The sequence below is a fragment of the Burkholderia sp. MSMB1498 genome, from assembly GCF_001526245.1.
In the GTDB taxonomy this organism is placed as follows: Bacteria; Pseudomonadota; Gammaproteobacteria; order Burkholderiales; family Burkholderiaceae; genus Burkholderia; species Burkholderia savannae.
On sequence record NZ_LOYJ01000070.1, the window covers coordinates 1 to 56,046 of the forward strand.

Consider the following 56,046-nt stretch of genomic DNA (forward strand, 5'->3'; position numbering starts at 1 on the left):
GCGGTCGGTGTTCGGCGGTCGGCGGTCGGCGGTCGGCGGTCGGCGGTCGGCGGTCGGCGGTCGAGCATGGTCGGTGTACCGTTCGTCGAATTCCAGCGCCGACGCCGGCGCTACTCGCCGACGGGGCGGCTCATGAACACGCGCTGCGATTCGTCGAGCCCGTGCGCGACGTGCGCCGCGCGTATCGCCGCCAGCACGGGATCGAGCATGTCGTCGTCGAGATCGACGAAGCCGAGGCGGCGGTAATACGGCGCGTTCCACGGCACGTGCCGGAACGTCGACAGCACGATCTGCCGCACGCCCGCGCCGGGCGCGCGCGCCGCGACGGCCTCGATCAGCGCGGAGCCGATTCGCCGCCCCGCATGCTCGGGCGCAACGTCCAGTTCCTCGAGATAGAGACGCGACGCGTCGAGCATTCTGTACATCGCAAAGCCGACGATGCGTCCGCAGGCGTCATCGACGGCGACGAGCGCGCGATCGCCGTCGATCCGCGCGCGCAGATCGGCCAGGTCGGTCGGCGGGCTTGACGCGATGTGCGGCATGCCGACATCGCCGAAACGGCGCGCGGCGGCGGCTTCGATGTCGGCCATCAGCGGCGCTTCATCGATGCGCGCGGCACGGATGCGGATCGGGGTTCGTTGCGCGGTGGAGTCGGATTCGGTCACAGTCGAATGGCCAATCGGTCGGTTGGATGCGAGTCGCCGCCACTATAATGAATTCTTCGCGTCGTTTGCCATCGTGCATCGCACCGGGAGATTCGACATGCCGCTTTCCAGCCTGGCCGTCTTCGCCGCCGCACTCCTGATCGCCGCCGGCTCGCCGGGCCCGAGCATCGCCGCATTGGTCGCCCGCGTACTGACGAACGGCATGCGTGATGTCCTGCCGTTTCTCGCGGCGATGTGGCTTGGCGAAGTGATCTGGCTCACGTGCGCGGTCGCGGGGCTCGCCGTGGTCGCGCGCACGTTCGCGGTCGGCTTTCTCGTGCTGAAGTTCGTCGGCATCGCCTACCTGCTGTTTCTCGCGTGGAAGATGTGGTTCGCGCCCTCCGACGTACAATCCGGCACGCTTCCGAGCGGACAATCGCCGTTGCGCATGTTCCTGGCCGGTCTCGCGGTTACGCTAGGGAACCCGAAAATCATGATCTTCTACGTCGCATTACTGCCGACGATGGTCGATCTGTCGCACGTCGGCGCCGTCGCATGGTTCGAGTTGACGCTGACGCTGCTGGTCGTATTGATCGCGATCGACTGCACATGGGCGTTGCTCGCCGCGCGCGCCCGAGCGCTGCTGACGAGCCGTCGCGCAGTGAAGGCCGCCAATCGAGCGAGCGCGGCCGCGATGGCGGGCGCCGCCGCCGCGATCGCGACGCGCTAGCCGCGCGGCAAAACGATGCGCCTGTGCGCCATTTCGCGCAGGCAGCGCCGCCAGACCGCGCGCCGCGCGTCAGCAACGCTTGGAGAAATGCACGAGGTGTCCGCCTTTGAACGCCTCTTCGCGATCGATCCCACAACCTGGCCGACCGCACATCTCGACATTCCGGACAAACAACGTATTCGTGTAGCGGCGGATCTCCACGCGGCCGCGCGACGCCGCCCCCCCCGTTGCGCGAAGTCCGGCAATCGGCGAGCGAGGCCCCACCCTTGATACGCCGGCAGAACCGCGACGTTCTCGATCGCCACGTGATCGTCGTTGAGCACCAGTTCGATCAGCGCGACCGGAATTTCGCCGGCCTCCATCAAATGGACGAGAGGATTCGCCACCGCCTCGGCGTGATCCGCCGTCATCCGCTTAGGCTCACGGCCGACGAGCGGCACCCGTTTCGCATGCGCCGCTCGCGTCAACGCGCGAATCGCGGACACGTCCCGAGGGGCCGCCCGCCTCGGCGCGGAAATCGCTGCGTTCATTGCAGCCTCTGCCGAAAACACGCAATCGCTCAATCGCGCGTTGCGACAACGTGGCGAGCACAGCCGCATTCGCTCCTTCCCGCGCGGTTCGCGCAGAAATGAAGCGCCTCCTCGGCGCTCGCGCGCACGTTCCCGCATTCGCCGTGCGTCAGAAATCCACCTTCACCCCCGCCATCACCGCGAGTTGTCGATTCGAGTTGCTGTTCGCGAGCACGGGAATCTGCGCGTAATTCGCGGGGGCGCCGTTCGCGTCGCTGCCGAGCCCGCGCCCCGATGCGATCTGGCCGATCGCGACCGCGTAGAGCACAGTCCGTTTCGACAAGCTGTAGTTCGCGCCGACATTCAGTTGATGAAAGCGCGTCGTCCCGCGCGGGTCGGCCTTCGCATTGTTGAAAATGTACGCGACGCCGCCGCGCAGCATCGGCGTGAACGCATACGCCGCGTTCAGCTCGGCGATGTCGAACGCGATCGACGCGCGCGACGGATGCGCGGCAGCCGCAAAATACGCGCTATCGCCCAAACGAGTATGCGTGTACGTGAGCGCGATGGTCGCTTCGCCGAACGCGATCGATCCGCCGACGCCGAACGCCAGCATCGACACCGCATCCTGAAGCAAGCAGTACATCGCGCCCGCGTTGCCGCACGCGAAATCGCCGATGTATCCGCTCGCGCCGCCGAGCGCCGCGTCGAGCGGCTGCCGCAAGTTCAAATAGCCGATGCCGAACGATACCGGCGCGCGGTTGTATGCGGCCGCGACCGCATAGCCGCGATGCGCCGAAAAATCCCCCGCCCGGCCGCCGAAGCTGAACGTGCCGCCGAACGTCAGTCCGTGAAAATCGGCGCTCGTGAACTTGATCGCGTTGTTGAAGTTGAACGCCGCGTTCAGATTGTCGACGTCGCCGAGATGCGAGCCGTACGGGGTCGCCCAGTTGTTGCTCGAAACATATGCGCCGAGCGTATCGGTGTACGAATCGTATTGGCGTCCGACGCCGAGCGTGCCGTACGCGTCGTGACGCAGGCCGACCCACGCCTGGCGGCTGAACGCCGCGCCGCCCTGCAATGCCTGGCCGTTCGCCGACAGGAACTGCTGCTCGAGCGCGAACACGGCCTTCAAGCCGCCGCCGAGCGCCTCCGCGCCTTGCAAACCCCATCGCGACGGCACCAGGTTTCCGCCGCCCATTTGCCATGCGTGGCCGCCGCTCACGCCGCCGTCCGCGTGCGTGACCTGCTGATTGGTCGAATAGATGACGCCGGTGTCCACCGTGCCGTACAGCGTGACGCTGCTTTGCGCGCAAGCGGGCGCGACGGCTGCGCCGGCGACGCCGGCCGCGATCCAGGCTTTGATCCGCATGTCCCCCACTCCCGTCGTTGATTTGGATTGCCAATCGACTGATCGACGCGGCTCGATCGGCGGCGGTGGTGGAACTCTATCCAGCGAAAATTTTGGCCCTGTATCCCAAATCGGCAAATGCGTCGCCGCGATGACGGGCGAGGTCGGGATTGCGAACGGACAGACGTGCGCACGGGCGCTTCGCGCACGCGGCGGACGCGGCGCGCACGCAACGCGCCATGCCGACGACGTTCAGGACGAGCGCCGCGTCTGCGACGGCAGCTCGCCGAACAGGCCGCGATACTCGCGTGCGAAATAGCCGAGATGCGTGAAGCCCCAACGCGCGGCGGCCTCGCCGACGCATAGCGCATCGGCGGACGTCGTGCGCAGCAGGCGGCGCACCGCGTTCAGGCGGATCGTTCGCAAGTAGGTGACGGGCGTCACGTCGGCGACGCGCTGGAAGCTCGTCTGCAGCGTGCGCCGGCTGCAGCGCAGCGCGCGGCACAGCTCGAGCACCGTCACGGGCTCTTCGGGCCGCGCCCCCAGATAACGCTCGCAGCGCCGGACGATGTCGCTGTACGTCGCATGCGTGATGTCTCGCCGCTCTTCGCCCACCGCGCTCGCGAGCGCATCGAGGAACACGCCGAGCATCGCATCGCGAAACATCTTGCGCGTCGCGTCGTATTCGAGCCACGCCGGGTTGCGCTGCGCCTCGTCGATGTACGTCGACAGGCGCGCGCCGAGCGCCGCGCCCCGCTCGTCCGCGAGCCGGATCACGTGTCGCGGCGCGCGGCTGTCGCGCGTTCCGAATTCTGCCTCGCACAGCTCGTCGATCATGTCCGGTGCGGCGCTGATGCCGACGAGCCGCATCCCCTCCGGCGTGTAGAACTCGAAATCCTCGCTGGGGCGCAGCGCGAGAAGCGCGTAGCCGTCGACGTGCTGCCGCTGGAACGTCCCCGACAGCGGCGCGAGCACGGGCACCGCGAGCGACATGCGCCCCTCCGGCGACATGCCCGTCTGCGCGACGCGGCGGTTCGTCGTTTCGCGGAAGAAATGGAAATCGTCGTACAAAACCTGCGTGACCGTGCCCTTGAAACGGCCGGGCGTCATCTGCCGGTAGACCTGACGCCAGCCGGCGATGGCGAGCCCGTGGTCGTGGACGTCTTCGAGCGAACGCGACTGGAACAACATCGATGCCTCCAGAGAATTCCGATGCGACGTGACGGCGGCGGCGACAGCCACCCGCGCGGCGGTGCGCACGCGCTCGGCCGACCGCCCGTCGTCAATCGCCCGACGCACGCGCAAGCGCGGCTTCGAAACCGGCGAACGCCGCACGCAGCGCTTCGCACTGCGTATCGGCGAGACGCACGTAGCGCCGGAACGACGGCATCCTGCCGACCACTTCGCTGCCGCCGAACGGCACGATGCTCAACACCCAGCGCGGGCCGCGCGCGGCGATTTCACAGTATGTCAGATCGAGCGCCGCGAGCGGCACGCCGAGCGCGGGCGTGGCGAGCAGCGTCGCGACATGCGCGGCGAATTGCGCGTCGGCGTCGCGCGCGATCGCTGCCTCGACCGGCCCGCGGCGCAGCCAGCCGCGCGCGGCGATCGACGCCGATCCGTTCGCCACGGGGCCGGCGAGCGTCCGCTCCAACCGCACGCTGACCGTATGCAGCAGAAATTGCCGGTCGACGCGCTCGGCCGCGTGCAGTTCGATGCCGTCGCCGAGCAAGATCCGCGCGGCGGCGGGCTCACCGTCGACGGCGAGCATTGCGCGCAGATCCGCGGCGACGCGCGCGAGCGTCGCGCCGCACCGATAACCGGGCACGGGCGCCGGCGCGAACCAGCGCCGCCACCCGGCCGCGGATGCGGCGCGGCCGGCCGCCGTCGCGCGCCCGCTCATCGCACGTGCTCGTTGTGCAGCACTTCCTCGACGGGCACCGGCCTGAACGGATGCTTGCGCTGCACGACGACCGTCCAGAACAGCGCATAGAGCGCGGTGCATCCGAGCATCGTGCCGAACGGCACGTAGACGTCGCGGCTGTTCATCCCCGGCGGCGCGATGTACCAGATCGCGAGCACGATGCCGACGCTCGACACGATCTGCGGCAGCGGAAACCACGGCGACCGGTACGGCCGCGGCAGGTCCGGGCGGCGAATTCGCAGCATCACGACCGACAGCGTGACGAGCAGGTACGCGGTGCCCCACGCGCAGGTCGCGGCGAGCACGAGGTGCATGATGCTGTCGAGGTCGCCGTGGATGATCCACGCGTGCGCGATCGGCACGACGGCCGCCGCGACGATGCCGACGACGGGCGTTCTGAAGCGCGGATGCAGGTAGGCGAAGCATTTCGGCAGCGCGCCGTCGACGGCCATTCCGTACAGGATGCGCGGCAGCCCGGCCATCAGCGTGTTGATCGTGGCCGCGCCCGCGAACAGGAACGCGACGCCGAACCACACGCGCCCGAACGGGCCGAGCACCTGCAACGCGAATGCGGGAATCGCGCCCGGCGTGTCGAGCAGATGCGTGAGGCCGTCGGCCGTCACCGCGACGTTCGGCACCTGGCGCTTGATCGCCGCGCCGTAGAGAAACATGCAGACCGCGACGCCCGCGAGCCCGAGCGCCATCGCGCGCGGAATCGTCTTGCCGGGCGTCTTCATTTCCGGCGCGAGCGGCGTGACGAACTCGCAGCCGACGAACATGAACATCGCCATCCCGACGAGCGACAGCACGGCCGGCACCGACGCGCCGATTTCCGAGCGCCCGAACCAGCCGTCGAGCTGCACGGCGGGCGCCGCCGCGAGCCCGAGCACGCCGAAGATCATCAGCGACAGCCACATGCCGATCGTCAGCACGACCTCGAGCTTGCTGAACACCTTGATGCCGATGATGTTCGTGACCGCGAACGTCGCGACGAGGCCGACGCCGACGAGCCACGCGCTGTTGTGCCGCTCGAACGCGGCGTTCAGCGATTCGAAGTTGACGAGCGCCATGATGCCGCTCAGGATCGTCTCGGCCGTGCCCGCGAACACGTGGACGAGAAAGTACGCGGAAATCGTGCCCGTGATCGCCCAGAAACGGCCGAGCCCGCACGACAGGTAATCGTAGACGGAGCCGGCCGTCGGCAACATCGCGGCCGCCTCGGAGAACGTCGTCGCCTGCGCCTGCATCATCACGAACGCGATGATCATCGCGACCGCGAACGCCCAGCCGCCCATCCCGAAGCCGGACGTCGCGGTCAGGATCACCGGGCTCGCCATGATGAGGCCGACGGCGCTCGCGAGCGCCGTCGGAAAACCCACCGCGCCCGCCGCCAGCGCGGGCCGGCCGCTCGCGCCGCCCGCCGCCGATCCCGCCCCCGCATTCGAATAGTCTGACAAATCCGACATCCTCGTCTCCTTTGCGATGCGTCAATGTCGAGAAAATACGGAGGCCAAAATTCCTGCATGTAGCGCAAATTGGCAAAACGGCCGGGGCTGCGCGCACGCCGCCCCGGCCGTCGGCCATCCGTCGCCTGCGATCGTCGCGATCAGCCGCCCGCGAACGGCGTCGCCTCGAAGCCGGCCTCGAGGCCCGCGACGATCCGCTCGATCTGCTCGCGCTCGATCACGAGCGGCGGCGACAGGATGATCTTCGTGCCGACCGGCCGCACGAGCACGCCGTGCTCGCGCGCGACCTCGGCAACCGCGTTCGCGTAGCCGGACATCGGATCGATCGGCGTGCGCGTCGCCTTGTCGGCGACGAGATCGAGCGCGACCATCAGCCCCTTGCCGCGCACTTCGCCGACCGAACCGAAGCGCTCGACGAACGGCTGCAGCGATTCGAGCAGGTGCGCGCCCTGCTTCGCCGCGTTCGCGGGCAGATCCTCGCGCAGCACGATGTCGAGGCTCGCGAGCGCCGCCGCGCACGCGACCGGATGCCCCGAGTACGTGTAGCCGTGCATGATCGCGCCGCTGAAATCCGCGTTCGACGCGAACGCCTCCTCGATCCGCGCGTTCACCGCGGTCGCGCCGAGCGGCACGTAGCCGGACGAGATGCCTTTCGCGAGACACATGATGTCGGGCTTCACGCCCCAGCCGCGGCTGCCGAACAGGCTGCCGCTGCGCCCGAAGCCCGTCACGACTTCGTCGGCGATCAGAAGCACGCCGTAGCGATCGCAGACTTCACGCACGAGCGGCCAGTAGTTCGCGGGCGGCACGATCACGCCGCCCGCGCCCTGGATCGGCTCGGCGATGAACGCGGCGACGGTGTCCGGACTCTGGAACAGGATCTCGCGCTCGAGCAGCTCCGCGCAGATGCGGCCGAGTTCTTCGGGGTCCTGCGTGAACGGATTGCGGTAGATCCAAGGCGTCTCGACGTGAAAGCAGCCGGGCAGGTTCGGCTCGTAGTTGCGCCGGAACACCGTGTTGCCGTTCACCGACGCGCTGCCGAAATGCGTGCCGTGGTAGCCCTGCTTCAGCGAGATGAACTTCGTGCGATCCGCTTGCCCGCGCACTTTCCAGTACTGGCGCGCGATCTTGAGCGCCGTCTCGACCGAATCCGAGCCTCCCGAGCTGTACAGCACGCGGCGCATCCCTTCGGGCTCCATCATGTCGATCAGCCGCTTCGACAGCTCCTCGGCGCGCGGATGCGTGATGCCGTCGAACAGCTGGAAGTATTCGAGCTCGTCGAGCTGGCGCACGATCGCCTGCTTGACCTCGGCGCGGTTATGGCCGACGTTGACGTTCCATAGGCCCGCGACGCCGTCGACGAGCTGATGCCCGCGCTCGTCGTACACATAGCAGCCCTCGCCGCGCACGATGCGGATCGGCTCGCGGCGCTTCATGTCGTTCGGGTGCAGCATCGGGTGCCAGAAACGGGAATCGTTGTAGCTCATTGCATTGCTCCGGGGAAGAATCGAGCCGCCCGCGCGTTCAGTGCGCGATGCAGACGGATTTGGTTTCGGTGAAGCCTTCGATCGCATGATGGCCGAACTCTCGGCCGATGCCCGACTGCTTGTAGCCGCCGAACGGCATCGACGGATCGAGCGGGATGTGGCAATTGACCCAGACCGTGCCCGCCTCGATCCGCGGCACGAGATCCATCACCGCCTTCAGGTCGTTGCTCCAGAGGCTCGCGGCGAGCCCGTACGGCGACGCGTTCGCGAGCCGCACCGCGTCGGCCGGATCGTCGAACGGCAGCACGACGACGACCGGGCCGAACACTTCGTCGCGCACGATCGCGCTGTCGTGCGCCGCGTCGGCGATCACGGCCGGGCGCACGAAGTAGCCGGGCAGATCGTCGGCGGGCGAGCCGCCCGCGAGGAACGTGAGGCCGTCGCGGCGCGCCGCCTCGATGTGCCCGACGACCTTGTCGCGATGGTGCGCGGACACGAGCGGGTTGATCTGCGCGGCGGGATCGAGGCCCGGACCGAGCCGCATCGACGCCGCAATGCCGGCGAGCCCGTCCGCGAGCCGGCGAAACTTGCTGCGGTGCACGTAGATGCGCGACGCGGCCGCGCACACCTGCCCCTGGTTGAAGAACGCGCCGGCCGCCACGCCGCCGAGCGCTTGCTCGACGTCGACGTCCTCGAGCATCACGATCGGATTCTTGCCGCCCAGCTCGAGCGAGAAGCGCGTCATGTTCTGCACGGCGGCCGCGCCGACGAGCTTGCCCGTCGCGGTCGAGCCGGTGAACGAGATCTTGCGGATCGACGGATGGCTCGCGAGCGCGGCGCCGCATTCGCGCCCGCCCGTCACCACGTTGAACACGCCCGCCGGCACGCCCGCTTCGAGCGCGAGCTCGGCAAGCCTCAGCGCCGTGAGCGGAGTCTCGGGCGATGGCTTCAGGACGACCGTGCAGCCTGCCGCAAGCGCCGGCACGAGCTTCCAGACGGCGATCATCAGCGGGAAATTCCACGGCACGATCGCGGCGACGACGCCAACCGGCTCCTTGCGCGTGTACGCGGTGTAGCGCGCGCCGGGCGGGAACGGGATCGATACGTCGAGCGTCTCGCCGGTGATCTTCGTCGCCCAGCCGGCCATGTAGCGAACGTACTCGATCGTCGCGCCAACCTCGACGCCGCGCGATACCAGAATCGACTTGCCCTGGTTCAGCGTTTCGAGCTGCGCGAGTTCCTCGGCATGCGCGTCGAGCACGTCGGCGAGCTTCAGCAGGATGCGCTCGCGATCGGCGGGCCGCAGCCCGCTCCACGCGCGCGCGTCGAATGCGCGCTTCGCGCTCGCGACGGCGGCGTCGACATCGTGCGCGTCGGCGTCCGGCACGCGCGAAAGACGCTCGCCCGTCGCCGGGTCGAACACGTCGAGCCGGCGCGGCGAATGCGCGGCACGCATCGCGCCGTCGACGAAGATCCCGAATTCGCGCTCGGTGAACGCGCGCACCGCATCGGTCACGGTGACGATGTCCGTCTTTGTCATAAGCGTCTCGCAATGGTGGTTTGACCGTTCGACGCCCGCGCGAAAAGACGGCCGCGCGGGCGATTGCGCACCACTGTAGCGACCGCGTTTCGCGGCGGGTTAGCGCAAATTGGCAGGTTGGCGGGGGACGGCGCGACGCCGGGGAGGAGGCTGTGTTTGGGCTTTGGGCTTTGGACGCTCGGCTCAGGTCTTTACTCATCCAACCTTTGCCGTTTCGGCTTTCGGCTTTCGGCTTTCGACTTTCGACTTTCGACTTTCGACAGTCGGCAGTCGGCAGTCGGCAGTCGGCAGTCGGCAGTCGGCCGGGAATTCAAGACACGTCGCTTCCGCGAATCAAGCGGCCACGCTCCGCATTCTTCGCCTCGACCGCCTTCGCGGCCACGCGAACAGCGCCGCGCGGCGGCCGCATCTTCCGCCTCCGCGCCACCCGAGCGCCAGTCAAAGGAACAGTGCGCCGACGAGCTCGGTCCGGTTCGATACGCCAAGCTTGCGAAACATCCGCAGCAAGTGCGTCTTGACGGTCGGCTGGCCGAGCGATAGGTCGCGCGCGATCTGCTTGTTCGAGCGCCCGTCACGCACGAGGCGTGCGATCTGCTCCTCGCGATGCGTGAGCCGCGCGTCGCATGCGATCCGCCGAATCCCGCGCACCGCACGCAACGGCGGCAGCAGCGCCACCTCGATGACCGGCTGGATCACGCGCAGCGCCGCAATCTCGGCTGCCGAATAGCGACCGCCCCCCTCCAGACGCAGCAGCGAGAACGCGGCAATCACCGCGCCGCCGTCGCGCAGCAGCACCTCGACGACGTCGGCGACGCCGTGCCGCCGCAGGAAGCCCGTCCAGTAAGACGACGCGTCGCGCCGTTCGTCCGGCAACTGCGACGCGAGCGTGACCACCGCGCCCGGCTGCGCCGCGCAACGCGACGGATGCAGCGGATCGAGCGGCCGGTAGCGGCTCACGTATGCGCGGTGCATCCCGGCCGTCATCCCGAACAACTCGAAATCGACGGGCTCGCCGCTCGCGTCGATCCGGTAGAACACCGTCGCCGTCGGCCGCGCGAGCGCCTGTAGCGAAGCCACGCAGGTTCGCAACGCATGCGCGTACGACGCGCAGTGCACGTCGGCATCGGGTTCGGCTGGGTCGTGCGTCACTGGGTCGTGCGTCATGGCGGCGGGCATCTCGATCGCGAGCGGGCGACTCCGGCAGCATGGGCGCGCCGCCGTCGCAACGGTGAGCACGGATCGGCAAATCGTACGGGCGTCAAGTCAGCCGAGCGACAAATATCGCGCCGCGCGTGCGATCCCTACACTCGTTCTGCAGTCACGGCCATCGATCACCGATTCGAGGAGGACCGAGCATGAAAACCGCTTCACCGCGCGCCGTCGTCGAGACCGGCGCCGAAACCTGCATCGACGCCGCTTGCGCCGCACGTTTCGCGACTCAGGGCGGCCGAGTCGCGCGAATCGGCCGTCCGCAGGTGCCGCCCGGCTCGCACGCCGTGCAAACCGCCGCGGACACGAGCCGGCGCTCGCGCGCGAGACATCCCGGCGACTTCCGACACCAGGCCGCTCGCCGACGCTGCCCGCTCGTCGCGCCGGCGCACGCCGGCGCTCGTCCCCCGCCGTGCCATTCGACGCTATGCGAGCGTCGCGCCGGTCTCCGGCAGCGTCGCGCCGCCGTCGACGACGATCGTCTGTCCGGTGATGTAGCCGGCCGCGTCCGACGCGAGGAACAGCATCGCGGCCGCAATGTCCTCCGGCTCGCCAAGACGGCCGAGCGGCACGCCGCGCGCGATCCGCTCGCTGTGCGCCGCATCGCCGAGATTGCCGGCGGCCGGCGTGCGGATCATGCCCGGCTCGACGCCGTTGACGGTCACGTTCCGGCTCGCGAGCTCGAGCGCCGCCGCGCGGATGAAGCCGTTCACGCCGGCCTTCGACGACGCGTAATGCGCGAGCCCCGGATATGCGACGCGCGGGCCCGTCACCGACGACGTCGCGAGCATGCGCCCCCGCCCGACGCGCTCGAAGGCAGGCAGCGCCGCCTGCGCGAGCCAGAACAGAGCGGACAGATTGACGGCGAGCGTGCGCTCGAGCACGTCGTGTGAGATCGCGTCGAACGGCGTCAGCGGAAAATACGCGGCGTTGTGCACGACGACGTCGAGCCGCCCGCTGTCCGCCTCGACCTGCGCGACGAGCGCGAACAGCTCGTCGCGCCGCGCGGCGTCGACACGGTACGCGCGCACCGCCTGCTCGCCCCGAGCCGCGCGGCCGTCCTCGCGCCCGCGCGCGGCGAGCCGCGCGGCAAGCGCGGCAGCCGCGTCGTGCTGCAAATCGGCGATCGCGACGGTCGCGCCGGCGGCGGCGAACGCTTCGGCGATCGCCGCGCCGATTCCCTGCGCGCCGCCCGTCACGAGTACGGTGCGGCCGCCGAAATCGGCAACGAGCCGTCCGCGCGGAAGCGTCGCGTGCTTCGAGTCGGCGCCGTTCATCGCGCGAGCGGGTGCCCGGTTTCGTTCAGCACCTGTGCGCGAGCGCCGATCGGGAAATTCGACAGTGCGCCGAAGTCGCCCTCGCGGTAGCCGAAGATCTTGCCGTCCGTCTTGCACCGGTCCAGATCGATCAGCACGACGCCGAGCGTCGGCACGATCTTCTCGCGCCAGACGAACAGGTACAGCGCGTCGGCGAGCTTGAAGTAATGGCAGCGGTCGACGTCCGCGAGCCCGCGCTCGACGCCTTCCAGGCAATGCCACGCGTAGAAGTCGTCGTTCAGGTAGATGTGCTCGTAGCACTCCGTCGGGCTGTAACGGTACATCGTCCGCTTGCCGATCAGTTCGCGCGTCGGCGCGTGCAGCGGGCCGGGCGCCGCGGCACCCACGATCGCGCCGTGGCGGAACGCCGCCTCGACGCCCGTCAGCGGCAGCCCGCGCGCGACACGCGAGAATGCATCGATGCGCACGTCGCCCTCGGTCGGCAGCACGCCTTCGACCGACGTCCAGACGGCCCGCGGCAAATCGAGCACGATGCTGACCGACGTCGCGCGGCGGGTCGGGTCGACATAGTCGACGAAGTAGATGCCGTCGCGCAGCTGCGTCGCGCGGTACGCGGCCTCGCCGCCTGCCCCGGCGGCATCGCTTGCGTCGCGTGCCGCCCGCTGCTCGCGCCAGTGCAGCGTCGATCGGTCGGCGAACGTGTATTCGCGCGTCGCGCCGTCCGTCGCCGTGAGCGTGAGCGTGCGCCCCGCGAGATCGTCGACGGGTTCGAGTATGTGGCTGTCGGGCGCGAAGCCTTCGGCCAGCGCGCCGACTTGAATGAAGACCGGATCTGCTCCCATGCTTTCCTCCGATTGAGCGACGCGCCGGCGGGCGCGATCGCGAAACAGGAGGCTATGGTGCCCGCGCGCCTGACGGCGCGGTATCGACCGAATGGCTGAACGGCGGCAGCGGCGGCGGTTGCCAAGCGGATGCGTTTCGCAAGCGCGCCGCACGCACGACGCGATCCAACCATGCGGCAAACGGCAATCGACGCCCGTTCCACGACGTCGCGCAGCATCGACAGCCCCGGCGCCGTCGGAACGGCGCCGGCAGGCTCACGCACAGCGGGCCGCCCGCCTCCCGACGGCGATGCGCGCGCGCTGATTCGCGTTTCAGCGCCGCGCCCGCACGCATTCTCCCTCGGGCCGTCGCAACCGCGCGTCACGATCCGACCCGGCGCGCTCCGCCGCGCCGACGGGATCGCCCGCTTACGGCGCGCTCGCGTCGTCGAGCCGCTTGACGTCGTCCGCGTCGAGCCGCAGCCGGATCGCCGCGCCGAGCGCACCCAATTGCTCGACCGACGTCGCGCTCGCGATCGGCGCGGTGACGCTCGGCCGCGCGATCTGCCACGCGAGCGCAACTGACGTCGGCGTCGAGTCGTGCTTCGCCGCGACCTCATCGAGCGCCTCGAGAATCCGCAAGCCGCGCGGGTTCAGGTATTGCTCGACGCGCCCGCCGCGCGCGCTTTTCTTCAGGTCCGCCTCGGTGCGGTACTTGCCCGACAGGAAGCCGCTCGCGAGCGCGTAGTAAGTGACGACGCCGAGCTTCAGCTCGGTCGCGACCGGTTCGAGATCGCGCTCGTATTCTGCGCGGTCGTACAGGTTGTATTCGGGCTGGATCACCTGATACGCGGGCAGGCCGGCGCGGCGGCTCAACTCGGCCGCCTCGCGCAGCCGCGCGCCGCTGTAGTTCGACGCGCCGATGATCCGCACCTTGCCCTGCTCGATCAGCGTCTGGTATGCGCCGAGCGTTTCTTCGAGCGGCGCGGTGTCGGCAAGATCGCGGTGCGAGAAATAGAGATCGATGTAGTCGGTTTGCAAGCGCCGCAGCGAATCGTCGGCGGCCTTCAGGATGTTCTCGCGCGACAGGCCCGCCCGCGCTTCGAGCAACCCGACCTTCGTCGCGATGACGACCTGGTCGCGCTTGCCCGAGCGCTTGAGCCACTTGCCGATGATCGTCTCCGATTCGCCGCCTCGGTTGCCGGGCGCCCAGGCCGAGTAGACGTCGGCCGTGTCGATGAAGTTGATGCCGGCGTCGGCGAGCGCGTCGAGCAGCGAGAACGACGTGTTCTCGTCGGCGGTCCAGCCGAACACGTTGCCGCCGAACACGAGCGGCGAAACTTGAATCGTCGAGGTGCCGAGTGAGCGTAGTGCCATGTTTTCTCTCCATTCGATGATGAGCGTCCGGCCGGCATGCACGGTGCGGTGCGACGGGCCTGGATTCGACGGTCGATGCTAACGTGCGGCCGGCGCGGTTCAAACCGATTAAACCTGATTTCCAAAGACCGTGCGCAGACAAGGGATTGGCGACATGCGCAGCAGCCCGCCGCAATCGCGGTCCGGCACACATCGCTTGCCGATGAGCGCCGTGCGCGGCGGAAAGCGCCGCGCCCAGCCGACGAAGGCCGGCCGCTGCGATCGGCCGCCCCAACCGGCTTCGCCGGCCCGCGGCGGAACCGGCATAAAGCGCTCGAATAAAGCGCTCGACGAGCGCATCGATCGTCACGCGCACCTTCTGCGCAAGCGCGCGCGAATGCGGCCACAGCACGTTGATCGCCATGTCGTCGACCGCGCGGCCGGTCAGCACGGTCTCGAGCCGGCCTGCGCGCAGTTCGCCGGCCGTGAGCCATGTCGACACCGTGCGCACCGTGCGAGCGGCGGAACGTCCCGCCCGCCGCCCGCCGCTGGCGTTACGCGTCCTGCAACACGCGCTCGACCGCCGCGACCGCCGCGTGCGCGCCGCCGTACAGGCTCGCGCCGTGCAGCACGTAGCCGCGCTCGCCGACCGTCAGCAGCAGTTGCGGCACGCCCGACGCGCCGAGCTGCCGCATCGTCCGCTGCGTGTCGGCGATGCGCTCGGCCGTCGAGCCCGCAAGCGCCGCGTCGCTGTCGATGCGGCGTGCGAGCGCGTCGGCGTCGACCGTCGCGCCCGCCTTCGCCGCGACGTCCGCCGCGACGCGCGCCAGTACGTCCGCACGCGCGGTATCGAGGCCGTCGACGTAACGCGCGAGCTGAATCGCCTCGAGAAGCGGCCGCTCGAGCCGCGCGTCGACGCCGCGCAGCGCGGTCAGCGCGCGGTTCGCCGGCCCCGAATCGAAGCGCACGCCGCCGCGCAGCAGCACCTGCTCGCGATACGCGTGCGTGAAACGCTGCCCCGTCATCTGCTCGATGCGCTGATCGTTACGCCACGCGTACTCGCCCCATTCGGGCGTCAGATCGCGCGCGCCCTCGTCGGCGAAGAGCCCCGACGGCATCAGCTCGAGCACGCCCGGATAGGCGTCGTCGAGCCCGGCGAGCGCCGGCGCGCTCGCATAGCACCAGCCGCAGAGCGGATCGAAAAAATATTGGAGTCGGAAGCTGTTCATCGTGTGCAAACTCGTTCGTGAAGAAAGTGGAGCGAGTCTATTCGATATCCGATCGATCAAATACAATGCAGCAATCGACAATTTGTTGCATCAATTGAGCGAATATGGATCGAATCACCGCGATGCGAGTGTTCGTCGAGACGGCCGAGCGCGGCAGCGTGTCGGCGGCCGCGCAGCATCTGGACATGTCGCGCGCGATGGCGTCGCGCTACGTCGCGTTCATGGAGCAATGGACGGGCGCGCGCCTGCTGCACCGGACCACCCGCCGCCTGACGCTCACGGCGGCCGGCGCGCAGATGCTGCCGCTCTGCCGCGACATGCTCGGACTCGCCGATCACGTCGCGACGGTCGTCGCCGAGCCCGGCGACGCGCCGCGCGGCGCATTGCGGATCACCGCGAGCGCGATCTTCGCGCAGACGCACGTGACCGACGCCGTCCTCGACTATCTGGCCCGCTACCCGGCCGTATCGGTCGATCTGCTCGTCACGGACCGCACCGCCGATCTCGTCGACGAACGCATCGATCTCGCTATCCGCATCACGAACGAAGTCGATCCGAACTTGATCGCTCGCCGGCTCGGCACGTGCCGCTCGGCGCTGTGCGCGTCGCCCGGCTATCTGGCCGCGCACGGCGCGCCGAAGCGGCCGCACGACCTCGCGCGGCACAACTGCCTCACGTATGCGTATTTCGGGCAGAGCCTGTGGCACCTGGCGCGCGACGGCGAAGCCGCGACCGTGCCGGTGCAAGGCAATCTGAGCGCGAACGACGCGCTCGTGCTGCTGCGCGCGGCGATCGCGGGCGGCGGCATCGCGCTGCTGCCGACGTTCGCGGCGGCGGAGCCGATCCGCGCGGGCGCGCTCGCGCGCGTGTTGCCCGACTACGCGGCGCCCGATCTCGGCATTTACGCGGTCTATGCGTCGCGCAAGCAGATGCCGCTCGCGATGCGCACGATGATCGACTTTCTCGCCGAGCGATTCGGCGACACGCCCGCCTGGGACGCGTAGGCGCGCCGAGCCGCGTTCGGCGACGAAACAAAGAACCCAGCGTGATTGGAATTGCAGCGCACGCAAGCGCCCGGACGGACGCCAAGTATGCGAACCGGGGCAAAGCGAACCGGGGTAAAGCGGGACGAATCGGGGCAAAGCGGGGGCAAACTGAACCGAACCGTAGCAAAGCCAAGCGAGACGGCGGCGAAACAACAGCTCGACGACAGCTCGACGACAGCGAAGCGGCAACGAATCGGCGGCGAATCGGCGGCGAATCGCCAAGAATAACGGCGACGGCACGCGCATTGCCGCCGCGCGCGCCGTCGCCGTCGCCGTCGTGAGAAGCGGGAGGCGCGTCCGCCCGCGCGGGCCGCCGCGGGCGGCGGATGCGCCGCGCCCCCGTTCGCGTTATTTGTTGTTCGCGAGCGCGCCCGAGCTGTTTGCGCCGCCGAACAACTGCGTCAGATAGTTGTTGTTCTGCTGCATCCGCGCCATCAGCGCGTCGAGCGCGGTGAACTGCGCCTTGAACTGCGCTGTGAGCTGCGCGGAAAAGGTCTCGAGCCGCGCCTGCCGCTGCGCAATGCTCTTCATGTCGAGGTCGATCGCGTTCGAGCGGATGTCGAACGAGCCGTCCTTGCGCAAGTGCGTGTCGAGCGCCTTCGTGATCTGCGCGCCGATGCCGTTCGTCTTGTTGAACAACGCCTCGACCGCTTGCGGATCTTTCTCCAGCGCCGCGTTCAGCTTGTTCTTGTCGACGATCAGCGAGCCTTCCGGCTGCTTGTCGCCGGGCCGCGCGAACGTGATGCCGAGCGCCGCGAGCGACGCGCGCTTGTTGTCGCCGTGCGGCACGCCGCCGCCGACGATGTGCGCGAGCGAATTGCGAATGCCGTTCAGCATCGAATCGCCGATCAGCGGGCCGCCCTGCTGCCCGGGTTTCGCGGTCTTGTCGAACGACGTGAGCTGCGACATCGTGCCGACCATCGAGTTGTACAGGTCGACGAAGTTCGTCACCGTGCGCGCCTGCCCCTCGATGTCGCGGGTGATCGACAGCGTCTGCGGCGCGCCGATCGCCTCCTCGGTCACGTTGATCGTCACGCCGGCCATCACGCCCTTGACCGCGTTGTCCGCGCTGCGCGCGGTGATCACGCCGCCCACCGTGACGATCGCGTCCTGCGCGAAGTCGCTCTGCTTCCACGCGCCGCTCGGCGACGCGATCTCCGACTTGCCGCCCTTGTCGTCGGCCGTCGACTTGACCTCGAGGCCCGACAGGCCGGCGTCGTCCTTCACGTTCGAGACGCTCACGTCTATCACGTTCGCGCTGCCCGGCGCCGTCGAGCGCAGCACGAGATGCGCTCCGTCGGTGCCCGTCACGACCGTCGCGGTCACGCCGGGGTTGTTCTTCGCCGAATTGATCGCGGCCGCGATGCCGGCCGGGGTGTTGTTCGTGGCGTCGATGCCGACCGACGTCGAGCGGTCGCCGATCTTGAGCGTGAGCGTGCCGGAGCCGAGCTGCTGCTTCGGATCGAAGCCGCCCGACACGAGCGTCTGCGAGCGCGCGACCTGCTTGACCTCGACCTGATACGTGCCGGCGACGGCGCCCTTGTCCGTCGTCGCGGTGAGCCCCTTGCCGCTCGCCTTCGACGCGAATTTCTGCGCGAGCGTGCCGTCGGACAGCGGCTCGACGCCCGTCTGCAGGTTGCTGAGCGCGAGCTTCAGCGCGCCGAGCGCGGAGATCTGCGTGTTGTTCCACGTCACCTGGTTCTTGATCTCCGCCGCCTGGCCCGCCGTCTTCGCGTTGACGAGCACCGAAACGAGCCCGTTCACGTCCAGCGCGGACTTGCCCGTGGTGCCGTTGATCAGCGACTGCGCGGCGTCCTGCAACTGCGACCACGGATCGCTTTGCGTCGCCGCGAGAAGAGAGCCGGTCCCCGTTTGGGTGATCGCCATCGAATTTCCCCCGTTTATGTGATTGGTTTATTTCATGATCATTCGTAATATGAAAGCATATCGCAATTATTGGAACCTGTTTGTGAAGATTGTTGTAAGCGTTGATCCGACCGGAACGAAGGCCGGGGGCTGCGGCGCGCGAATTCGCTGATTCGCTGATTCGCTGATTCGCTGATTCGCTGATTCGCTGCCGCGCGCGTGCGGTGTGGACGGTGTGGACGGTGTGTGCAGTGCGCGCGGCGGCCGAAGGCGCACGGCGACAGCGGCGGCGGGCGCGGCGCATCCGGGGCGCACGCCCCGGCCGGGCCGCGCGCCGAAACGCGGCCCGGCCGCTAGACGTCCCGCGCGCTCGCGAGCACCGCGTGCAGCAGCACGTTCGCGCCCGCCTCCGCCCATTCCGGTGTGATCGCCTCCGCCTCGTTGTGGCTCAGGCCGTCGACGCACGGCACGAAAATCATTCCGGTCGGCGCGACGCGCGCGAGATGGCATGCGTCGTGCCCCGCACCCGACACGATGTCCGCGTGCGGCAGGCCGAGCGCGGCCGCCGCGTCGCGCACCGCCGCCACGCACGCGGGCGCGAACGGCACCGGCGCGTAATCGGCGATCTGCTCGATCCGCGCGGCGAGGCCCGACGATTCGGCGATACGCTCGAGTTCCTCGCGCAGCGCGGCGTCCATGTCGGCGAGCGTCGCGGCGTCCGGGTGCCGGCATTCGATCGTGAAGAAGCACGCCCCCGGCACCGTGTTGCGCGAATTCGGGCGCGCTTCGATCATTCCGACCGTCGCGCGGCCGTGCGGCGCGTGACGGCGGCCGAGCGAATCGACGAAACCGATCATCCGCGCGGCGCCGACGAGCGCGTCGCGGCGCAGCGCCATCGGCGTCGTGCCCGCGTGCGCGTCGACGCCCGTGAGCGTCGCCTCGTACCAGCGTTGCCCCTGCCCCGCCGTCACCACGCCGATCGTATGGCCGCCGCGCTCGAGAATCGCGCCCTGCTCGATGTGCAGTTCGTACGCCGCGTGCACCGGCGCGCCGCCGACGGGCGCGTCGCCCGCGTAGCCGATCCGCGCGAGCGCGTCGCCGAGCGTCACGCCGGCCGCGTCCGCGCGCGACAGCCCGAAATCGAGCGAATAGACGCCGGCGAACACGCCGGAGGCGATCATCGGCGGCGCGAAGCGCGAGCCTTCCTCGTTGGTCCACACGACGACGTCAATCGGCCGCCGGGTCTCGACGCCCGCGTCGTTCAGCGCGCGCACGACCTCGAGGCCGCCCAGCACGCCGTAAATGCCGTCGTAGCGGCCGCCCGTCGGCTGCGTGTCGGCGTGCGAGCCCGTCAGCACGGGCGCAGCAAGCGGATCGCGGCCCGCGCGGCGCGCGAAGAGGTTGCCGATCCGGTCGACCCGAACCGTGCAGCCCGCGTCGCGCGCCCATTCGACGAACAGGTCGCGCGCGCGACGATCTTCGTCCGTCAGCGCGAGCCGGCACACGCCGCCTTTCGGCGTCGCGCCGATTTCCGCCATCCGTTCGAGCGACGCCCACAGGCGCGCGCCGTCGACGCGCAGCGCCGCATCGCATCCCTTGTCGCATCCCTTGTCGCATGCCTTTTCGCGCGCCTTGTCGCGTGCTTCATCACGTGCCTCACCGCGTCGCATCGCTCGCCTCCGGCTTCGCTTGCGCGCCGGCGAGCGGCGACGCGGCGGCGTCCCGATCGGACGCGGACAGCGACGAAGGCCCCGGTGGCGCGTCGCCGGGCGGCCGGGATTCCGTCCGGGATTCCGCCAAAGGGGCTGGCGAAGGGTCCGGCCGCACCGCCGACTCGTGCACAGGCGTCCGCGCTTCGCGCCCGTCGCCGGAAACGTCGCCCGGCGCCGCCGTTGCGTTTCGCGCCACGCCACTCGCTTCACGCGCCGCCTCGATTTCGCCTGTCTCTCGCGCCTCTCCCGCCTCTCCCGCCTCTCCCGCCCCTCCCGCCCCTCCCGCCCCTCCCGCCTCTCGCGCCTCTCGCGCCTCTCGCGCCTCGCCCGCCTCTCGCGCCTCGCCGGCCTTTCCCGTCTCGCCGCGCGCCGGCTCCGTCATCCGATACCGAAAATCGCAATGCGTGCCGCCCTGCATCAGCGTGCGCGTGCGCGTCAGCTCGATGCGCGGATCGTAGCCCTCGATGAACACGCTGTCGCGCGCGCAGCTCAGCAGATGTCCGATCTCGCCCAGCCCCATCTCGCGATACATCTGCGCATAGGCGCAGCGGCGCACGTCGTAGTCGTAATGCGCGTCGTCCGCGCGGCGCACGTCGACATCGAGCGCGTCGTCCTTCTCCCACAGCACCTGCAGCGCGACGAACGACGCGATGCTCGTGCCGCCCTGCTCCTTCGCGGCGAACGAGCGCCCCGCGTCGAGCGCCGCGCCTCGCACCGCCTCCGCGATCACCGCCTGCGCGCGCTCGATGCCGAATTCGCGCTTCATGATCTCGTAGATCGGCTTGATGATCTGCGCTTCGATGCGCCGCCGCGCGAGGATGCCGAGCGGCTCGTCGTCCGCCGCGCCGCCTGCGACCGGATGAATGGGGATGATCGTCATCAGCATGTCTCCTGGTTCGATGTTATTTCGATGCTGTCGATGCTGTCGATGCGGTCGATACGGTCGATACGGTCGATGCTGTCGATGAGGCAGATACGGCAGATGCAGTCGATGTGGCCGATACAACCGACGCATTCGGCAGGCTCGCCGTCTTCGACGCCATGCCGGCCGAGCCGGCCGCGGCGCCGGCGCCGCCGAGCACGTCGACCGCGGTCCATTTGCCGCCGCCCGCGCGGTAGATCGTGAACGCCGGGTCCCGCAGATTGCCTTCGGCGTCGAATGCGATCGCGCCCGTCACGCCTTGCCGCCGCAGCACGTGCAGCACCGCCGGCAGACGCGCCGCGTCCGTCGAGTTCGCGCGCTCCGCAGCGGCGATCAGCGTCGCGGCCGCGTCGTACGCGAACGGCGCGTGCAGCTCGATCGGCGCGTGATAGCGCGCGCGATAGCGGGCGTCGAACGCCGCGCCGCCCGGCATCCGCGCAAGCGGCAGGCCCGGCTCGAGCGCGGTCACGCCGTCGCCGTCCGGCCCCGCGAGCGACAGGAACGTCTGCGTGACGAAACCACCCGCGCCGACGAGCGTCGCGCTCAGCTTCAACTGGCGCATCCGCCGCGCGAGCGGCGCAGCCTGCGCGTCCAGGCCGCCGAAGAACACGACGTCCGCGCGCTTGGCCTTGACGGCCGTCAGCACCGCGCTGAAATCGGTCGTCTTGTCGTTCACGTACTGGCGATCGACAATCGCGCCGCCGCTCGCCTCGACGCCCTTCGCGAACTGATCCGCGAGCCCCGCGCCGAACGCGGTGCGATCGTCGATCACCGCGATCCGCTTCGCGCGCAACGTCTTCACGACGTACGCGCCCGCGTATGCGCCGCTCGCGTCGTCGTGGCCCACGATCCGGAACGCGGTCGGATAGCCCTGCCGCGTGTACTGGCGGCCGGTCGACGCGGGCGCGATCTGCGCGATGCCGGCGTCTCGATAGATTCGCGACGCCGGCACGCTGCAGCCCGTGTTCCAGTGCCCGACGACGCCGATCACGCGCCGCTCGACGAGCTGCTGCGCGACCGTCACGGCGGTGCGCGGGTCGGACTGGTCGTCGACCGCGACGAGCTTGTAGACGACCGGCCTGCCGCCCACCGTCGGATGGCGGCTGTTCGCGTCGTCGAGCGCGAGCTGCGCGCCGTTCTGCAGATCCTTGCCGATTCGCGCGGAGGGGCCCGTCAGCGGCGCGGCGAGCCCGATCAGCACGGTTTGCGGCACGGATTGGGCGGGCTGCGCGGGTGGGTTGGCCTGGACAGGCGCCGCCGCTTGCGCGGCGGACGCGGAGAGCATGGCGGCGGCCGACAGCGCGGCGCCGAGCGACAACATGACAGGGAATTTCATCGAAGAGCGGGACCTGAGGATCGAAGGGGAATAAAAACGCGCGCCAAACATGAAAAATATTAAATATTCGTCTTCAATGGCCGCAAATATTCAATTGTTCGATACTTATGCCGATACCGCGCGCACTTGATAACGCATTGTATTCAAGTCAACTTTTTTCATTTCCGCAACGAAATATGATTCGATAAAATTCGATTCATGAAAAATATCGAACGATTGATCAACGATCCGCCGCTGCGCGCCGTGCGCGCGTTCGAAGCGTTCGCGCGCGTCGGCTCGGTCACGGCCGCCGCGGCCGAGCTCGACATCACGCCGTCCGCGGTCAGCCATCAGCTTCAGTTGCTGGAGTCCTTCGTGCAGACGCCGCTCACGGTCCGCGAAGGCCGCACGCTCGCGCTCACCGACGAGGGACGCGACTACTATCGGTCGATCAGCGCGGCGTTCTCGGTGCTGCGCAGCGCGACCGGGTTCGTTCGCGACCGTTCGTCGCTGCGGCAGATCACGATCAGCCTGATTCCGCTGTTCGGGATCGGCTGGTTCATCCCGCGCCTGCACGCGTTCCTCGCGGACAATCAGGACCTCGACGTCACCGTGCTGTACGCGCACCACCGCAACTACCTGAGCGACGCGTCGGATCTGTCGATCCGCTTCGGCGTCGGCGACTGGCGCGGCTACCGCTGCGAGCGGCTGCTGTCGGGCGCGGTCGCGCCCGTGTGCAGCCCCGCGTTCGCGCGCCGCCACGGGCCGTTCCGGCGGCCGGCCGATCTCGCCTTCGCGCCGCTCGTGCACGACGAGGATCGCAATGCGTGGGTCAACTGGTTTCAGGGCGCGGGCGTGAAACACGTCACGCACGCGGTCGGCCCGCTTTTCGAGGACGGCCAACTGACGCTCGCCGCGACGCGCGCGGGGCTCGGCGCGGCGCTCCTGCGCACGCCGCTGATCGAGCGGGAACTGCTGAACGGCGAACTCGTCAAGCTGTTCGACCACACGCTCGACGACGGACGCGACTACTACCTGTGCACCCGCGCGGACGCGGACCTGCCTGACGGCGCGCAGCGGCTCGCCGACTGGCTGCGGCGGTCGATGGGCGCGCGCGGGGCGACGTGCGCGGGAAAGACGACGCGAGCCGCGACGCGCGAATGACTTGAATGACTTGAATGACTCACGTGGCTCAAACGGCGCGATCGGCGCGATCGGCGGCCGCGTCACGGCCAACGCCGGCGTCGCCGAAAACGACGGATGCAACCGGGCCAGCGGGCCGGCTCGCCGGCCGGTCCGGCCGCCGGGCGAGCGGGCCGAGCCTTCCAATTCGCAAGACAGCCGAGCCGCGCGGCGGTTTTCTTTCCGTCGATTACCGCTTGCTCGATCCGTCATCGGCCGTAGCAACTCATTACATGTGAAACGGCGCGCGTTCGTATGATGGCCGTCAGCGGTCGCGCGGCGGCGTGCGGCGCGACCGCTCCGCCACACGCTCATTCGCTCGGGAAAAGGACCGAAACATGAAGAGCCTGCTGATGTCGGCGCTCGTCGCCGCCGTTGCCCTCGCCGCGCTCGTGCCGTCGGCCGAAGCGCATCCGCATCGCGCGTGCCGCTTCGATCACCACCACCATCGCGTGTGCCACTGGGTGCGTTGATCGCCGCCGTCGGGCCGGCCGACGCACGACGTCGCCCGCCGGCCCCAAATGGACACGGTGATGCCGCGCCGCGCGCGCGGCTCCGCCATCCGGCCGGTCAGATCAACCGCCACCACCGCGGCAGCAGCCGGCGCACCTCGCCGCGCTGGAACCGGTCGTCGATCAGATGCACGACGCCCTCGTCGCGCTCGGTGCGGATCACCCGCCCCGCCGCCTGCACGACTTTGCGCAGCCCCGGAAACAGATAGATGTAGTCGTAGCCGCAGCCGAAGCGCGCGTCCATCGCGCGACGCATCTCCTCGTTGACGTCGTTGACCTGCGGCAGGCCGAGTGTCGCGACGAACGCGCCGATCAGCCGGTCGCCCGCGAGATCGATTCCCTCCGAAAACGCGCCGCCCAGCACCGCGAAGCCGATGCCCCGCCCGTTCGGCTCGAAGCGCGCGAGGAACGCGTCGCGTGCGGCCTCGTCCATGCCGGGCGCCTGCTCCCAGACGGGCAGCGCCGGATGGCGCTCGCGCAGCCGCGCGACGACCTGCTGCAGATACTCGAAGCTGCTCAGGAACCCGAGATAGTTGCCCGGGCGCGCCGCGTACTGCGCGGCGATCAGCTCGACGATCGGCTCGAGCGAGCGCTCGCGGTCGCGCCAGCGCGTCGACACGTGCGACGCGACCTTCACCGTCAACTGCTCGGCGCGAAACGGCCCCTCGACATCGAGCAAGCCCGTGTCGCCCGGCAGCCCGAGCGTGTCGCGATAAAAATCGAACGGGCTCAGCGTGCCCGAGAACATCACGGTCGCGCACGCGGCGTCGTGGCGCGGCGCGAGGAAATCGGCCGGGATCACGTTGCGCACGCACAGGATCGATGCCTTTGCGCCGCGACGCGGCGCGCTCGCGCGCACGCGCGTCGCGTCGAAGATCGAATGCGTGTCGAACTGCTCGGCGAGCGCGACGAAGTGAATCGCGTCGAAGCAAAAGCGCAGCACCGCGTCGTCGAACACGAGCGGGGATTGCGCGGCGAGCTCGGAAAACCGGCCGACCAGATTCTGCGCGGCCGACAGCACGCGCGGCGGCACGCCTGCGTGCACCGCATACGCGGCCGCCTGTTCGCGATTGAGCGCGTTCCATTCGCGGTTCAGGCGCTCGAGCGCCTTCGCGATCGGCGCGGGCGCGAGCTTGCGGACTGCGGCGATCTCGCGCTGGTCGAGCGCCGCGCTGTACATGCCGCGCGCGCGGTCGAGCAGGTTGTGCGCCTCGTCGACGAGCACGCCGACGCGCCACTGGTTCTGCTGCGCGAGCGCGTGCAGCAGCGCGCTGCCGTCGTAGTAGTAGTTGTAGTCGCCGACGACGACGTCGCTCCACCGCGCGAGCTCCTGCGCGAGATAGTACGGGCAGACGTCGTGCGCGAGCGCGGCCGTGCGCACGGCCGCCCGATCGAGCCGGCCGTGTTCGAGCGCGGCGGCGCGCGCGGCCGCGAGCCGATCGTAGAAGCCGCGCGCGAGCGGACACGATTCGCCGTGGCACGCGGCGTCCGGATGCTCGCACGCCTTGTCGCGCGCGACGAGCTCGAGCACGCGCAGCGGCAGCGCGCCGCCCGCCGTCGCGCGCAGCGTGTCGGCCGCATCCAGCGCGAGCGCGCGGCCGGGCGTCTTCGCGGTCAGGAAGAAGAGCCGGTCCAGGTGCGCCTCCCCGCATGCCTTGAGTAGCGGAAACAGCGTGCCGAGCGTCTTGCCGATGCCGGTCGGCGCCTGCGCGAGCAGCGCGCGGCCGTCGCGCGCGGCGCGATACGCGGCGACCGCGAGCTCGCGCTGCCCGCTGCGAAACCGCGCGTGCGGAAACGCGAGCGCGCGCAGCGCCGCATTGCGCGCCGTGAGATGCGCGTCCTCGCGCGCCGCCCACTCGACGAAGCGCTCGCACTGCTCGACGAAGCACGCCTTCAGCGTCGCGGCCGTGTGCGCTTCGGTCAGCACCGTCTCGCGCAGCGTGCCGACGTCGAAGTAGACGAGCGCGACCGTCAGCTGCGCGAGCCCGCGCGATTCGCACAGCAGATGCCCGTACACGCGCGCCTGCGCCCAATGCAGCGCGCGCTGGTTCGCGGGCATCCTGTCGAGATCGCCGCGATGCGTCTTGATCTCCTCGACGCGGTTCAGCGCCGGATCGTAGCCGTCCGCGCGGCCGCGCACCGTGAGGCCGCGATGCTCGCCCGCGAGCGCGATCTCCTTCTCGTAGCCGGCGCCGCGCCGCGATGCGACCGTCACGTGCCCGGCGATTCCTTCGAGCGCGCTCGGCGCGGGCGTGAAGCGAAGATCGAGATCACCTTCGCGCGCGGTGAACTCGCACATCGCGCGCACCGCGACGACGTAGCTCACGTGAGCGCCTCCTCGCCTTTCCGCGCCGGCGCGGCGTCCGCCCAGCGCACGTCGAGCACGCGCACCGGCATCCGGTGCCGCACGCAGTAGTCGAGCCAGCGAATCTGGTTGTCCTGCAGCCGGTCGCCCGGCCCTTTCACTTCGATCAGCTCGTAGCGCCGCTCGCCGGGCCAGAAGCGCACGAGATCGGGCAGCCCCGAGCGATTGCCGCGCACGTCGTCGAGCAGCCGCTCGAACCACAGCCGCAGGTGCTCGGCGGGCAGGCATGCGAGCGCGTGCTCGAGCAGCGCGTCGTCGAGCGCGCCCCAGAACACGAACGGCGACTGCACGCCCATCTTCTGCGCGTAGTGCCGGCGGATCGTGTCGCGGTATTGCGCGCCGTCGAGTTGCGCGAGGCATGCGTCGAACTGCGCGGCGCGGCGCGCGCGGAAGTCGGGCGCATGCAGATCGGCCGGCCCGCGCTGAAACGGATGGAAGAACGCGCCCGGCACCGCGGCGAACACGGGCTCCCAGCACAGGAGCCCGAACAGCGAGTTGATCAGCGCGTTCTCGACGTAGAAGACGGGTGCGTCCGCGCGGCTCAGATGATCGCGCGCGACATATTCGACCGGATACGGCGCGCCCGGAGGCGCGAGTTCGATGCAGTCGCGCGGAATCGCCGGCGCGATCGTCGCGCGCGCGGCCGGCAGGCCGACGCGCCGCCGCAGCCGCGGCAGCATCCGCGCGATCTGCTGCGCCTGCGCGTCGTTTTCGGGCGTGCGCATTGCTTCGTCGGCGAGCGCGAGCGCCGCGTCGAAACGCCCGCAGCGTTCGAGCACGCGCACGCGACGCTGCCGGCTGCCGGGCCATGCGCTCGAAGCATAGGCGGCGAGCGCGCCGTCCCAATCCGCGCGGCGCTCGCACGCCTGGCCGATCGCGAACGTCAGCTTCGCGCGCCGCATCGCGAGCCATGCGTTCCCGCAGTCGATCCCGGCCGCAACCGCGACGAGGGGTGCGAGCGGCGCGTCGCCGGGCCACAGATCGAGCTGCTCGCGGCACGCGTGCAGTTGCAGATACGCGTCGACATCGTCGCGCCGCTGAAACGCGCGCGACGACGGCTCGAACGCGACCGTCTCGTACTGAAGCAGCCCGAGATCGGCAAGCACGAACTCCGACCAGTCCTGATGCAGGTTGCCGAAGAACATGAGCCGCAGCCGGTCGCAGAGCGCGCCGACCGTCACGCGCAGCACGCGATCGTCGATCGACGGCAGCCATTGCGCCCACGGGCGCGCGCCTTCGTGGCTCGCGCGCAGCGCGTCGAGCCAGTCGGCCTTGCGGATCGCGCCGCCCGCCGATGCGCCGGGGAATGCGCCGCGCAGCTCGGGCTTCGTCGCGAGCGCGAACAGTTCGTCGAGCGCGAGCGGCGGCTCCGGATCGATCCAGCCGAGCTCCGCGAGCGGCGCCGCGGCCGCGCGCGGACAGCCGATCTCGTCATAAACGAGCTTGCTCGCGCGAAAGACCGGCCCCTTGCGCATCAGCATGCGCACGAGCAGCGCGCGCGACGCCCGCGGCAGCGCGCCGAACGCGGCGACGAACGCGCGCTCGTCGGCGTCGAGCACGTCGTCGTAGCGCTCGACGAGCCACGCGAGCGCGCGCTCGAAGTTCGACAGGTAATAGAACGCGGGAGGAGACGACGAATCGGGCGGCACGGGCTTCGGCGATGACGGACGGCCGGTGGCGCTCGCCCGATTACGGGGACGGAAAGGCCATGACCGAACAAGGGATTCGCAGATGATAGCGCACGGCCGGCCCGCCGCGCGTGCGCGCAGTGCGTCGCGCTCACGCACACGCGATGCGCTCGCCCTCCTGGCTCGACGAAGCCCGCCAGCGACGCGGCGCAGCTCGGCGCAACGAGCAACGACACGCGGCTACGCGACGCGCGCCGCGGGCGCGCCCGATGCCGCGCCTGCGTTCAGAACCCCCTGCTGCACCCGATCGAGTTGTCCGTGCCGCTCGCGCACACGACGCCCGGCACGGGTTTTTCGATCGCGATGTCCGGACGGCTCGGCATCCCGGACGGCACAGCCTGGCTCGGCCATCGGCCGCGCCCGTCGTATCGCGAATCGCGCAATCGCTGCGCGGCCCGATCTTCCTCCGCGAGCCGCTGGCGGCGCTCGGCCGCACCGAGCTCGTCGGCGAAGCCGGCTGCGCCCGCACCGTTTTCCCGCGTCGCTTCGAACGAACGCGACGCGCCCTTCGCCTCGCCGAACACCGACGTCACGGGCGATCCGTAGCTACGTGCATCGGCCATCGAGCGGCCGATCTCCTTCGCGGTGAACGTGTGCGACGACACGGCGGCCGCATCGAGCGGATGCGGTCCGTTCGCCCAGCTCGTCGCCGCCTGAACGACGATCAGTGATGCAAACGGCCATTTGAGCGGGAGCGACAACCTATTCATACGCTGACAACGACATCGGCAACAAAGGGCGCCACTATATCAGCCGATGCGCCGAGCACCGCGAATGTCCCTGCGCGCGCTGCGCGAGCGTAAAGATGTCGGAAACCGAAACGTCTTTCGGGTCCCGCGCGAGCAAACGGGCTGCCGCGCGGATGCGGCGTCGATCTCGCGGATCGCGCGGATCTCGTCAATCTCGTCAATCTCGTCAATCTCGCCGATCTCGCCGATCTCGCCGGGTCGCCGGGTCGCCGGGACGATTGAGCGCGCGCGCCCGATGTGATTCCATTCGGATGCGGGCGACCGCACGCGCTCACCCGTCGAACACGACAACACTTCACTTCCGAGGACACAACAGATGGAGACGATCGCCGTAATCGGCAGCAACATGGTCGACCTCGTGACCTACGTCACGCGGATGCCGGCCGACGAAGAAACGCTCGAAGCGCCGAACTTCGAGCTCGGCTGCGGCGGCAAGGGCGCGAACCAGGCGGTCGCCGCGTCGAAGCTGGGCGCGCGCGTCGTGATGGTGTCGAAGGTCGGCGACGACCTGTTCGCCGACAACACGCTGCGCAACTTCGAGCGCGTCGGCATCGACACCGAGCACGTGCGCCGCGTGCCCGGCGTGTCGAGCGGCGTCGCGCCGATCTTCGTGAGCCCCGATTCACGCAACCGCATCCTGATCGTCAAGGGCGCGAACCGGCATCTGAAGCCGGCCGACATCGACGCGGCCGCCGCGAAGATCGAGGCGAGCCGCCTCGTCGTGCTGCAACTCGAGATCGACATCGATACGGTTTACTACGCGATCGACTTCGCCGCCGCGCGCGGCATCCCGGTGCTGCTCAATCCCGCGCCGGGCGCGCCCGGCCTCGACTTCGCGCGGCTCGCGAAGCTCGAGTTCCTCGTGCCGAACGAAACCGAGCTCGCGCTCGTGTCGGGCATGCCGACCGACTCTCCCGACGCGATCGAGCGCGCGGCGGAATCGCTCGTCGAGCGCGGGCTGAAGAACGTGATCGTCACGCTCGGCGACAAAGGCTCGCTCCTCGTGTCGCGCACGGGCGTCGTGCGCGTGCCGCCCGTTGCCGCCGACGCGCGCGACACGACGGGCGCGGGCGACGCATACATCGGCTGCTTCGCGCGCCACTACGTCGCGACGGGCGACGCGCCCTCCGCGATGCGGCTCGCGTCCGCGTACGCCGCGCATTCGGTGACGGGCCTCGGCACGCAGAAGTCCTACGCGGACGCGGCGACGTTCGAGCGCTTCCTGCAGACGATCGGCTTCGACGCCTGACGGACCGCGGGCGGCGCGGGCGGCGCGGGTGGCGCGGGTGGCGCGCGGCCCGTCAGCCGACGAGCGTCTTCCGATAGAGCGCGAGCATCGCGTCCGCGTCGACGCCGACGCACACGTCGCGCGGCGGCCGGCCGTCCCAGTCCGGCGCGGGCACGGTCATCGTCGACGGCTTCTGGATCGTCTCGCCGGCCGCGATGCCGCTCGTCAGCACGCGCACGGGGCCCGTGCGCGTCTTGTACAGCTGCGGCGCGACCACGTACGCAACCGCCGACGAATCGTGCACGTAGATGCCCGCGAGCCCCGCGCTCGCGCGATGAAACGCCTCGTAATGGCGCGACACGTCCCAGACGAAGCGGCCCGCGTCGCCCGCGTCGTCGCGCAGCGCGGCGAGATAGTCGGTCGTCATGATCGTGGCCTGCGTAACGTCGAGCCCGACGACCGCGAGCGGCCACGACGCCGACATCACGATGTCCGCCGCGTCCGGATCGCCCGCGATGTTCGCCTCGGCGGCGGGCGACACGTTGCCGAGCACGCCCGCGGTGCCGAACGCACCGCCCATGATGACGACCTGCTTGACGAGCGTCGCGACCTCGGGGGCCTCGGCAAGCACGTGCGCGAGATTCGTCAGCGGGCCGACCGCGAGTAGCGTGACTTCGTGCGGATGCGCGCGCACCGTGTCGATGATGAAGCGATGCGCGGGCCGCGCGTCGAGGTTCGGCGCGCGCGCGACGTCCACGGGCTGGCTGAGGCCCGTGTTGCCGAGGCCGTCGTCGCCGTGGATGCCGCCGAGCGGCTCGGGCGCGGGCCGCCGCAGCGGCGCGGCCGCGCCGCGCGCGACGGGCACGCCGGGCGCGAAGCGGCCCGCGAGATAGAGCGCGTTGCGGGTCGTCGTGTCGATCGTCGCATTGCCGAACACGCTCGTCACGCCGAGCAGTTCGATGTCCGGATGAAGCACCTGGAACACGAGCGCCATCGAATCGTCGACGCCCGGGTCCGTATCGTAGATGATCTTGTGCAGGCTCATGGGTATCTCGTCGTGGGCGCGACAGGAAACCGCCGCGCGATGGTGGGAAGCGTCGAATGATACCCGTGCTGTCGTCTTGGACGCGCGAATACAACGAATTAACAACCCCGCAAATCATTGTGTTGGGGCAACACTGATTTGATCGCTCGCAGCCCCGCAAACCCTTGTCGGGTCGTGCTCAGTAGCGTGAATCTGGTCTTTAATCAGCGTTTCCTTGGGGCTTTTTGCGGCGCGCCGGCTTTGCGCTGCGCCGCGCGCCGCCCGCGATCGCTCGGCGCATCGGCGATGCGAGCGACGTCGTGCGTGATCCGGAGCGTGGAATCGGCGAGGCGTTCGGAAGCGCTCCGAGGCACGTCTTTTGCCTGCGGGTCCGGCCGGATGCGGCGGGAAAGCGAATCGCCCGAATCGCCTCGACTCGACTCGCCGTATCGAGCCGTATCGAGCCGTATCGAGCCGTATCGAGCCGTGTCGAGCCGTGTCGAGCCGTATCGAGCCGTATCGAGCGGTGTCGAATCCCGTTCAGGTTCGGTCGCGCATTCGTCCGCCGAGCGAATCGCGCCGCTTCATGCGATCGCATGCGCGGGCGTCGCGCGCGCCGATCGAACCGGCGCACCTCACGCACCTCACGCACGCTCAGACGCACACTCTCGCTCCGGCCGCGGCAGGCCGAGATGGTCGCGCAACGTCGTTCCTTCGTATTCGGTGCGAAAGAGGCCGCGCCGCTGCAGGATCGGCACCACGCCGTCGACGAAATCCTGCAGGCCGCCCGGCAGCACGTCCGGCATCAGGTTGAAGCCGTCGGCCGCGCCGGCTTCGAACCAGTGCGCGATGTCGTCGGCGATCTGCTCGGGCGTGCCGACGATCACCCGGTGCCCCCCGCCGCCCGCCATCTCGCGCAACAGCTCGCGCACCGTGTAGCGATGCCGCCGCGCGCTCGCGAGCGTCGCGTGAAAGAACGTGTGGTTGCCATTGCCGCCGTCGGGCAGCGCGAGATCGTCCGGCAGCGGCGCATCGGGCGCGAGCCGCTCGACCGGCACGCCGAGCGTGCCCGCGAGCCGGTTCAGCCCGTAGCGCAGCGGGATCAGGTCGACGAGCGCGTCGCGGCGGCGCAGCGCGTCGGCCTCGGTCGCGCCGATGATCGTCGTCAAGCCCGGCAGCACCTTCACGTCGCCGCGACCGAGCCCGGCGGCGGCCGCCTTCAGCTCGCGCGCGTAGCCGAGCGCCTCGTCGAACGATTGCGATGCGCAGAACACCGCCTCCGCGTGCCGCGCGGCGAACGCGCGCCCGTCGGCCGAGCCGCCCGCCTGCACGAGCACCGGATGCCCTTGCGGCGGACGCGGCAGATTCAGCGGCCCCCGCACGCGGAAATGCGCGCCGCGATGCGCGATCGGCCGCACCTTGGCCGTATCAACGAAAACGCCGCGCGCCTTGTCGGCGACGAGCGCGTCGTCGTCCCAGCTGTCCCACAGCGCCTTCACGATTTCGACGAACTCGGCCGCGCGCGCATAGCGCTGCGCATGATCGGGCACCGCGTCGAGGCCGAAGTTGCGCGCGGAGCCGGGATCGGCCGTCGTCACGATGTTCCAGCCGGCGCGCCCGGCGCTCGCGTGATCGAGCGACGCGAAGCGGCGCGCGAGATTGAACGGCTCGTTGTAGCTCGTCGACGCCGTGCCGATGAGGCCGATGCGCGTCGTCGCGCCGGCGATCGTCGCGAGCAGGATCGTCGGCTCGAGCGCGGTGATCGGACGGAAGTCGATCTGATCGACGATCGACGCGTTGTCCGCGAGAAACACCGCGTCGAACTTAGCGGCTTCGGCAATCCGCGCGACGCGCACGTAGTGCGCGACGTCGACGAACGCGCGCGGATCGGCGTCGTCCACCCGCCATGCGGACGGCACGAAGCCCGAATGCAGGATGTTGACGTTCAGATGCAGCTGGCGGCGCGACGGCTGTTTGAGGATCGGCGTCATCGATGAAGTCGGGCGGCGGCGAATCGGCGATGCGGCGGCGGCATGCCCGGGCCGATGCCGCGCCGGGCCGCGGGCAAGGCGACCGAGGCCGCGTCGGCATCCGGCCGCCGGGCCGCTCAGTGCAGTTTCGGAAAACCGTGCCGCTCGGCGAGCAGCTCCAGGATGCGGCGCGAATCGGTGACGAAGCGCTTGTCGCCGAGCGCGAGCGCGTCGTCGGGCGGCGGCGCGTCGTCGCCCAGCACGAGCACGGGCAGGCCCTGATGCTCGGCGTCGAGCGCGGCGATCGCCGCCTCGCGCGGCCGCGCGAACGGCAGCCGGCGAATGTCGAGGCCCGCCTGCCTCGACGGATCGCTCGCGAGCAGCCCTTCGATCGGCACGCTGCCGGGACAGACGAAACGCTCGCCCGGGTGTTGGGGATCGGCGAATCCGGGTTCCAGCAGGAGCAACAGATCTCGGCTCATCGGCGGTCGGCCTCGCTCGCGAGGCATGTCGTTGGGAATGCCGGCGATTCTGTGCCGATCGGATGCGCGTCGCCACGAATTTATCCGCAAATCGTTATGCGCGGCGGCGCTAAGCGGGCGGCGGCGATGTCGCCGGTGCGCCGGCACCTCGTGCGGCGCAACAAGAGGCCGCACGACGCGCGGCGGCGCGCCTTGCTGCATCGCAATGTGACTCAACGCGGCGCGGCGTGCCGGGATGCGTCGCGCCGCGCGGCGATGCGGCGATGCACAACGCATCCGGCGCACGCGGATCTCCGCGCTCCGCCGGCTTCGCGTTTCCCCTCACCCCCAACCGCCCGCCCGCGCCCGGCTTGTCTTATCGCGTCGCCCGGCACGCCTCAATCAATACATTGAACAATGACTCAGTTGACAACGATCAAATCGCGGCGTAGCGTTCATTCCATAACGATCGTTATTTAAAGAGCCGCCGCATTGCGTCGAACGGAACGCGGACGGCTCGACCGCTCGCGTCCGCCCGTGATCGCTCAATCGATGCGGACGCGCCGCTGATTCGCAAAACATGGAGAGACCCGATGTCAGCCATAATCCGCCGTGACGTTCGCTTCGCCCTCCCGCCCGATCGCATCGGCGATTGGCACGTGAACGGCGTGGCCAACACGCACTACTTCAACGCGCTGTCGCTGATGTTTCCCGCGGGAGAGCGCTTTTTCATCGATTCGGTTCGTCATTACCGGGATCGCATTCAGGACCCCGAACTGCTGGAGCAAGTCCGGGGTTTCATCGGACAGGAGGCGATGCACAGCCGCGAGCACGTCGAGTTCAACGACGTCGCCGAGGCGGCCGGCTATCCCGCGCATCGGCTCGACCGCGGCTTCTGGAAGTTCACGCAGTTGATGTGGAAGATGTTGCCGCCTCCGCTGCGGCTCGCGCAGACGATCGCGTTCGAGCACTACACGGCGATCATGACCGACATGCTGCTCAGCAACTTCGAGCACTTCCACGACTCGGCCGACGCGTACGCGAACATGTGGCTCTGGCATTCGATGGAAGAGACCGAGCACAAGGCGGTCGCGTTCGACGTGTGGAACGCGGTGATGAAGCCGGGCCCGACGCGCTATCTGATGCGCGTCGGCTCGATGCTGATGACGAGCGCCGTGTTCTGGGGAACGAATTTCTATTTCCACATCGCGTTCATGAACGCGCACCGGCGAATGCACGGCAAGGTCACCGGTAAGTGGGCGTTCGCACGGTTCTTCGTGAAAGGCCTCATCCGTCTGACGCCGAGTACGCTCGCGTACTTCAAGCCCGGCTTCCACCCGTGGCAACACGACAATCGCAGGCACTTCGCGCAACTCGACCGGCTGCTCGAGAACATCGACGCAAGCAACGCGCGATACGCGGCGAATGCCGCGCCGCGACGCATTCCGCTGCATCCGATGACGGCACAAGCAAGCTGAACGCCGCGCGCATCGCCGATGCGTCGCGCATCGGCGATCGGCCCGCGCCTTTTGCAAGCGCGAGCGCTTCGACCGTGCGTTGGCGCGCTCGCGTCGATCAATCTCACACGGACGGTGCATTTCATGCCTTCGACTTCGACCCGGCAGCACGACCGGCCGCAAGCCTCCCCATGGCTCTCGCTGATCACGCGCCTGCTCGGCGCGGCCTTCGTTCTGTTCTTCGGCGCGGCGATCGTTACGATCCTGCTCGGCATCGACCATCAGATCGCGGGCGATCCGATCGGCCTTCTGGTGATGCGCCTCGTGCGCTGGGGCGGCGTGCACGGCGGCGGCGAGCACTACGAACTGATGATCTCCACCGTCTATGTCGTGTGGGGCATTTTCCTGTGGGAAGCCGCGAACGATCCGTTCGAGCACCGGCTGTTTCTCGACTTCACGGTCGTCGCGAATGCCGCCCACTTCGGCCTGATGTTCGTGCAAGGCCTGATGATGCCGGGCGAGCTCATCCATCTCGTCGGCGACGTCGCGCTCGGCTGGTTCGCGCTCGCCCTCTTCGCCGCCACGTGGATTCCCGCGCGGAGCAAGGCGGCGAAGCGGCAGATTGCGAAGGTCGGTCGTTAGCGGTTTGCGGTTTGCGGTTTGCGGTTTGCGGTTTGCGGTTTGCGGTTTGCGGTTTGCGGTTTGTCGTTTGTCGTTTGTCGTTGCCGGCTTGTGATTTGCGGCTCGTGCACGCGTACGAACGATTACGGGAACTCCGCCGTGTGCGCTTCCATCGCATCGCATCATGCCGTGCGCATCATGCCGTGCGCATCATGCCGTGCGCATCATGCCGTGCGCATCATGCCGTGCGCATCATGCCGTGCGCGCCGTCGCGAGACGCGACGGCGCGCCGATGCGCATCGCGTCAACCGGCACCGCGTCGATCGCCGCGCGACGCTCGTCGCGCGGCGACGTCGAACGGCGCACGCCGTCGCGCGAACCCGCTCGGCCGCATAAGCATCGCATGAATCGTTTGTTGTCCGGGCGGGCTCGCTCCGTTTAACGTCTTTTTTTGCGCCCACATCCCGCCAGGACCTTCGATGGCCATCTCCACGCCCGATTTCACGCTGCGGCGCGCCGCGACGCCCGCCGCCCGGCAGCACGCCGACACGCACGAACGCGCGACCGCCGACGCCGCCCTCCTGTTCGACGACGATCCGCTGATCCGCCGCTTCGCGCCGGTGTTCGATCGGATCGCGCAGGGCGCGGTCGCGCGCGATCAGCATCGCGACCTGCCGTACGAGCCCGTCGAATGGCTGCGCGACGCGGGCTTCACGAAGCTGCGCGTGCCGAGCGCCGCGGGCGGCGACGGCATCGGCCTCGCGCCGTTCTTCGCGTTGATCGCGCGGCTCGGCGAAGCCGATTCGAATCTGCCGCAGATCCTGCGCGTGCACGGCGGCTTCGTCGAGATGCTGCACGAGAGCCCCGAAGCCACGCTGCGCGAGCGCTGGTTCGCACGCATCGCACGCGGAACGATCGTCGGCGGCGCGACGGCCGAGCGGAGCGCCGTGACGAGCAACACGGTGCGGCTGTCGCGCGAAAACGGCAGGCTCGTGCTCGACGGCGAGAAGTACTACACGACGGGCACGCTGTATGCGGACTGGATCGACGTGACCGCGAACGATGGCGACACGGACCTGCGCGTGCTCGTGCCGGCCGACACGCCCGGCGTCGAGCGCATCGACGATTGGGACGGCTTCGGCCAGCGGCTGACGGGCAGCGGCACGACGCGCTTCACGCGCGTCGAAGTCGAGCCCGACAACATCTATCGCCGCTTCGACGCATCGGCGCCGCGCACCAACAGTCTGCTGACCGCGTATTTCCAGACGCTGCACCTAGCGAATCTCGCGGGCATCTCGCGCGCGGTGCTGCGCGACGCGGTAGCGTTCACGCGCGAGCGCACGCGCACGTTCGGCGTGCCGGGCGAATCGAGCCCGCGTCACGATCCGCTCGTGCAGCGCGTGATCGGGCGGCTCGCGAGCCTCGCCTATTCGACTCAGAGCATCGTCGCGGCGATCGCGCGCACGCTCGACGACGTCAGCGCCGCGCGCGCGAACGGCAATGCGACCGACGACGCGTACGTGCGCGTCGACATCCAGGCGTTCCAGGCGCAGCAAATCGTGCTCGCGCAGACGCTCGAGGCCGCGACGCTGCTGTTCGAAGTGGGCGGCGCATCGGCGACGAGCGAGACACGCCGCTTCGACCGCCACTGGCGCAACGCGCGCGTGCTCGCCTCACATAATCCCGCGGCCGCCCGCGAAGCGGTGATCGGCAATTACTATCTGAACGGCGTCGGACACAACGAGCGCTTCGGGGTCGCACGGACGGACGCCGCGCGTTGACGCCCGCGCCGTCGCGCCGCGTCGCATGGCGCGAGCGCGGCGGCCGACATGACAATGGATATCGGTTCGGCGCGCTTCGATCGTTTCAAACAAGACGAACGACGACGATCGAACGCGCGCCGTGTTGATGAAGATACCCGGCCGCGCAGCGCGTCCGGCGATCGAAACCTGCCGCGACGCCGCACGGGCGGCGCATTCAAACGCACATTGCGCGCGATTCGGCGATCGCGTGAGCCGACGATCACAAGAACGTACGACTCGCGAACGCACGAACGCAGACGAGCCACGACGAACCAGCCGCAGCGAATGCCGCGCAACCGGATCGCCCGCGACCCTCGCCGCGTGCGATCGCAGCAAGCACGCTAATCGATCAGGAACGGATCGCGGTCCTGCCCCGCGATCCACGCCGGGGCTCGGCCGCGTCCCGTCCACGTCGCGCCCGTCTCCGGATCGCGATAGCGCGGCTTCGGCAGCAAGTCCTCTTTCTTTGGCCGGCCGAGACGAGGCGGGAACAGGTCCTTTTGCGTGAGGCCGTACTCGTCGATCTTTCTACGCAACTCGACGAGCACATCGGGCAGTTCTACCGCGCGCGCGGTCTTCGCCTGATGCTTCAAATCATCCAATTGGGCAAGCAATTCCTTGTATGTTGCCATTACCATTTCCCCGTATGATTCCACTGCCTCTTTTCGACCGACAATCGAATACCATGTTGTTATGTTGAATAGTGCCGAAGTCAGTTTTCAGCTATCATAGCCCAATTAGGCCAAGGTGGACTATTTGGTTTCAGCAGGGAGCATTCGCCCATGCTCCCTTCCATTCATCACCCTCGTTATGTCGTTCTGCGCACGCATCTGCGCGCGTTGAGAAGAGCGGCGGGCCTCACCCAGACGCAATTGGCCGAGCGCCTGAGCATCGACCAGTCCTATCTCTCCAAGATCGAACGCGGGGAACGCTATGTCGATATTCTCCTTTATCTCGATTGGTGTCGTCATTGCGGCGTCGAGCCGAACCTCGCGGTATCCGAATTAATCGACGCCGGCGTCTGAATGAAGGGGGCGGCTTCAGCGCGCCATTTGAAGCGATTTGAATCCCGCGCGGCGTTCGTCGCTTCGTTTGTCGGTGCGCTCGTTCGCATATCTTCCATCTTCCGTCGCATCGCGTATCGCACCCATGAGTCGCGCGGGTTCGCAGCATGCATGGCGCGCGAAGTGAGTCGCACGCGGATGTTCTTGCGTCGTTTTCGTCGCGTTCCCATTGCGGCCGGCCGGCATGGCATGCGCCGCCGCGCGCGGAATCGCGCACCAAATCGCTCGCACGCCAGTGCATGCCGCATCGCACCTCACGCGGCGAAATCGAAAGCGCCCGCAATACGCGAAACGCGCCCCCATCCGAAGCGGAAAATGAAATTCCAATGGAACCGGCACGTGCCGACGTGACGCGCCGCCACACGCGCTCACGTGCGCACCGGCCCGCCGAATCGACGACGAACGCCCCGCCGCGATCGACGGCAGGCGCACGCAGCCTCTCGTCGTCCGCCGTCGGCCAGCGCCTTGCAGCGCTCAACCGTCCGTCGGCGACGTCATCTGAGCGCGCCGTCCCGCCTGGCTCACGTAGTAGTACACGGTCAGCGCGACGATCCACAGCGGCCCGATCACGAGCGCGACGCGCGTGTCGGGCGAGAACGCCATCAGCACGACGACGAATGCGAGAAACGCAAGCGCGACGAACGACGACGCCGGATAGAGCGGCACGCGCAGCGGCAGCCGCGCAAGGCGCTCCGCCGGCACGCGGCGGCGAAAGCGCAGTTGCGCGATCAGGATCACGCACCACGTCCAGATCGCGCCGAACGTCGACACCGACGTGAGCCACACGAACACCTTCTGCGGCGCATAGTAATTGAGCGCGACGCCGACGAACAGCAGCGCCACCGAAATCAGCACGCCCTGCACCGGCACGCCGCGCCGGTTCACCGACGCGAGCCGCTCGGGCGCCTGCCCCTGCTCGGCGAGATTGAACAGCATCCGCGCGGTGCTGAAGATTCCGCTGTTGCACGACGACAGCGCGGCCGTCAACACGACGAAGTTGATGATGCCGGCCGCGGCCGGGATGCCGAGCCGCGAGAACGTCATGACGAACGGGCTGCCCTGCGTGCCGATCTGGTTCCACGGATAGATCGACATGATCACGAACAGCGCGCCGACGTAGAAGATCACGACGCGCCAGAACACCGAATTCACGGCCTTCGCGAGCGACTTCTCCGGATTGCGCGCCTCGCCCGCCGTCAGCCCGAGCATCTCGACGCCGAGATACGCGAACATCACGATCGGCAGCGCGTCGACGACGCCCGACCAGCCGTTCGGCATGAAGCCGCCGTGCGCCCACAGGTTCGAAATGCCGGTCGGCACGCCGCCGTTGCCCACGCCCGCGACGATCATCAGGCCGCCGCCCGCGATCATCAGCACGATCGTCACGATCTTGATCAGCGCGAACCAGAACTCGAATTCGCCGTACAGCTTCACCGCGATGAAGTTCACCGCGCCCATCACGATCAGCGCGGCGAAGGTCCAGATCCAGTTCGGCACGCCGGGAAACCACATGTGCATGTAGACGCCGACCGCCGTGATTTCGGCCATGCACGTGACGATCCACATGAACCAGTAGGTCCAGCCCGTCAGATAGCCGGCGAGCGGCCCGATGTAGTCCTGCGCGTAGCGGCTGAACGCGCCCGCGACCGGATTGTCGATCGCCATCTCGCCGAGCGCGCGCATGATGAGAAAGATCGCGATGCCGCCGAGGACGTAGGTCAGCAGGATCGCCGGGCCGGCCGCGCGGATCGCGGAGGCGGAGCCGAGAAAGAGCCCGACGCCGATCGTCGCGCCGAGCGCCATCAGGTTGATGTGCCGCTCCTCCAGGCCGCGGTGCAGCCGTTCGTCTTGTGAAGTCACCGATGTCTCCTGGCGGCGCGCGAGTGTGCCGCTGTCATGTTCGTGTCGAGGAAAGACCGTTGCGTGCGCCGCCGCGGGCCGCTGCGCGAAGACGGCGCGACGCGCCGGCTCCGATGAACGCGCACGCGATCCGTGATCGCATCGGCGTCGAAGCCGAATCGCGCCGACGATCGCAACGATGCGGCTCGGCGGTGCGAATCGCTCGCGTATCACGTATCGCTACACGCGCCGGAAGCTGCTTCGGGTCGCGTCGAAGCAATGCGCCGCCGCCGCGCCGCACGCGCATCGACGAACGCGCGTGTCGCACGCGCGCGTTCGCTTTGCTTGAAGCGGGCAATCGACGACGATCGGACAAGCGACGCAAGACGCGCCGACGCCCGGATCGACATTGCACGCCCGGCCGAAATGCAGCGGTAATTATATGAAGAATACGGCGCTCGCCGCCAGCCGTTTGTGCCGCGTGCGAGCGGCAAGGCGGCCATGCGCACGCTGCGCTGCGCGCATGGCCGAGGATGCGGCCGATGCCGCGGCAGACTTGCGGTGCGGCGGCGGCTTGCGGTGCGGCGGCGCACGGCGGCCGGCGCTTGGCGGCCGGCGCTTGGCGGGCCCGCCCCGCCATGTGCGCCATGCGCCGCGCCGCGCCCCGCGCGCGCCGCCGACGCGCGTCGCAAGCGCAATGTGCGCCGGCAGCCCGACCGAGGCCCCGCGCTATTCGCCGCGTCGCCGCCGCAGGCCGCTTGCCGCTCGGCTCACGCGGCCGCCGGCCAGAACACGAGCGCGCGCACCTCGATGCTCCGGCGCGGCGCGGCGGTCGCGGGCGTCGTCGGATCGTCGAACGCGGTGTGCGCGGTGAGGCGCGCGCGCCCGTCGTCGAGCGAATCGTAGATCTTCAGCAGCAGCACCTCGTCGGCGCGCAGCCGCGGAAAGTAGAGCCAGCGATGCGCGGGATTCGCGAGAACCGAATACGTCTCGCCGACCTTGTCGCGATAGACGAGATCGCTCGGCACGAGATCGTCCGGCGCGATCGTGCGCGCGTCGCATAGCGCGAGCGGCAGCCGTTCGACGACGTCGAGCGGACGCCACACGTTGACGATCGCGAAGCGGTGCCGCAAGCGCGCCTCGGCTTCGTCCGCGGGCAGATGATCGCGCACGCGGCGCGGCGCCGATACGAACGTCTGATCGTTGTGCACGCGCCGCACCGGCTCGCGCAGCGCGGCCGTCGCGCGCGAGCCTTGCGCGCTGTCGCGCAGCGTGTGATCGAAGATGACGACCTTCTCGGCGCCCGTCGCCGCGCGCAGGAGCGCGTCGACTTCAGCGTAGTAGCGCGAGCGGATCGCCGCGTCGTCGGCAAAATCCGCGAGCGCGCTGCGATGCGCGACGAGCTCGAAGCCGCTCGCATCGAGCCCGAGCGCGCCCGCCGCCGCGAGCGGCCGCGCGTCGCGAATCTTCACGCGCCGCGGCGCGAGCTCGCCCGTCGCCCACGGCGTGCCGGGCGGCGGCTCGAACGTGTACGCCACCGGGCGCGCGACGCCCTTCGCCAGATAGTTGACTTCCGCTTCGATCTCGCCGCCTTCCTGCACAAGCGGCCGCTGTTCGATGACTGTGCTCATCGCGACTACTCCTCGTCAGAACGCTTCGTTGTACGGACGCAGATCGAGCTCCTGCGTCCACGCACTGCGATGCTGCACGTGCAGTTGCCAGTAACTCTCGGCGATCGCGTCGGGCGACAGCAGCCCGTCGGCGCCCGCTTGCGCGGCGCGCTCGGGCGCGGCGCTGCGCAAGCGCTCGCCATCGATGCCGCCGTCGATCACCGCATGCGCGACGTGAATGCCGCGCGGCCCGAACTCGCGCGCGAGCGTCTGCGCGAGCGAGCGCAGGCCGGCCTTCGCCGACGCGAACGCGGCGAACGGCGGGCGGCCGCGCAACGACGCCGTCGCGCCCGTGAACAGCAGGCTGCGGGGCGTGTCGTTGTTTGCGTCGAGCAACTGTGCAAGCGCGACCTTCGCGAACAGGAAACCGCCGATCACGTTCGTGCGCCACGCGTTCTCGAACTGCGCGACGCTCAGTTCGAGCGTCGGCGCGCGCACGGCGTTGCCCGCGTTGAACACCCCCGCCCGCAGCGTGCCGAGCGTGCGCACTTCGACGGCGAGCCGCTCGACGTCGGACTCGCTCGCGATGTCGCCGCTCGCGACGTGCGCGACGCCGCCTTGCGCGCGGATCTCGTCGGCGACGGCCGCGACGCGCTCGTGCGTGCGCCCCGTCAGCACGACCGCGAAGCCCTCGCGCGCGAAGCGCCGGCCGACGGCCGCGCCGAGCCCGGCGCTCGCGCCGACGCCCGCGATCCACGCGAGCGGAATGGAAGTGGATGACACCGTATCGATCGTCATATCGGCGAACCCTATATCGTCTGTCGCGCGTGCGAAACGAAGAAAACGAGATATGTTTATCTGGACGGTTGCGAACGCGCTCGTTGATGGAGCGTTGAGCATAGAGCGTTTTTAAAACCCTGTCGGCCGCGCAGTTTTGCGGGTGCTTTACCGGGGTTTCGCAGCAGTTTCGCAGGGGTTTTGCAGGGGCTTTGCGAATGATCGGCGACCGGGAAGGCGATCGGACGGCGGCGCACGATCGGCGGGAAGAGCGAGCGCGGCGCTCGGCATGTTCGTCGATCGCTGCGCGCCGGCGCGCAGCGTTTCCGATCGCCGTGCGCGGATGGTCGGTCGCGTCCGGCGACGAACGCGTTCGTGATGCGCGATGGCGATGCGCGACGCAGCGTTGACGCCGCGCGATCAGGCAGGCGCTTCGTGCGGCAACGTGTGCGCGATCGGCGCAATCGACATGCGGCACGCTCACGCTCCGCACGCCCCCATGCTCGAGCCCATCGCTCGTCACATCGTCGCCATCGTCATCCTTGTCGCTCTCGTCGTCGCCCTTGTCGTCGCTCTCGTCGTCGCCGCCGACGCTACCGCTGCGTTCGATTTCGCCTTCGCCCTCGTCTTCGCCGCCTCGATCTCCGTCAACGCCGATCGATCCGGCGCGTCACCGAACATCGAACGGCCGCCGTCACTCCGCGTATTGCGCCCGCCGCCGAACGAAGCCGCACATCGCGAGCGCGACGGCCGCGAGCGCCGCGCCCGTGAAGAACGTCGTCGGTGCGCCGTGGCGCTCCCACAGCCAGCCGGCGAGCGCGCTCGCCGCCAGCATCGCGATCCCGCCCGCGAGATTGAACACGCCGAACGCGGTGCCGCGCAGGTCCGGCGGCGCGGTTTCCGCGACGAGCGCCGCCAGCATCCCCTGCGTAAAGCCCATGTGCAATCCCCACACGGCGACGCCTGCGAACAGCGCCGTCAGCGACGCGCTCGCGCCGAGCACCAGATCGGCCGCGACCAAGAGCAGCATGCCGGCCGCGAGCGGCGCGCGCGCGCCGAACCGGTCCGACACGATGCCGACGGGGTACGCGGACGCCGCGTACGCGACGCTCATCACCACCATCACGGCCGGAATCCACGCAACGTCGAGGCCCGCCTGCTGCGCGCGCAGCACGAGAAACGCTTCGCTGAAGCGCGCGAGCGTGAACGCGGTGCCGATCAGCACGACGAACCAGTAGCGCCCCGAAAACGCGCGCAGCGCGCGCCAATGCAGCGGCGAGCGGAACGCCCGCGCGGCGGCGGGCGCGGGCGCCGGCTCGTCGACGCCGAACACGATCAGCGCGACCGCGAGAAACGCCGGCACGACCGCGAACCACAGCACGACGCGAATGTGACCGGCGAACGCGAGCATCAGCGCGATCGCGAGCAGCGGCCCGGCGAACGCGCCGACGGTATCCATCGACTGGCGCAGCCCGAAGCACGCGCCGCGGATCTCGGGCGGCGCGATGTCGGCGACGAGCGCGTCGCGCGGCGCGCCGCGGATGCCCTTGCCCACGCGATCGAGGAGCCGCGCGGCGGCCACCGTCGCCGGGCCGCCCGCAAGCGGGAACAGCGGCTTCGTCAGCGCGGCGAGCCCGTAGCCGAGCAGAAGCAGCGCCTTGCGCCGGCCGAGCCAGTCGCTCAGCGCGCCCGAGAAGATCTTGACGATCATCGCGCTCGCCTCGGCCGCGCCTTCGAGCACGCCGAGCGCCGCGACGCTCATCCCCATCGTCGTCACCAGATAGATCGGCAGCAGCGCATGAATCAGCTCGGACGACACGTCCATGCACAAGCTGACGAAGCCGAGCGCCCAGACGGTGCGCGGAATCGGCGGACGAGCGGAGGAAGCGGGACGCGCGGGCATGGGCGGGTTCGTGATCGGTCGTCGAAATGGAATGCGCGCGAAGCGTCGAAGCGATCCGGCCGGACGATGAAACGGCGCGGCGGCGGCGCGCCGGGCCGCCGCGCTCGCCGCGCGGCTAGTCCGTCACGCCTGCGCGCATCGGAAAACCGCCGTCGCCCGGCACGACAGGCGGCGCGACGTAGCGCGCCGCGTCGAAATCCGCGGGCAGCGGCTCGACCGGATAGCCGAGCTTCTCCCATGCGTCGAGGCCGCCCTTCAGCGCGAGCGCGTGGCGGATCTGCTTGCGCTGCAGCTGGCTCACGATGCGCTTGGCGGTTGCCTCGTTCGGGCACACGCAGTAGACGACGATCGCACGCGTCGTCAGGTCCGGATGCAACGGATCGGGCGAATCGAGATCGAGCGGATACGCACCCGCGATCCGGTACGCCTCCTTCTCGCGCACCGCGCGCGGCCGCGCGTCGAACACGACGGGCGGCGCGGCCGATTTCAGCATCGCGTCGAGCTGCTGCGGGCTGATGCGGATCTTCGCGAGCCAGCGGCGAAAGCGCACGCGCATCGCCCAGCGGTACAGCAGGAACGTGACGAAGATCGCCGCGAACGCGTCGAACAGCGTGCCGCCGCTCGCGCTCACCCACTGCATCAGCCGCACGATCTCGTCGTGCAGCGCCGCGCCGCCGAAGAGCCACACGCTCGCCCACAGCGACGCGCCCGCGACGTCCCAGAGCAGGAACACCCACACGGCGACGGCCGTCGTGCCGAGCAGCGGCGCGGACACGAGCCCGAGGCCCGGCAGGAATTTCGCGAGCACGAGCAGCGGCGCGCCGTGCTTTTCGAACACCTTGCGCGCGACGCGCAGCGTCGCGTCGAGCGACAGGGAGAAACGCACGAGCGCGTTGAGGAGCCGCCGGCCGCGCGCGCGCCCGGCGAAGAACCACATCGAATCGGCGAGCACCGTCGCGGCGACCGCCGCGCAGAGCATGCTCGCATAGGACGCCTGCCCCATCGCCGCCATCGTGCCGCCGATGATCAGCATCGGCACGGCAGGAACGGGCATGCCGAGTTGCGTGACGAGCACGCTGGCGAACACGGCCCACGGACCGAGCGACGCGGGAATAGCCTGGGGAAAATGCCACACGGGCGCACCTCGAACGCGACGAATGCCGAGCCGGGTGGCGTCGGCGCGCGCGGACCGCCGCGGCGCCGGCCGCGAAGCGAGCGCGGCGTGAATCGGCATCCCGCATTCTAAACGCGTTTCGTGACCCGTTCGCGCGGACGAGCGCGCCCCCGCCCGGCTTCGGAAAACCGGGCGGATCGCGACGGCCGTCGAAGGCGGCGGCGTCCGCGGCGCGCAAGGCCCGCGCGCCGCCCAGCCGCCAGCCTATTCGGACACGTCGATGATGACCTTCAGCGCGCGCGTGTTCGCCGCGTGGCCGAACGTCTCGTACGCCTGTTCGATGTCGGCGAGCGGAAAACGGTGCGTGATCAGTTGCTTCGGATCGAGCCGCCCCGCGCCGACGGTCTTCAGCAGCATCGGCGTGCTCGAGGTGTCGACGAGCCGGGTCGTGATCGTGATGTTGCGGTCCCAGAGCGTCTCGAGATGCAGGTCCGCCTTCACGCCGTGCACGCCGACGTTCGCGATCACGCCGCCCGGCGCGATGATCTGCTGACACAGCTCGAACGACGCGGGAATGCCGACCGCCTCGATCGCGCAATCGACGCCGTCGCCCGTCAACGCCTTCACCTCGGCGATCGCGTCGACCTGGCCGTTGTCGATGCACGCGGTCGCGCCGAAGCGCTTCGCGACCGCGAGCCGGTTCGGGTCGGGATCGATCATCACGATCTGCGCGGGCGAGTAGAACTGCGCGGTCAAGAGCGCCGCGAGCCCGATCGGCCCCGCGCCGACGATCGCGACCGTGCCGCCCGGCTGCACGCGGCCGTTCAGCACGCCGCATTCGAAGCCGGTCGGCAGGATGTCGGACAGCATCACGAGCGCTTCCTCGTCGGCGCCCGGCGCAATCCGGTACAGGCTCGTCTGCGCGTGCGGAATCCGCACGTATTCGGCCTGCGTGCCGTCGATCCGGTTGCCGAGAATCCAGCCGCCCGTCGTGCAGTGCGAATACATCCCGCGCCGGCAGTATTCGCACTGCCCGCACGACGAGATGCACGAGATCAGCACGCGGTCGCCCTCCTTCAGCGTGTTGACCGCAGCGCCCACGCGATGCACGACGCCGACGCCCTCGTGGCCGAGAATGCGCCCCGGCTCGCAGCTCAGCACGTCGCCTTTCAGGATGTGCAAATCGGTGCCGCAGATCGTCGTGCGCGTGACGCGCACGATGACGTCCGTCGGCGCCGCCAACTCCGGCATCGGGCGCTCGTCCAGCGACTTGCCGCCGGGCCCGTGGTACACCAGCGCTTTCATGTCGTCTTCTCCGCTCGCGGGGCGTGGGATGCCCCTCGCGCCTCACTCTAGGCGCTTGCCGCGCACGCCGGTTGACGCGCATCAAGCGGCGCGGCCCGCCCGCGTGCGGCGCCCGCGCGCAGCGCCCGGGCGCGGGCGGGCGGCCGGACGGGCTTTGATCTGAGTCAAGCGCCCCGCCCGCGCGCTTCATAGACTGGGGGCATACGCACAGACGGCGCCAGGCGCGCCGGTACCAAGGAGAACGAGCGATGAGCTACAAGAGCATCCTGGTCCATCTCGACACGAGCGACCGCGCGCGCACGCGGCTCGAAACCGCGCTGACGCTCGCGCGTCAGTTCGGCGCCCACCTGACGGCGATCTTCGCGATCTACACGCCCGAGCCCACGTCGTTCTACGTGATGGCGGGCACGGCCGACTACTTCGCCGACCAGGAGAAGCGGCGCGGCGAGAAGCGCGCGGCGCTCGAGCGCCTGTTCCATGCGGAACTCACGCGCGCGAACGTGCAGGGCCAGTGGATCGTCGCCGACGCGCGCGCGAACGACGCGGTGCCGCACTACGCACGCTACGCGGATCTCGTGATCGCCGGCCAGACCGATCCGGACGATCCGGAAACCTACGTCGACGACAGCTTCCCCGATACCCTCGTGCTGTCGGCGGGCCGCCCGGTGCTGCTGCTGCCGTACGCGGGCATGCCGTCCGCGATCGGCACGCGCGTGCTCGCCGCGTGGGACGGCAGCCGCGAGGCGACGCGCGCCGTCCACGACGCCGCGCCGTTCCTCGCGCTCGCGACGAAGACGACGATCGTCACCGTCAACGGCGCCGCGCAGGAGCCGCCCGGTGCGCGGATTCCGGGCGCCGACATCGCGCTCACGCTCGCACGGCATCACGCGAACATCGACGTGCGCGATCTCGAACGCTCGCGCGACTCGTCGATCGGCGACGTGCTGCTGTCGCACGCGTACGAATCGGGCTCGGATCTGCTCGTGATGGGCGCATACGGCCACGCGCGCTGGAAGGAGCTGATTCTCGGCGGCGTGACGCGCACGATCCTGGCGTCGATGACGGTGCCGGTCCTGATGTCGCACTGAGCGGCGCAAGGCGCGCGTTCGCAGCCGCCCGAAGAGGCGCGCGGACGCAAGGCCGCGCGGGCGCATCGCGCGGCCCGCAGTTCGCGCTGGGTAATGGCCGTTCCGGCGCGCGATGTGCGACCGGAAACGGCCGAAAACGAAACGGGTGTTGGGAGACAGACATGTATTCGATCATTCTTGTCGCGCTCGACGGCAGCGAGACGGCATCGCACGCGCTCGACGCGGCGCTGCAGCTCGCGGTCGACACGAACGCGCGGCTCGTGCCCGTCTACGTCGTCGACATGCCGGTGTTCGCGTTCGACACGCCGGGCTACGACCCGTCGATCCTCATCGACGCGTTCCGCGAGGAAGGCCGGCGCGTGCTCGACGACGCGCAGGGCCGGATGACGCGGCGCGGCGTCGCCGGCGCGCCGCGGCTCGTCGAGGTCGAGCCGCCGGGCGAGGACGTCGCCGAGCGCCTCGAGCGCGCGGCGCGCGAGATCGGCGCGAGCCTGATCGTGATGGGCACGCACGGCCGGCGCGGCGTCCGGCGGCTGATGCTCGGCAGCGTCGCCGAGCGATTGCTGCGGCACGCCCGCTGCCCCGTGCTGATGATTCCGGCCCGCAGCGCGCCGGCCGACGACGCGAACGCCATTCATCCGACGGAGGCCGTGAGATGAAATTCAAGACTTTGCTCGTCCATGTCGACGACAGCCGCCAGAGCGACGCGCGCGCCGAGTTCGCGCTCGACCTCGCGCGGCGCTGGGACGCCCACGTGATCGGCCTGTACGTCGTGAGCCAGGATCTGATGCGGCCGCTCTTTCGCAGCGACGAAAGCCTGCGGCTCGCGGCGAACGAGGCGCAGCACGCCGCGCGGCGCGACGCCGCGCAGGCGCGCTTCACCGCCGCGGGCGCGCGCGCGGGCGTCGGCTTCGAATGGCGCGCGCCGGCCGGCCCGCCCACCGACGTCGCGACGCTGCATGCGCGCCACGCGGACCTCGTGGTGCTCGGCCAGCCCGATCCCGGCGACGACGCGGCGCACATCGAGCCGCATTTCGTCGACGACGTCGTGATGAGCTGCGGGGTGCCCGCGATCGTGCTGCCGTTCACGGGCGCGATGCGCACGTTCGGCGAGAACGTGCTGGTCGGATGGGACGGCAGCCGCGAAGCCGCGCGCGCGGTCACCGATGCGCTGCCGCTCCTCAAACGCGCGCGATTCGTGACGGTGGAGAGCGTGCTGCGGCGCCGCAAGACGGGCGCGAATCTCGCGCCCGCCGGCATCGACGTCGCGGCGTACCTCGGACGGCACGGCATCCAGGCGTCGTTCTCGGCGTCGGCGCACGTGCCGGGCGTCGAAACGGGCGCGGCACTGCTCAACCGCGCCGCCGACCTGCATGCGGACCTGCTCGTGACGGGCGCATACGGCCACACGCGCACACACGAGCGCGTGCTGGGCGGCGTGACCCGGACGATGCTCGAATCGATGACGGTGCCGGTGCTGCTGTCGCACTGACGCCGCGCCGTCACGGCGCCGGCGAGCGGCATGGTCGCCGGCGCCCCTGCGTCACGCCGGGCCGGGAGCCCGGCGCCTGAGTTCGCCGATCCGGCGCCGGCCGATATGCGCGAAAAGGCTCGATTTCCGGCCCCGTTTCCGGTTGCCGTTCGTTGCCGTTCGTTGCCGTTCGTTCGTTGCCGTTCGTTCGTTGCCGTTCGTGCGCGGCGGGCGTTGCATAGGTTGCACATCGCATCGCCCGCGCGACTTTCGTCATACGCCGAAGCCGACGATTCGCACGGCCGCCGCGCTCGGCGAATCAGCGGCTTCGCGACCGCGCGCCTTCGCTCGCCGCGCACGCCGTTTCCGCGGCGCACCATCCCAATGCGGCCGATCGCGTCGCGGCGATCCGCGTCACGACGCGAGTTCGTCGTGGCGACGCAGCAGCACCGGCCGGTCCGCCATCCGGAGCAGCGATTCCGCCACGCTGCCGAGCAGCAGCCTGCGTATCCCGTGGCGCCCGCTCGTGCCCATCACGATCAGGTCGGCATCGGATTCGGCGGCCGTGCGCATCAGCACCGCCGCGACATCCTCGCCATACGAATCGATCGCTCGCACCGAGCCCTCGACATGCTGCTCCGCGAGCCGCCCCTTCGCGTCGGCGAGCACGCGGGTCGCGATGTCGGCCGCCGAGTTGTCGTCCCCCTGCGGCTCGACGTACGCGGCGTTGACGTCGACGAGCTGCGGCTTGTGCTCGACGACGCAAACCGCCGTCACCGTCGCGCCGAACGTCTTGGCGATCTTGATCGCTTCGTCGAGCGCGACGCTCGCGCTGCGGCTGCCGTCGAGCGCCGCGAAGATTTTTTTGTACATGGTCGACACCTCCGGAAAACCTCACTCGAATCGCGTGCGAGCACGCCCTGCCGAGAGTCTCGCGCGCCGCGAGCAGGCCACCGTTGACGAGGATCAAGCGCGCGCTCGGGCACGCGCATGCGCCGGCACATTGCGCGCCGCGCATGCGGCGCTGCCGCATGCGCGGCACGCATTGCGTCAATCCCATTAGCCAAAAGCAATCAAATCGAGCACAATTTCGTCTCAATATTGATGAAATGAGGCTGCGGCACTCTTGCGACTGCGTCCGAGCGTTCGGGACGCCGCGTCGCTGCCCGCCTCGACCGGGGAGGATCTTGACGACCGCTCATACGACGGTTCGAAACGAACGCGCGCACGCCGCGCCCGGCGCCGGTTCGCCCGCGCGGGCACGCGCCGCCGCATTCGCGGCTGCCGACGCCGGCACGCCTGGCGCCGGCCGGGCCACGCGCGCGCCGGCCCGCACGCGCGGCGCGCGGCCGCGCGTGCGCACGACGCCTCGCGCCATCGAAACCGCCGTCCGCCGGCCGCCTTCCCCGATGCAATCGATTCGACAGGAAGATTTCCACCCATGATCAAGGTTCTGATTGCCGACGACCACGCGCTCGTGCGCGACGGCTTGCGCCACATCCTGCAGAACGCATCCGGCTTCGAGGTCGCGGGCGAAGCGTTCGACAGCGCGACGACGATCGCGCTCGTCCGCTCGACGCCCGCGCAGGTGCTCGTGCTCGATCTGTCGATGCCGGGACGCAACGGCGTGGAGCTCATCAAGCAGATCAAGGAAGAAAAGCCCGCGCTGCGCATCCTCGTGCTGACGATGCATGCGGAGCAGCAGTACGCGGTGCGCGCGTTCCGCGCGGGAGCGTCCGGCTATCTGACGAAGGAAAGCGCGAGCTCGGAGCTCGTCGGCGCGGTGACGAAGGTCGCATCTGGCGGCGTCTACGTGAGCCTCGCGATGGCCGAGCGCTTCGCGCAAAGCCTGAACGAGCCGGCGGAAACGCTGCCGCACCACCGCCTCTCGGACCGCGAATTCGATGTGTTCCGCCGGATCGCGTCGGGGCAGACGCTCACGCAGATCGCCGACGAGCTGTGCGTGAGCGCGAAGACGGTCAGCACGTACAAGACGCGGATTCTCGAGAAGATGCAGATGCCGCACGAAGCGGCGCTCGTGCGCTACGCGCTGCGGCACAAGCTGATCGACGACCCGGACGAGGATTGACGGCCGCCGCCCGGGCCGGCGCGCGGCGTCGATGCGGCGCTCCCACGCGCGACGGAGCCGCGGCACGCGGACGCGCGCCGTGTCTTGCCGTGCGCGGGCCTACATGTTGAATGCTTTCGACATCTTCAGCTCGATCCAGGTCATGCCGGCGCGCAGCCCCTCGACCATCGCGTCGCGCTCGGTCGGAAATGTCCGGCCGTGCCGGAACGCGTGTTTGAACGCCCCGCCCGGCGCGCCGTGCATCACCTTGATGTCGCACACGTAACCGCCCGGCACCGGCGACGTCGTCACCTCGACCGTCCAGTCGCCATCCTGAATGTTGCCTGACAACGTCATGTCGTTCTCCTGCCGAACCGGCCGCCGCGTCGCGTCGCGAAGCCGCGCGGCGCGCGGGCGCTACTCGTAAAGAAATCGAAAGAACCCGCTGTGCAGCAGGACCGGCTTGCCGCCGATCTCCGTGAGCATCCGCTGCGCGGCGTGCTCGATCTTCTTGCGGTGCAGATTGAACGCCGCGAGCAGATCGTCCTCCTTCAGCGATTGCGCGCCGAAATGATCCTCGAGCGCCTCGGCCGTGATCGCGCACTGCACGTACGCCTCGTCGACGAGCGCGGGAAACGCGACGACGAGATCGCGCGCGCAATATTCGGGCGGTGGATCCTGTGGAAACGAAACCTTCATGACCGACATGACAACCTCCTGTAGCCGCTGCCCGGCCGGGCAGCGGACCCATCGATGCCTCAGCATAGAGCCGCGGCGCCGCGCACGCTTGACCCACGTCAATCGGCCGCGCACGGCGCACGGTTGATCTGCGTCAACCCGCCGGCACGCCGCGCAACGATGATCGTTTCATCGCTCGCGCCGGCGCCGCGAGCGTCGAACGATGGGGCGAGCGATGACACTGAAAGCGAATCTCGAGGGCGTGCGCGACACGTATCGTCTGTGCTTCGTGCGCAGTCCGTGGGCCTATTTCACGTGCCTGCCGCTCGATCGCCAGTGCGGCGACCGCTGGAGCGAGGCGCCTTACGAGCTGTACGCAGGGCCGCCTTACGGGGACAGTCCGGACCAGATCCTGCGCGTCGCGTTCGACGGCCCGCTGCTGCCGCCCGAGGCCGGGCGCGGCGCGCTCACCTGCAGCGTCGTCGACATCAACGAAGGGCTCGCGCCGTGGCTTCGGACCGAAAGCTATTTCGGCGGCGAGCCGCTGTCGATCGCCGCGGGCGCGACGCTCGGCACGTTCGTCGAGACGATCGAGAAAGCAGGCGGCACCGTGTTCATTCCGCTCGCATGGGGAGAATTGCCGCTCGCGGACAAGCGCGCGCATTCGGCGGTGGAGCCGGGCTGAACGGCGAGCCCGCGATTCGGGCAACCGGAATGCGCCGGGCGGGCGGGCCGCCGGCGATCGCTCTCGGCCCCGAACGCCGCGACAACTGAGCTCTTGCGACGATCGCGCCGCGCGCGGGCGCGGCATGGGCAAGCGCCCGGGTGCACGCACTCCTCGGCGAGCGCGCCGCTCGATGCGCAACACACGCCAGCGCGCACGCCGCGTGCAAAACGCGCGCTTCAATACGCTCAGCGCTCGTCCTTCGGCGTCGGATTGAGCAGCACGACAAACGCGGCGACGCCGAGCGACAGCGCGACCACGCCATAGAGAAATTCGGCGTTGCTGTCGAACAGCAGGCCGCGAACCGCCTCCATCATCCCCGCGAGCGAAATGAACACGGCGATGGTCGCGAGAACGACCCGATATTTGCGCACCATGACGGTCTCCTGGCTTCGTGTGAGCGGCCGCTCGATCCTGCGCGGCCGCGCCGCCGGTGTCGTCACGCGCGATCGACGCTCGTGCTTCCTATCCAGCCTTTGCGTATGATCGCCCGTCGCGCGACGGCGGCCTTGACCTGAGTCAAGCGCCGCCCGGGCGCGCGAACGTGCCGGGCGCAGCGTCGGAAACGCGCGTAGAAATGCGCCTCCACACGCGTAAAAAGCGAAAAGCGTCGCTGTACAATGCACGGGCATCATCGCCGCGCCGCGCCCGCGCGAACGGGCGCGGACGATGCAATCGCCAACGCGCGCCGCGCGTTTGTCTGCGTCGAACGGCAACCGTAGCCTCGTGGGAGATTCATGGATTCGGACATCATGCACATCGGCGGACGCATCCGCCGCCTGCGCCGCGAGCTGAAGAAAACGCTGCTCGAGATCGCCACCGAGGCAAACCTGTCGGTCGGATTCCTGTCGCAAGTCGAACGCAACCTGACCGGCATTTCGATTTCTTCGCTCGTCAACGTCGCCAAAGCGCTGCGCGCGCCGCTTGCCGCACTCATCGACCAGCCCCGTCAGGATCAGCCGGATTCGCACCAGGGCAGCCGCGAGTCGTATTCGATCCGTCCGACGCAGCAGCGCTACGAGCGCCTGTCGACCACCTTCGCGGGCAGCCAGCTCAATGCGGTCAAGGTGTCGATGATGGAAGGCTACTGCTCCGAATGGGTCGCGCACGCCGGCGACGAATTCGTGTTCGTGCTGTCGGGGCGCGTCCAATACACGGTCGGCAAGCGGGACTACCCGCTCGGCCCCGGCGATTCGCTGCACTTCAACGCGCACGAGCGGCATCGCGTCGTGAACGTGGGCAACGAACCGGTCGAGCTGATCGCGGTCGGCACGCTGCCGCTCTTCGGCGACGGACAGCCCGCGTTCCCTTCGCTGCCGGGCGAGCAGAAGCGGACGCGCGCACGCGCGGCGCGCGGGAAGGTCGAGCCGACGCAGGCGCAGGCGCCTTCGACGCAAAAGGCCGGACGACGCAAGCAGGCGCCGGCCGCGCGCACGGCCGCGACGAACGGCGCCGTGCGGCGCGGCGCGAAGAAAACCGCCCGCTGAATGCCGAGCAAGCGATGCCGGCACGCCGGGGCCTATCCTTGTAGCGCGTGCGGGCTTCGATTCCGCGATGCTCGGGCGCGCGTCGCCGTTGAACGGCACGCGCGCGCACGGCAATCGCGCCCACCGCTCGCATAACGCTCGGTCGTCCGTATCGCATCACGATTCGCATGCGGCTGAACGCATGCTCGAACGCGTCGCGCGACGCATGCGCTGCGTCATCGCGAATTTCCGCATCAGCGATCGATTCAATCATCACATTCATTTCAATTTCAATGAAATGAATCACTATATTTTTCAATAATTCAAAACAAATAATCCGCCCCATCCTAAACGCGGTTCCCATTCAATTTTTATTTCCCGCCATCATATTTATTTGCATATTTTTTGCATCTTTAATACGATTTCCCGCGCGGACGGCGAGCGATGCATTCATTTCGCGGCGCTCGATCGCCGGCCCGCCGTGGGAAGCTGCCTGTCGATCCCGGACGAACGCAACATTCATCGCGAACCGGATCGACAAGAATGCCGACAAAATCGTATCAATCGTTAATTTGGCGACTTAAAAATCACGAATAAAGCATCGTAAAAAATCGAAGCGGCACACGGATATCGCTCATAGACCCGCGTCGAAATTCGCCTGACGGGGCCCGCTCGGTGCCGGGAAGCGCCGTCGACGGCGATCACTGGAAAAAAAACGAACCCACTATGGAAAACAAGCAAGTCGATGTACTGATCAACGGCAGCGGCATCGCAGGCGTCGCACTGGCGTACCTGCTCGGAACGCGCGGCCACAGTGTCACGGTAGTCGAGCGCGTGGCGCGCAACCGCGCGCAAAACGGCGCCGATTTGCTGAAACCTTCCGGCATCGACGTCATTCGCAAGATGGGGTTGCTCGACGATGTCTTCGCCGCCGGCGGGCTCAGGCGCGACGCGATGAAGCTGTTCCACGACAAGGAGCCGATCGCTTCGCTCGACTATCGCGCGTCCAGCGCGCTCGGCTTCTTCATCCTGATTCCGTGCGAGCAGTTGCGACGCCTGCTGCTCGTCAAGCTCGACGGCCTGCCCAACGTGGATTTGCGCTTCGAGACGTCGATCGAGCGTATCGAGCAAGATGCGGCCGGTGCGGTGACGTCGCTCGGGCTGAGCGACGGCGGCACCGTCGCGCCCAAGGTGCTGATTGGCGCCGACGGAGCGCGCTCGACGGTCCGCACCGACATCCTGCGCATCGATGCCGAGCGCATTCCTTATGCGACGCCGATGGCGTTCGGCACGATTGCGCTGACCGACAGCGTTCGCGCATGCAACCGGCTGTACGTCGATTCGAGCCGGGGCCTCGCGTATTTCTATCCGATCGGCAGCGAAGCCACGCGCATCGTGGTCAGCTTTCCCGCCGACGAAATGCAGGGTTATCTCGCCGACGCCACGCGCACGAAACTGATCGCGCGCCTGAGCGAG

At 69.1% G+C, this 56,046-nt stretch carries 54 protein-coding genes (1 of these 54 only partly in view); 18 read left to right on the forward strand and 36 right to left on the reverse strand.

Features of this window, described 5'->3' with window-relative positions:
- Window positions 1–110: 110 nt before the first annotated feature.
- On the reverse strand, window positions 111–590 hold the full coding sequence (locus WS91_RS15250) for a GNAT family N-acetyltransferase (RefSeq protein ID WP_038744190.1): 480 nt from the start codon (window positions 588–590) through the stop codon (window positions 111–113).
- Between the two features lie 172 nt (window positions 591–762).
- Here WS91_RS15250 and WS91_RS15255 point away from each other — a divergent pair, with 172 nt between their 5' ends.
- Entirely contained in the window at window positions 763–1,374 is a 612-nt protein-coding gene (locus WS91_RS15255; RefSeq protein ID WP_038744186.1) for a LysE family translocator, read from the forward strand.
- On the opposite strand, the gene WS91_RS15260 is transcribed toward WS91_RS15255, so the two are convergent.
- The 12 genes from WS91_RS15260 to WS91_RS15325 form a co-directional block, all read right to left on the reverse strand.
- Window positions 1,371–1,904: a GNAT family N-acetyltransferase gene (locus tag WS91_RS15260; RefSeq protein WP_059608721.1), complete on the reverse strand. Its 534-nt coding sequence runs from the start codon at window positions 1,902–1,904 to the stop codon at window positions 1,371–1,373. The two genes, WS91_RS15255 and WS91_RS15260, sit on opposite strands and share 4 nt — an antisense overlap.
- 148 nt (window positions 1,905–2,052) lie before the next feature.
- On the reverse strand, window positions 2,053–3,255 hold the full coding sequence (locus WS91_RS15265) for a porin (protein ID WP_059582546.1): 1,203 nt from the start codon (window positions 3,253–3,255) through the stop codon (window positions 2,053–2,055).
- 231 nt (window positions 3,256–3,486) lie between these two features.
- Window positions 3,487–4,425, reverse strand: a complete 939-nt coding sequence (locus tag WS91_RS15270) for a helix-turn-helix domain-containing protein (protein WP_059582582.1) — start codon at window positions 4,423–4,425, stop codon at window positions 3,487–3,489.
- A 91-nt stretch (window positions 4,426–4,516) separates the two neighbouring features.
- Window positions 4,517–5,137 (reverse strand): DUF3156 family protein, encoded by a 621-nt coding sequence (locus WS91_RS15275; protein WP_059582550.1) that lies wholly within the window; start codon window positions 5,135–5,137, stop codon window positions 4,517–4,519.
- Complete coding sequence (locus WS91_RS15280; protein ID WP_059582554.1) at window positions 5,134–6,624, reverse strand: APC family permease; 1,491 nt, start codon at window positions 6,622–6,624, stop codon at window positions 5,134–5,136. The genes WS91_RS15275 and WS91_RS15280 overlap by 4 nt, the downstream gene beginning before the upstream one ends.
- Before the next feature lie 140 nt (window positions 6,625–6,764).
- Window positions 6,765–8,111 (reverse strand): aspartate aminotransferase family protein, encoded by a 1,347-nt coding sequence (locus WS91_RS15285; RefSeq protein WP_038744043.1) that lies wholly within the window; start codon window positions 8,109–8,111, stop codon window positions 6,765–6,767.
- Window positions 8,112–8,148: 37 nt separating this feature from the next.
- On the reverse strand, window positions 8,149–9,651 hold the full coding sequence (locus WS91_RS15290) for an aldehyde dehydrogenase family protein (RefSeq protein ID WP_038744041.1): 1,503 nt from the start codon (window positions 9,649–9,651) through the stop codon (window positions 8,149–8,151).
- Between the two features lie 438 nt (window positions 9,652–10,089).
- A complete protein-coding gene (locus WS91_RS15295; protein ID WP_059670566.1) occupies window positions 10,090–10,800 on the reverse strand; it encodes a helix-turn-helix transcriptional regulator in 711 nt (236 codons plus the stop codon).
- Between the two features lie 485 nt (window positions 10,801–11,285).
- Window positions 11,286–12,137: an SDR family oxidoreductase gene (locus WS91_RS15305; RefSeq protein ID WP_059670542.1), complete on the reverse strand. Its 852-nt coding sequence runs from the start codon at window positions 12,135–12,137 to the stop codon at window positions 11,286–11,288.
- Window positions 12,134–12,979, reverse strand: a complete 846-nt coding sequence (locus tag WS91_RS15310; protein ID WP_059670543.1) for a molybdenum cofactor biosynthesis F family protein — start codon at window positions 12,977–12,979, stop codon at window positions 12,134–12,136. The genes WS91_RS15305 and WS91_RS15310 overlap by 4 nt, the downstream gene beginning before the upstream one ends.
- Before the next feature lie 408 nt (window positions 12,980–13,387).
- Window positions 13,388–14,335, reverse strand: a complete 948-nt coding sequence (locus WS91_RS15315) for an aldo/keto reductase (protein ID WP_059581682.1) — start codon at window positions 14,333–14,335, stop codon at window positions 13,388–13,390.
- A gap of 533 nt (window positions 14,336–14,868) precedes the next feature.
- On the reverse strand, window positions 14,869–15,552 hold the full coding sequence (locus WS91_RS15325; RefSeq protein WP_156432374.1) for a DsbA family protein: 684 nt from the start codon (window positions 15,550–15,552) through the stop codon (window positions 14,869–14,871).
- 95 nt (window positions 15,553–15,647) lie between these two features.
- On the opposite strand from WS91_RS15325, the gene WS91_RS15330 reads away from it, so the two are divergent.
- Window positions 15,648–16,547 (forward strand): LysR family transcriptional regulator, encoded by a 900-nt coding sequence (locus WS91_RS15330; protein WP_038744026.1) that lies wholly within the window; start codon window positions 15,648–15,650, stop codon window positions 16,545–16,547.
- A 390-nt stretch (window positions 16,548–16,937) separates the two neighbouring features.
- On the opposite strand, the gene fliD is transcribed toward WS91_RS15330, so the two are convergent.
- From fliD to WS91_RS36855, 4 genes are all read right to left on the reverse strand, one after another.
- Window positions 16,938–18,476, reverse strand: coding sequence for a flagellar filament capping protein FliD (fliD, locus tag WS91_RS15335; RefSeq protein WP_059581691.1), 1,539 nt, complete (start codon window positions 18,474–18,476; stop codon window positions 16,938–16,940).
- A gap of 332 nt (window positions 18,477–18,808) precedes the next feature.
- Complete coding sequence (locus tag WS91_RS15340; protein ID WP_231752034.1) at window positions 18,809–19,993, reverse strand: Zn-dependent hydrolase; 1,185 nt, start codon at window positions 19,991–19,993, stop codon at window positions 18,809–18,811.
- A gap of 118 nt (window positions 19,994–20,111) precedes the next feature.
- A complete protein-coding gene (locus WS91_RS15345; RefSeq protein WP_082758211.1) occupies window positions 20,112–21,047 on the reverse strand; it encodes an L-2-amino-thiazoline-4-carboxylic acid hydrolase in 936 nt (311 codons plus the stop codon).
- Window positions 21,048–21,069: 22 nt separating this feature from the next.
- Window positions 21,070–22,425: a branched-chain amino acid ABC transporter substrate-binding protein gene (locus tag WS91_RS36855; RefSeq protein ID WP_082758207.1), complete on the reverse strand. Its 1,356-nt coding sequence runs from the start codon at window positions 22,423–22,425 to the stop codon at window positions 21,070–21,072.
- Window positions 22,426–22,623: 198 nt separating this feature from the next.
- Here WS91_RS36855 and WS91_RS15350 point away from each other — a divergent pair, with 198 nt between their 5' ends.
- Window positions 22,624–23,568, forward strand: a complete 945-nt coding sequence (locus WS91_RS15350) for a LysR substrate-binding domain-containing protein (protein ID WP_059670544.1) — start codon at window positions 22,624–22,626, stop codon at window positions 23,566–23,568.
- A 356-nt stretch (window positions 23,569–23,924) separates the two neighbouring features.
- Window positions 23,925–24,059, forward strand: a complete 135-nt coding sequence (locus tag WS91_RS37365; protein WP_231752032.1) for an HHHH-motif protein — start codon at window positions 23,925–23,927, stop codon at window positions 24,057–24,059.
- Between the two features lie 97 nt (window positions 24,060–24,156).
- Here WS91_RS37365 and WS91_RS15355 read toward each other — a convergent pair whose 3' ends face one another.
- From WS91_RS15355 to WS91_RS15370, 4 genes are all read right to left on the reverse strand, one after another.
- Entirely contained in the window at window positions 24,157–26,424 is a 2,268-nt protein-coding gene (locus WS91_RS15355; RefSeq protein ID WP_059670545.1) for an ATP-dependent DNA helicase, read from the reverse strand.
- A complete protein-coding gene (locus tag WS91_RS15360; protein WP_059670546.1) occupies window positions 26,421–28,112 on the reverse strand; it encodes a VRR-NUC domain-containing protein in 1,692 nt (563 codons plus the stop codon). Before WS91_RS15360 ends, WS91_RS15355 begins: the two co-directional genes overlap by 4 nt.
- A gap of 263 nt (window positions 28,113–28,375) precedes the next feature.
- Window positions 28,376–28,861: a hypothetical protein gene (locus WS91_RS15365; RefSeq protein ID WP_059670547.1), complete on the reverse strand. Its 486-nt coding sequence runs from the start codon at window positions 28,859–28,861 to the stop codon at window positions 28,376–28,378.
- Window positions 28,862–28,900: 39 nt separating this feature from the next.
- Window positions 28,901–29,248, reverse strand: coding sequence for a hypothetical protein (locus WS91_RS15370; RefSeq protein ID WP_156432375.1), 348 nt, complete (start codon window positions 29,246–29,248; stop codon window positions 28,901–28,903).
- Here WS91_RS15370 and rbsK point away from each other — a divergent pair.
- Window positions 29,217–30,149 carry a ribokinase gene (rbsK, locus tag WS91_RS15375; RefSeq protein WP_059670549.1) on the forward strand — a complete coding sequence of 311 codons (933 nt, stop codon included), beginning with the start codon at window positions 29,217–29,219 and terminating at the stop codon, window positions 30,147–30,149. The two genes, WS91_RS15370 and rbsK, sit on opposite strands and share 32 nt — an antisense overlap.
- A gap of 52 nt (window positions 30,150–30,201) precedes the next feature.
- Here rbsK and WS91_RS15380 read toward each other — a convergent pair whose 3' ends face one another.
- The 3 genes from WS91_RS15380 to WS91_RS15390 form a co-directional block, all read right to left on the reverse strand.
- The gene (locus WS91_RS15380) at window positions 30,202–31,173 is read right to left on the reverse strand and encodes a nucleoside hydrolase (RefSeq protein WP_059581712.1); all 972 of its coding nucleotides are present in this window, start codon (window positions 31,171–31,173) and stop codon (window positions 30,202–30,204) included.
- A 623-nt stretch (window positions 31,174–31,796) separates the two neighbouring features.
- The gene (locus tag WS91_RS15385) at window positions 31,797–33,143 is read right to left on the reverse strand and encodes an LLM class flavin-dependent oxidoreductase (RefSeq protein WP_059670550.1); all 1,347 of its coding nucleotides are present in this window, start codon (window positions 33,141–33,143) and stop codon (window positions 31,797–31,799) included.
- 116 nt (window positions 33,144–33,259) lie between these two features.
- Window positions 33,260–33,604, reverse strand: a complete 345-nt coding sequence (locus WS91_RS15390; protein WP_059581720.1) for a DUF3088 domain-containing protein — start codon at window positions 33,602–33,604, stop codon at window positions 33,260–33,262.
- 572 nt (window positions 33,605–34,176) lie between these two features.
- Between WS91_RS15390 and WS91_RS15395 the strand changes: the two genes are divergently transcribed.
- The 4 genes from WS91_RS15395 (at window position 34,177) to WS91_RS35910 (ending at window position 37,808) form a co-directional block, all read left to right on the forward strand.
- A complete protein-coding gene (locus WS91_RS15395; protein ID WP_059581725.1) occupies window positions 34,177–35,061 on the forward strand; it encodes a metal-dependent hydrolase in 885 nt (294 codons plus the stop codon).
- 123 nt (window positions 35,062–35,184) lie between these two features.
- Window positions 35,185–35,682 (forward strand): DUF6632 domain-containing protein, encoded by a 498-nt coding sequence (locus WS91_RS15400; protein ID WP_059581845.1) that lies wholly within the window; start codon window positions 35,185–35,187, stop codon window positions 35,680–35,682.
- A 458-nt stretch (window positions 35,683–36,140) separates the two neighbouring features.
- Complete coding sequence (locus WS91_RS15405) at window positions 36,141–37,442, forward strand: acyl-CoA dehydrogenase family protein (protein ID WP_059581730.1); 1,302 nt, start codon at window positions 36,141–36,143, stop codon at window positions 37,440–37,442.
- 48 nt (window positions 37,443–37,490) lie between these two features.
- On the forward strand, window positions 37,491–37,808 hold the full coding sequence (locus tag WS91_RS35910; RefSeq protein WP_156432376.1) for a hypothetical protein: 318 nt from the start codon (window positions 37,491–37,493) through the stop codon (window positions 37,806–37,808).
- Here the strand turns inward: WS91_RS35910 and WS91_RS15410 are convergent.
- Entirely contained in the window at window positions 37,805–38,095 is a 291-nt protein-coding gene (locus WS91_RS15410) for an H-NS histone family protein (protein WP_060819919.1), read from the reverse strand. The two genes, WS91_RS35910 and WS91_RS15410, sit on opposite strands and share 4 nt — an antisense overlap.
- Before the next feature lie 150 nt (window positions 38,096–38,245).
- Between WS91_RS15410 and WS91_RS15415 the strand changes: the two genes are divergently transcribed.
- Window positions 38,246–38,488, forward strand: a complete 243-nt coding sequence (locus WS91_RS15415; RefSeq protein WP_038743998.1) for a helix-turn-helix domain-containing protein — start codon at window positions 38,246–38,248, stop codon at window positions 38,486–38,488.
- Window positions 38,489–39,001: 513 nt separating this feature from the next.
- Here the strand turns inward: WS91_RS15415 and WS91_RS15425 are convergent.
- The 6 genes from WS91_RS15425 to WS91_RS15460 form a co-directional block, all read right to left on the reverse strand.
- Window positions 39,002–40,387, reverse strand: a complete 1,386-nt coding sequence (locus WS91_RS15425) for an amino acid permease (RefSeq protein WP_038744173.1) — start codon at window positions 40,385–40,387, stop codon at window positions 39,002–39,004.
- A gap of 749 nt (window positions 40,388–41,136) precedes the next feature.
- Window positions 41,137–41,997, reverse strand: coding sequence for a CmcJ/NvfI family oxidoreductase (locus WS91_RS15435; RefSeq protein WP_059581738.1), 861 nt, complete (start codon window positions 41,995–41,997; stop codon window positions 41,137–41,139).
- 15 nt (window positions 41,998–42,012) lie between these two features.
- Complete coding sequence (locus WS91_RS15440; protein ID WP_059581743.1) at window positions 42,013–42,774, reverse strand: SDR family NAD(P)-dependent oxidoreductase; 762 nt, start codon at window positions 42,772–42,774, stop codon at window positions 42,013–42,015.
- Window positions 42,775–43,447: 673 nt separating this feature from the next.
- The gene (locus WS91_RS15450; protein ID WP_038743986.1) at window positions 43,448–44,656 is read right to left on the reverse strand and encodes an MFS transporter; all 1,209 of its coding nucleotides are present in this window, start codon (window positions 44,654–44,656) and stop codon (window positions 43,448–43,450) included.
- Window positions 44,657–44,771: 115 nt separating this feature from the next.
- Window positions 44,772–45,791, reverse strand: a complete 1,020-nt coding sequence (locus WS91_RS15455) for a VTT domain-containing protein (RefSeq protein ID WP_059646827.1) — start codon at window positions 45,789–45,791, stop codon at window positions 44,772–44,774.
- Window positions 45,792–46,034: 243 nt separating this feature from the next.
- Window positions 46,035–47,075: a zinc-dependent alcohol dehydrogenase family protein gene (locus WS91_RS15460; RefSeq protein ID WP_059670552.1), complete on the reverse strand. Its 1,041-nt coding sequence runs from the start codon at window positions 47,073–47,075 to the stop codon at window positions 46,035–46,037.
- Between the two features lie 248 nt (window positions 47,076–47,323).
- Between WS91_RS15460 and WS91_RS15465 the strand changes: the two genes are divergently transcribed.
- The 3 genes from WS91_RS15465 to WS91_RS15475 all read left to right on the forward strand — a co-directional run bounded on the left by WS91_RS15465 (window position 47,324) and on the right by WS91_RS15475 (window position 49,655).
- Entirely contained in the window at window positions 47,324–48,163 is an 840-nt protein-coding gene (locus WS91_RS15465) for a universal stress protein (RefSeq protein ID WP_059581746.1), read from the forward strand.
- Window positions 48,164–48,324: 161 nt separating this feature from the next.
- Complete coding sequence (locus WS91_RS15470; RefSeq protein WP_038743980.1) at window positions 48,325–48,822, forward strand: universal stress protein; 498 nt, start codon at window positions 48,325–48,327, stop codon at window positions 48,820–48,822.
- Window positions 48,819–49,655, forward strand: coding sequence for a universal stress protein (locus WS91_RS15475; RefSeq protein WP_059670553.1), 837 nt, complete (start codon window positions 48,819–48,821; stop codon window positions 49,653–49,655). Before WS91_RS15470 ends, WS91_RS15475 begins: the two co-directional genes overlap by 4 nt.
- A gap of 393 nt (window positions 49,656–50,048) precedes the next feature.
- Here the strand turns inward: WS91_RS15475 and WS91_RS15480 are convergent, their stop codons facing one another.
- Entirely contained in the window at window positions 50,049–50,507 is a 459-nt protein-coding gene (locus WS91_RS15480; protein ID WP_059581755.1) for a universal stress protein, read from the reverse strand.
- A gap of 568 nt (window positions 50,508–51,075) precedes the next feature.
- On the opposite strand from WS91_RS15480, the gene WS91_RS15490 reads away from it, so the two are divergent.
- Window positions 51,076–51,723 (forward strand): response regulator, encoded by a 648-nt coding sequence (locus tag WS91_RS15490; protein ID WP_038743971.1) that lies wholly within the window; start codon window positions 51,076–51,078, stop codon window positions 51,721–51,723.
- A 99-nt stretch (window positions 51,724–51,822) separates the two neighbouring features.
- Here WS91_RS15490 and WS91_RS15495 read toward each other — a convergent pair whose 3' ends face one another.
- Window positions 51,823–52,059 (reverse strand): hypothetical protein, encoded by a 237-nt coding sequence (locus tag WS91_RS15495; RefSeq protein ID WP_038743969.1) that lies wholly within the window; start codon window positions 52,057–52,059, stop codon window positions 51,823–51,825.
- A gap of 60 nt (window positions 52,060–52,119) precedes the next feature.
- Window positions 52,120–52,410, reverse strand: coding sequence for a DUF1488 domain-containing protein (locus WS91_RS15500; protein WP_038743967.1), 291 nt, complete (start codon window positions 52,408–52,410; stop codon window positions 52,120–52,122).
- A gap of 205 nt (window positions 52,411–52,615) precedes the next feature.
- On the opposite strand from WS91_RS15500, the gene WS91_RS15505 reads away from it, so the two are divergent.
- Window positions 52,616–53,065, forward strand: coding sequence for a hypothetical protein (locus tag WS91_RS15505; protein WP_038744168.1), 450 nt, complete (start codon window positions 52,616–52,618; stop codon window positions 53,063–53,065).
- Window positions 53,066–53,292: 227 nt separating this feature from the next.
- Here the strand turns inward: WS91_RS15505 and WS91_RS15510 are convergent, their stop codons facing one another.
- Window positions 53,293–53,481 (reverse strand): DUF2964 domain-containing protein, encoded by a 189-nt coding sequence (locus tag WS91_RS15510; RefSeq protein WP_038743965.1) that lies wholly within the window; start codon window positions 53,479–53,481, stop codon window positions 53,293–53,295.
- A gap of 360 nt (window positions 53,482–53,841) precedes the next feature.
- Between WS91_RS15510 and WS91_RS15515 the strand changes: the two genes are divergently transcribed.
- On the forward strand, window positions 53,842–54,591 hold the full coding sequence (locus WS91_RS15515) for a helix-turn-helix domain-containing protein (RefSeq protein ID WP_059670554.1): 750 nt from the start codon (window positions 53,842–53,844) through the stop codon (window positions 54,589–54,591).
- Between the two features lie 67 nt (window positions 54,592–54,658).
- Window positions 54,659–54,892: a hypothetical protein gene (locus WS91_RS15520; RefSeq protein WP_059670555.1), complete on the forward strand. Its 234-nt coding sequence runs from the start codon at window positions 54,659–54,661 to the stop codon at window positions 54,890–54,892.
- 42 nt (window positions 54,893–54,934) lie between these two features.
- On the opposite strand, the gene WS91_RS35915 is transcribed toward WS91_RS15520, so the two are convergent.
- Window positions 54,935–55,093 (reverse strand): hypothetical protein, encoded by a 159-nt coding sequence (locus tag WS91_RS35915; RefSeq protein ID WP_156432377.1) that lies wholly within the window; start codon window positions 55,091–55,093, stop codon window positions 54,935–54,937.
- Between the two features lie 203 nt (window positions 55,094–55,296).
- Between WS91_RS35915 and WS91_RS15525 the strand changes: the two genes are divergently transcribed.
- A protein-coding gene (locus tag WS91_RS15525; RefSeq protein WP_059670556.1) for an FAD-dependent monooxygenase crosses the window boundary here: on the forward strand, window positions 55,297–56,046 show its 5' portion. The gene runs 417 nt beyond the window's last position; the window shows 750 of its 1,167 coding nt (coding positions 1–750); the start codon lies at window positions 55,297–55,299; its stop codon lies beyond the right edge, outside the window.

Excerpts from the sequence above, each read along its gene's own strand:
- WS91_RS15250 (WP_038744190.1), bottom strand. The coding sequence starts at position 590 with ATGGCCGACATCGAAGCCGCCGCCGCGCGCCGTTTCGGCGATGTCGGC.
- WS91_RS15255 (WP_038744186.1), top strand. The coding sequence starts at position 763 with ATGCCGCTTTCCAGCCTGGCCGTCTTCGCCGCCGCACTCCTGATCGCC.
- WS91_RS15260 (WP_059608721.1), bottom strand. The coding sequence starts at position 1,904 with ATGAACGCAGCGATTTCCGCGCCGAGGCGGGCGGCCCCTCGGGACGTG.
- WS91_RS15265 (WP_059582546.1), bottom strand. The coding sequence starts at position 3,255 with ATGCGGATCAAAGCCTGGATCGCGGCCGGCGTCGCCGGCGCAGCCGTC.
- WS91_RS15270 (WP_059582582.1), bottom strand. The coding sequence starts at position 4,425 with ATGTTGTTCCAGTCGCGTTCGCTCGAAGACGTCCACGACCACGGGCTC.
- WS91_RS15275 (WP_059582550.1), bottom strand. The coding sequence starts at position 5,137 with ATGAGCGGGCGCGCGACGGCGGCCGGCCGCGCCGCATCCGCGGCCGGG.
- WS91_RS15280 (WP_059582554.1), bottom strand. The coding sequence starts at position 6,624 with ATGTCGGATTTGTCAGACTATTCGAATGCGGGGGCGGGATCGGCGGCG.
- WS91_RS15285 (WP_038744043.1), bottom strand. The coding sequence starts at position 8,111 with ATGAGCTACAACGATTCCCGTTTCTGGCACCCGATGCTGCACCCGAAC.
- WS91_RS15290 (WP_038744041.1), bottom strand. The coding sequence starts at position 9,651 with ATGACAAAGACGGACATCGTCACCGTGACCGATGCGGTGCGCGCGTTC.
- WS91_RS15305 (WP_059670542.1), bottom strand. The coding sequence starts at position 12,137 with ATGAACGGCGCCGACTCGAAGCACGCGACGCTTCCGCGCGGACGGCTC.
- WS91_RS15310 (WP_059670543.1), bottom strand. The coding sequence starts at position 12,979 with ATGGGAGCAGATCCGGTCTTCATTCAAGTCGGCGCGCTGGCCGAAGGC.
- WS91_RS15315 (WP_059581682.1), bottom strand. The coding sequence starts at position 14,335 with ATGGCACTACGCTCACTCGGCACCTCGACGATTCAAGTTTCGCCGCTC.
- WS91_RS15330 (WP_038744026.1), top strand. The coding sequence starts at position 15,648 with ATGGATCGAATCACCGCGATGCGAGTGTTCGTCGAGACGGCCGAGCGC.
- fliD (WP_059581691.1), bottom strand. The coding sequence starts at position 18,476 with ATGGCGATCACCCAAACGGGGACCGGCTCTCTTCTCGCGGCGACGCAA.
- WS91_RS15340 (WP_231752034.1), bottom strand. The coding sequence starts at position 19,993 with ATGGCGGAAATCGGCGCGACGCCGAAAGGCGGCGTGTGCCGGCTCGCG.
- WS91_RS15345 (WP_082758211.1), bottom strand. The coding sequence starts at position 21,047 with ATGACGATCATCCCCATTCATCCGGTCGCAGGCGGCGCGGCGGACGAC.
- WS91_RS36855 (WP_082758207.1), bottom strand. The coding sequence starts at position 22,425 with ATGAAATTCCCTGTCATGTTGTCGCTCGGCGCCGCGCTGTCGGCCGCC.
- WS91_RS15350 (WP_059670544.1), top strand. The coding sequence starts at position 22,624 with ATGAAAAATATCGAACGATTGATCAACGATCCGCCGCTGCGCGCCGTG.
- WS91_RS37365 (WP_231752032.1), top strand. The coding sequence starts at position 23,925 with ATGAAGAGCCTGCTGATGTCGGCGCTCGTCGCCGCCGTTGCCCTCGCC.
- WS91_RS15365 (WP_059670547.1), bottom strand. The coding sequence starts at position 28,861 with ATGAATAGGTTGTCGCTCCCGCTCAAATGGCCGTTTGCATCACTGATC.
- rbsK (WP_059670549.1), top strand. The coding sequence starts at position 29,217 with ATGGAGACGATCGCCGTAATCGGCAGCAACATGGTCGACCTCGTGACC.
- WS91_RS15370 (WP_156432375.1), bottom strand. The coding sequence starts at position 29,248 with ATGTTGCTGCCGATTACGGCGATCGTCTCCATCTGTTGTGTCCTCGGA.
- WS91_RS15380 (WP_059581712.1), bottom strand. The coding sequence starts at position 31,173 with ATGAGCCTGCACAAGATCATCTACGATACGGACCCGGGCGTCGACGAT.
- WS91_RS15385 (WP_059670550.1), bottom strand. The coding sequence starts at position 33,143 with ATGACGCCGATCCTCAAACAGCCGTCGCGCCGCCAGCTGCATCTGAAC.
- WS91_RS15390 (WP_059581720.1), bottom strand. The coding sequence starts at position 33,604 with ATGAGCCGAGATCTGTTGCTCCTGCTGGAACCCGGATTCGCCGATCCC.
- WS91_RS15395 (WP_059581725.1), top strand. The coding sequence starts at position 34,177 with ATGTCAGCCATAATCCGCCGTGACGTTCGCTTCGCCCTCCCGCCCGAT.
- WS91_RS15400 (WP_059581845.1), top strand. The coding sequence starts at position 35,185 with ATGCCTTCGACTTCGACCCGGCAGCACGACCGGCCGCAAGCCTCCCCA.
- WS91_RS15405 (WP_059581730.1), top strand. The coding sequence starts at position 36,141 with ATGGCCATCTCCACGCCCGATTTCACGCTGCGGCGCGCCGCGACGCCC.
- WS91_RS35910 (WP_156432376.1), top strand. The coding sequence starts at position 37,491 with ATGACAATGGATATCGGTTCGGCGCGCTTCGATCGTTTCAAACAAGAC.
- WS91_RS15410 (WP_060819919.1), bottom strand. The coding sequence starts at position 38,095 with ATGGCAACATACAAGGAATTGCTTGCCCAATTGGATGATTTGAAGCAT.
- WS91_RS15415 (WP_038743998.1), top strand. The coding sequence starts at position 38,246 with ATGCTCCCTTCCATTCATCACCCTCGTTATGTCGTTCTGCGCACGCAT.
- WS91_RS15435 (WP_059581738.1), bottom strand. The coding sequence starts at position 41,997 with ATGAGCACAGTCATCGAACAGCGGCCGCTTGTGCAGGAAGGCGGCGAG.
- WS91_RS15440 (WP_059581743.1), bottom strand. The coding sequence starts at position 42,774 with ATGACGATCGATACGGTGTCATCCACTTCCATTCCGCTCGCGTGGATC.
- WS91_RS15450 (WP_038743986.1), bottom strand. The coding sequence starts at position 44,656 with ATGCCCGCGCGTCCCGCTTCCTCCGCTCGTCCGCCGATTCCGCGCACC.
- WS91_RS15460 (WP_059670552.1), bottom strand. The coding sequence starts at position 47,075 with ATGAAAGCGCTGGTGTACCACGGGCCCGGCGGCAAGTCGCTGGACGAG.
- WS91_RS15465 (WP_059581746.1), top strand. The coding sequence starts at position 47,324 with ATGAGCTACAAGAGCATCCTGGTCCATCTCGACACGAGCGACCGCGCG.
- WS91_RS15470 (WP_038743980.1), top strand. The coding sequence starts at position 48,325 with ATGTATTCGATCATTCTTGTCGCGCTCGACGGCAGCGAGACGGCATCG.
- WS91_RS15475 (WP_059670553.1), top strand. The coding sequence starts at position 48,819 with ATGAAATTCAAGACTTTGCTCGTCCATGTCGACGACAGCCGCCAGAGC.
- WS91_RS15480 (WP_059581755.1), bottom strand. The coding sequence starts at position 50,507 with ATGTACAAAAAAATCTTCGCGGCGCTCGACGGCAGCCGCAGCGCGAGC.
- WS91_RS15490 (WP_038743971.1), top strand. The coding sequence starts at position 51,076 with ATGATCAAGGTTCTGATTGCCGACGACCACGCGCTCGTGCGCGACGGC.
- WS91_RS15495 (WP_038743969.1), bottom strand. The coding sequence starts at position 52,059 with ATGACGTTGTCAGGCAACATTCAGGATGGCGACTGGACGGTCGAGGTG.
- WS91_RS15500 (WP_038743967.1), bottom strand. The coding sequence starts at position 52,410 with ATGTCGGTCATGAAGGTTTCGTTTCCACAGGATCCACCGCCCGAATAT.
- WS91_RS15505 (WP_038744168.1), top strand. The coding sequence starts at position 52,616 with ATGACACTGAAAGCGAATCTCGAGGGCGTGCGCGACACGTATCGTCTG.
- WS91_RS15510 (WP_038743965.1), bottom strand. The coding sequence starts at position 53,481 with ATGGTGCGCAAATATCGGGTCGTTCTCGCGACCATCGCCGTGTTCATT.
- WS91_RS15515 (WP_059670554.1), top strand. The coding sequence starts at position 53,842 with ATGGATTCGGACATCATGCACATCGGCGGACGCATCCGCCGCCTGCGC.
- WS91_RS15520 (WP_059670555.1), top strand. The coding sequence starts at position 54,659 with ATGCTCGGGCGCGCGTCGCCGTTGAACGGCACGCGCGCGCACGGCAAT.
- WS91_RS35915 (WP_156432377.1), bottom strand. The coding sequence starts at position 55,093 with ATGAATGTTGCGTTCGTCCGGGATCGACAGGCAGCTTCCCACGGCGGG.